Origin of the sequence: Dietzia sp. WMMA184, from assembly GCF_002441635.1 — a bacterium.
Lineage (GTDB): Bacteria > Actinomycetota > Actinomycetes > Mycobacteriales > Mycobacteriaceae > Dietzia > Dietzia kunjamensis.
Genome location: NZ_NXEI01000001.1, coordinates 344,713 through 402,045 on the forward strand (window position 1 = coordinate 344,713; position 57,333 = coordinate 402,045).

Consider the following 57,333-nt stretch of genomic DNA (forward strand, 5'->3'; position numbering starts at 1 on the left):
GCCGTGGCCGCCCTCGTGTTCACCGCGATCATGACCGCGATCGCCTGGGCGATCTGCCGGCCGCTCGGCTGGAGGATCGACAAGGCCGACGAGCAGGCGGGCATCGACGGTGCCCAGCACGCCGAGAGCGCGTACGAGGCCTCCACCAACGCGCTCATCCGCTGAGCCGACCCCTTCGAAAGGAACCCACGACATGAAGCTCGTCACCGCGATCGTCAAACCGTTCACGATCGACGACGTCAAGGCAGCACTGGAGCAGGCCGGTATCCACGGCCTCACCATCAGCGAGGTCCAGGGATACGGACGCCAGAAGGGCCACACCGAGGTCTACCGCGGCGCCGAGTACGCCGTGGACTTCGTCCCCAAGATCAGGGTGGAGGTGGTGGTCGACGACGAGACCGCCGGCACCGCGGTCCAACTGATCGTCGACGCGGCCCGGACCGGAAAGATCGGCGACGGCAAGGTCTGGGTGACCCCCGTCGAGAGCATCGTGCGCGTCCGCACCGGTGAGGAGGGCACGTCCGCGATCTGACCCTCGGGCAGAACCCGGCGCGCGGTCGCCCCGTCACAGGGGCGGCCGCGCGCCGTCGTGTACTGCGGACGCCACCCTCGCCCGGTCCCGCGCAGACCGTGCGCAGCCGTTCACAAAGGTGAAACCTGTACGCCCCGAGGCGGTGACACGGAGGCGACATTCTGGACCCGACGGATGAGGGAAGGGGAGTGCCATGGCGGTCACGGCCGACGGCGAGCGCGCCACGGCGCTGCGGGCGGGACGCGAGCGGATCCTCTCCGCCCCGCGTGAGAGCCTGCCCGCCGCGCCGTTGAGGGACGCCCTGTGCGAGCTCTACGAGATGGAGCTGGGACGGCTCGCCGACGAGGCCGGGATCGGCCCGGGGTCGGGGTTCGCCCTCATCGCGTTCGGCGGGTTGGGACGCCGGGAGGTTCTGCCACACTCGGATCTGGACCTCGTCCTGGTCCACGAGCGGCGGCCGGACCGTGACGTGGGCGAGCTGGCCGACGCACTGTGGTACCCGCTGTGGGATTCCGGCGTCGGACTCGACCACAGTGTCCGCACGGTCGACCAGTGCCTGGCCGTGGCCGCTGCCGACGTCTCCGTCGGGCTGAGTCTGCTGGACGCGCGCGTGATCGCTGGCGACGCGGATCTGGGAGCGCTCGTCGTGGACGGCGCCCGCCGGCAGTGGCGGGACCAGATCGCCTCCCGCTTCGACGACCTCGTCGACGCGGCGGCCGCCCGGCGCCACCGGGCCGGGGTGATCGCGCACCGCAGCGAACCCGACCTGAAGAACGGGGCCGGTGGGCTCCGCGACGCGCAGCTCGTCGCCGCCCTGGGCCTGGCCCACCTCAGCGACGGTCGGCCCGTGGTCCCCGGTGGGATGGCGCGCGCGCACCGGCTGGTGCTGGACGCCCGGACCGAACTACACCGCGTCAGCGGACGCCCCCGCGAGGTGCTGCACGCCGAGTACGGGGACGAGGTCGGCGAGGCGCTGGGTCTGGGGGACCGGTTCGATCTCGCCCGGGCGCTGAGCGACGCCTCCCGGACGATCGCGTTCACCGCGGACCAGGCGATCCGTGGCTCGTGCGCGGCGCTGTCCTCCCGGGGACTGACCGGCCTGCTGCGGAGGTCGCCTGTCCGTCGGCCCCTCGACGACGGGGTGGTGGAACATGCGGGGGAGGTGACGCTCGCCCGCGCGGCCCGCGTGGCCGACGACCCCTGGCTAGCGCTGCGGGTGGCCGCGGCCGCGGCCCGGTTCGGGCTGCCGATCGCGACCTCCACCCTCGGTGTCCTCGCCGAACGCTGCCCCGTCCCGAACGGTCAGTGGCCGGCGGAGGCCCTGTCGGACCTGCTCGTGCTCCTGGGCTCGGGTGAGGCGCAGTTCCCCGTGCACGAGGCGCTCGACCGGTGCGGGTTGTGGGAACGGCTGCTACCGGAATGGGCGGGGGTGCGGGATCTGCCCGCCCGCGACCGGGCGCATATCTACACGGTCGACAGGCACCTGGTGCAGACGGCCGTGGAGGCGTCCCGACTCACCACCTCCGTCGCACGCGCGGACCTCCTGCTGCTCGCGGCGCTCCTGCACGACCTCGGGAAGAGCCGGGACGGCGACCACAGCGAGAACGGGGCGGACATGATCCGCCCGATCTGCGCGCGGATGGGCCTCGGGGGCCGCGACACCGAGACCCTCACGCGCATCGTGAGGCATCATCTGCTGCTCCCCGCGACCGCCGCGAGACGCGACCCCGCCGACCCCGCCACCGCCGAGGCCGTGCTCACCGCGCTGGACCGGGACGCCGTCGCCCTCGACGTGTTGGCCGCGCTCACCGAGGCGGACTCGCTCGCGACCGGGCCGACGGTCTGGACCACAGGCCGTGCCGGGGCCCACGCCGCGCTCGTGGCGGCCTGCGGCAAGGCGCTCGGCCCCCGTCCCGCCGCGGTGCAGGCGCCGACGGTGAACGCCTCTCGGCGGCACGGTCCGCCGGACGTCGTGGTGGACCTCCGGGCGGCGGACACCGGCACCACACACGAGGTCACTCTCGTCGTCCCCGGTGGGGGCCGCTCGCTGGCGGTGACCGCGGAGGTCCTGGCCGCCCACAGGCTGGAGATCGTGGACGCGGAGATCGACCTGCGTCCCCCGGGCGGGATGCGCGCGAGGATGACGGTCTCCACCCGCTTCGGAGACCCGGTGGACGGACGCGTACTCCGGCAGGATCTGCGCCGCTCGATCGACTCCGGGCTCCCCGGGCCGCTTCGCGCCGCGCTGTCCCGGGGGGCGGCGCTGGCGATCGGACCCCCGCAGGCCAGATCCTCCGTCCTGATCTCGCACCGGACCGACGCCGACGGCGTGCTGATGGAGGTGCGGTCGGAGGACCGGCCCGGCCTGTTCGCACGGGTCGTGGCCGCTATCATCGAGGCTGGCGCCCGCATCGACTGGGTGGTGGTGCGCACCAGGGGAGCGGCCGTGGAGGACGTGTTCGCGCTCTCCGGCCCCGGAGCGGTGTTGAGTACGGCCGGTCAGGTGGAGGCGTTGCTGCCACGACGTGATCCCACGACGCCCGCCGCGGCGCATGCCGATACCCTGTGATCAGTCGTCGCCGACGACACCGGGAACCGTGCGCGCTCCCGGGCCGCGAACCAGGGAGCTGTTGCCGTGTTCGAATCCTTGTCCGACCGCCTCACAGGTGCGCTCAAGGACCTGCGCGGAAAAGGGCGGCTCAGCGACGCCGACATCGACGCGACGGCCCGCGAGATCCGCCTGGCACTGCTCGAGGCCGACGTCGCCCTGCCGGTGGTGCGCGAGTTCATCGCGCGGGTCAAGGAGCGTGCCAAGGGCGCGGAGGTCTCCGAGGCGCTCAACCCCGCCCAGCAGGTCGTCAAGATCGTCGACGCCGAACTCACCGCCATCCTCGGCGGGGAGGAGCGGCGGATCGAGTTCGCCAAGCAGCCCCCGACGGTCATCATGCTGGCGGGTCTGCAGGGCGCGGGTAAGACCACCCTGGCGGGCAAACTGGCGCACTGGCTCAAGGGGCAGGGGCACACACCGCTCCTGGTGGCCTGTGACCTGCAGCGGCCGGGAGCGGTCGACCAGCTGCAGATCGTCGGTGAGCGTGCCGGAGTACCCACCTTCGCCCCGCACCCCGGGACCTCCGTCGGGGGCGACGGCGAGGTGATCGGTGTCCGGGAGCCGGTGTCCGTCGCGCAGCGCGGATTGGCTCACGCCCGCGCCAAGATGCACGACGTCGTGATCGTCGACACCGCCGGTCGACTCGGCATCGACGAGGAGATGATGGCCCAGGCCCGGGGGATCCGGGATGCCGTCCAGCCCCACGAGACCTTCTTCGTCCTGGACGCGATGATCGGTCAGGACGCGGTGGTCACGGCCGAGGCCTTCCGTGAGGGCGTCGGCTTCACCGGTGTCGTGCTCACCAAGCTCGATGGTGACGCCCGCGGTGGCGCCGCGCTGAGCGTCCGCGAGCTCACCGGGACGCCGATCATGTTCGCGTCCGACGGCGAGAAGCTCGAGGACTTCGACGTCTTCCACCCCGACCGCATGGCCAGCCGCATCCTCGGGATGGGCGACGTGCTCTCGCTCATCGAGCAGGCGGAGACGGTCTTCGACGCGCAGGAAGCGGAGAAGACCGCCGCGAAGATCGGCTCCGGCGAGCTCACGCTCGAGGACTTCCTCGACCAGATGTTGATGATCCGCAAGATGGGGCCCATCGGGAACCTGCTCGGCATGCTGCCCGGCGGCAAGGAGATGAAGGCCGCCGTCGGCGACATCGACGAGAAGTACCTGGACCGCATCCAGGCGATCATCCGCGGCATGACCCCCGAGGAGCGCGCGGACCCGAAGATCATCAACGGCTCGCGCCGCCAGCGCATCGCGAATGGTTCGGGGGTCACGGTCACCGACGTCAACCAGTTGGTCGACCGGTTCTTCGAGGCCCGCAAGATGATGAGCCGCATGGCGGGCCAGATGGGGATGCCCGGGGCGGGACGCAAGAACCAGCGCAAGGGCAAGAAGGGCAAGGGCAAGGGGAAGGGTCGCGGTCCCACCCCGCCCAAGCAGCGGGGGATGATGCCCGGGGGGATGCCGGGGATGCCGCCCGGGATGCCCGGTATGCCGCCCGGCGGGATGCCCGACCTGTCCCAGTTGCCGCCCGGACTCGACCAGCTCCCGCCGGGGCTGGAGGGGATCGACCTCAACGACCTGAAGTTCCCCAAGCGCTGACCGGTCCGCCCGACGCGTCGATTGGTGCCCACCGTCCCGGCCTGTCTAGACTGGTCCGCTGGACGCCGTCACCGGTGGACCCTCGTGGGTCCGTGCCGAACGGCGGTCACCCGGAAGGCGAAACCGGGCCCCGCCAGCAGGGCGGGCGCCGCTGAATCGCCACGTGACCCGCAACAGAAAGCGAGACGCCTCATGGCCGTCAAGATCAAGCTCACCCGCCTCGGCAAGATCCGTAACCCGCAGTACCGGGTCGTCGTCGCCGACGCCCGCACCCGCCGCGACGGGCGCGCCATCGAGACCATCGGTCTCTACCGCCCCAAGGAGGAGCCGAGCTTCATCCAGATCGACTCCGAGCGCGCGCAGTACTGGCTCGGTGTCGGCGCCCTGCCCACCGAGGCCGTCGAGCAGCTGCTCAAGATCACCGGCGACTGGCAGAAGTTCAAGGGGATCGAGGGCGCCGAGGGCACCCTGAAGACCGCCGAGCCCAAGCCCTCGAAGCTGGACCTGTTCAACAAGGCCCTCGAGGACGCCCAGGGCGAGCCGTCCGCTGAGGCCATCACCGCCAAGCGCAAGGCCGAGAAGGCGAAGAAGGACGAGGCCAAGAAGGCCGAGCAGGAGGCCGCGAAGGCCGCCGAGTCCGGCGAGGGCGAGGCCGCGTCGGCTGACGCCGAGACCGCCGAGGCCTGAGACAGATGAATGACATGGTCGTCGACGCCGTCGACCACCTCGTCCGCGGAATCGTGTCGGACCCCGACGCGGTGTCCGTCCGGTCGAGTGGTGGTCGGCGCGGCACCGTGATCCGTGTGGCCGTCGCGCCCGAGGATCTCGGCCGTGTCATCGGTCGGGGTGGCCGTACCGCCTCCGCGATCCGGACCATCGTCTCCGCCGTCGGCGGGGACGGTGTCCGGGTCGACGTGGTCGACACCGACCGCTGACCCCGCCCGTACACGTCGGCAATCGGAGGACCTGGACCATCATGGAGCTCGTCGTGGGACGCGTCGTCAAATCGCACGGCGTCCGCGGCGAACTGGTGGTGGAGGTTCGCACCGATTCACCCGAGGAGCGATTCGCCGTCGGTACCCGACTCGTCGGGCGGGTCGGTCGGGGTGATCGGGCCACCGACCGCGACGTCACCATCGAAGCCGCCCGGCAGCATTCCGGGCGGCTTCTGGTGCGTCTGGAAGGCGTCGGCGATCGGGACACCGCGGACGCACTCCGCGGCATGCTGCTGCTCGTCGACTCGGATGCGCTGGAGGATCCGGAGGACCCGGACGAATACCACGACCATCAACTGGTGGGACTGCGGGTGCTCGACACCTCGGGTGCCACCCTCGGCGAGGTGACCGAGATCGTGCACACCGCAGCCGGCGAACTCCTGGCCATCCGGCTGGCCGACGGAGGAGACGCCTTGGTCCCGTTCGTCTCCGAGATGGTCCCCGAGGTGGACCTCGTCGCGCGGACGTGCGTCATCGACCCGCCGGAGGGGCTGCTCGACCTGGGGACGTCGTGACCGCTCTCCCCGACGGTGGGGACGGTCCGCTCATGCACCTCGACGTCATCACGGTCTTCCCCGAGTACCTCGCCCCGCTGCAGTTGGCGTTGATCGGTCGGGCCGCCGACCGGGGCATAGTCGACGTCGCCGTTCACGACCTCCGGGGCTGGACCCACGACGTCCACAAGTCGGTCGACGACACCCCGTTCGGCGGTGGGCCGGGCATGGTCATGCGCCCGACGGTGTGGGGCGAAGCGCTGGACGACCTCGTGCCGCCGCAGGGGACGGCGATGAGCGAGCAGGGGGACGGTCAGACCCGCCCACTCCTGATAGTCCCGACGCCCGCCGGACGACCGTTCTCCCAGGCTGACGCGCACCGCTACGCCCGTCGACGCCACCTGCTGTTCGCGTGTGGTCGCTACGAGGGCATAGACCAGCGCGTCGTCGACGAGGCGTCCACGCGGATGGACGTCGAGGAGGTCAGCATCGGCGACTACGTCCTCATCGGGGGCGAGGTGGCGGTGCTCGTCATCGCGGAGGCCGTCATCCGCCTCCTACCCGGGGTGCTGGGTAACCGGCGCAGCCATGAGGAGGACTCCTTCTCCGACGGCCTGCTCGAGGGCCCCAGTTTCACCCGGCCCGAGGTGTGGCGCGACCGGCCGGTGCCCGAAGTCCTCAAGAGTGGCGATCACGCCAGGATCGCGCGGTGGCGCCGCGACGAGTCGCTGAGACGCACAGCCGAGCGGAGGCCCGACCTCCTCGGGTCGGCCGAGCTGGACAAGGCCGACCTGGCGACGCTCTCGGACTTCGGTTGGGTTCCTCCGGCCGGGTGATTTGGGTCCGCCGAGTAGCGGATGGCACACTAGCGAGGTTGACCTTCCGGGCACCACGTGTGTCCGCTGACGGTCGCGCTGATCCGGGGCACGAACCGGTCGTCCCGCCGCGGGCGGGCGCCAGGGTCCTCTGTCCTCATTCCTGACATGCAAGGAACACAATGAACACTCTCGACTTCATCGACAACAAGTCGCTCCGCGACGACATCCCGGACTTCCGCCCCGGCGACACGCTCGACGTGCACGTCAAGGTCATCGAGGGCTCGAAGGAGCGCGTCCAGGTCTTCAAGGGCGTCGTGATCCGTCGCCAGGGCGGTGGCGTCCGCGAGACCTTCACCGTCCGCAAGGTCTCGTTCGGCGTCGGCGTCGAGCGCACGTTCCCCGTGCACTCGCCCACGATCGACCGCATCGACGTCCTGGTCCGCGGCGACGTGCGTCGCGCGAAGCTGTACTACCTGCGTGCACTCCGTGGCAAGGCCGCGAAGATCAAGGAGAAGCGCTGACCGTGTAGAGCCGGTCGGACTCGGCCGCCGTCGGCGGTGCGGGATCGACTACGCTCATCCGGGTGAGCAGCACCGATACGCCTGGACATGACGCCGCCGAGCCGGGGTCCCGTAACGACGGGGCCCCGGCTCGCCGCGTCGAGAAGAAGGGCCAGCCCTGGTACATCGAGATCCCGCTGCTGGTGGTGATCGCACTCGTCCTGGTGTTCGTCTTCCAGACCTTCGTCGGACGCGTCTACCAGATCCCGTCGGAGTCCATGGAACCCACGCTGCACGGCTGCGCGGGCTGCACGGGGGACCGCATCTTCGTCGACAAGATCACCTACCGGTTCGGAGACCCCGAACCCGGGGACGTGGTGGTCTTCGAGGGGCCCGACTCGTGGAACGAGGGGTACCAGTCCATCCGGTCGGACAACGAGGTCATCAGGACCCTGCAGAATATCGGCGGTGTGATCGGCATCGTCCCACCCGACCAGAACGACATGGTCAAGCGCGTCGTCGCGGTGGGGGGCCAGACAGTCGGGGGCTGCTCCCCGGATGGCGCACTGCTCGTCGACGGCCAGCCGCTGGACGAGCCGTACCTCAACGAGACCCCGTCGCCGGCGGGGAACCCGCTCAACTGTGCCTTCGGTCCGGTTACGGTCCCCGAGGGCAACTACTGGGTGATGGGGGACAACCGCGGCAACTCCGCGGACTCCCGCTTCCACATGGGTGACGAGTTCCAGGGAACCGTGCCCGAGGAGAACATTATCGGCAAGGTCCGCGCGATCATCCTCCCGTTCAGCCGGATCGGGACGGTCCCCTCCCCGGACATCAACGCGGGGTGAGCCGGGCACGACCGCAGCGGCCCCGGGATGTCGTCCTTCCCGGCCGGGTCCGGGTGACCCGTCGCGACGGCCGGCTGGCGTTGGAAGCAGCCCTGGCCCGTCGAGGTCTCGGCCCGGTCGCCGGTGTGGACGAGGCCGGTCGCGGTTCCTGTGCAGGCCCGTTGGTGGTGGCGGCCTGCGTGTTGGGGGACCGGCTCCACCCCGACCTGGCGGACCTGGATGACTCGAAGAAGCTCACCGTCACCACTCGTGAGCGCCTGCATGACGTCATCCTGCGCAGGGCGTCGGCGGTGAGTGTGGTGGTGATCGAGCCGGACCGGATCGACATGCGCGGGATCCACCGGTGCAACCTGGAGGGGATGCGCCGGGCGGTCGCCGCCCTCGCCCCGGCACCCGGTTTCGTGCTGACCGACGGCTTCGCGGTCGACGGGCTCGGATGTCAGTCCACGTCCGTGATCGGGGGGGATGCAGTGGTCGCATCCATCGCCGCCGCGAGTGTCCTCGCGAAGGTCACGCGGGATCGGATTATGGTGGACCTCGACTCGCGGTACCCGGGGTACGGTTTCGCCGCCCACAAGGGGTACAGCACCGTGAGTCACGCCAGGGCGATCGAGCAGCTCGGTCCCAGCGGCATCCATCGGATGTCGTACGCCAACGTCCGTCGCGCCGCGCAGGCGCATTCGAGGAGCAGCACGAGATGAGCGCCGAGGATCTGGAGAACTACGAGACCGAGATGGAGCTCTCGCTCTACCGCGAGTACCGCGACATCGTCGGCCAGTTCACCTACGTCGTCGAGACGGAGCGGCGCTTCTACCTCGCCAACGCCGTCGAGCTGATCCCCCGGTCGGCGGACGGCGAGGTCTACTTCGACGTGAGGATGTCCGACGCGTGGGTATGGGACATGTACCGACCTGCACGTTTCGTCAAGTACGTTCGGGTGCTGACCTTCAAGGACGTCAACATCGAGGAACTCGACAAGCCTGAACTGCGGCTCCCGGAGTAGCACCCGGCCCCCGTTCTCCACAGCCCGCGCCGCCTCCACAGGGCGCCCCCGGCCCGATCCGCGACCAGCGGGCCGGGCCGTTTCCGTCCGGCAGGGTGAGCCCCGGCGGGCCCGGACGGACCGGGCGGCCGGGAGGGCTGGCGATGACGGGGGACGAGGCGGTGGGCGGCGAGGCGGCCGGGGACGGTGTGGATCCACGCCGACGGACGGGGCGACTCGGTGAGGAACACGCGGCGGGACTGATGCAGGCCCGGGGCGGGGTGGTCATCAGCCGGAACTGGCGGTGCCGGGCCGGCGAGCTCGACCTGGTGGTGTTGGATGCCGCGGGGCGGCTGCGATTCGTCGAGGTCCGGGCGCGCACGGGGACGGGCTTCGGCACTCCCGCCGAGTCGGTGACCCCGGACAAGCAGCGGCGTCTGCGGCGGTTGGCCGCCCACTGGCTCTCGGAGAACCCGGGCCGGTGGCGCCAGGTCTGCTTCGACGTGGTGGGCGTGGACCTGGCGGACCCGACTCGGCCCCGTCTCGAGCTGTTCGAGGACGTGCTGTAGCCGTGGCGCTCGGTCGGACGTGGGCTGTCACACTGCAGGGAGTCGGTGGACAGCTGGTGGAGGTCGAGGCCGACGTGGGCCGCGGGTTGCCCGGGGTCAGCATCGTGGGGTTGCCGGACTCGGCGGTGTTGCAGGCGCGGGAGCGGATGCGGGCGGCCGTGGTCAACAGTGGTCTGACCTGGCCGTCGGGCAAGGTCGTGCTGTCCCTGTCCCCGGCGGCGTTGCCGAAGCGGGGCTCGGGGTTCGACCTGTCGCTCGCGGTGGGCACGTTGACCGCGTCAGGGGAGCTGCCCGGGGCGGGCTTCGACGGCACCCTGCTGGTGGGTGAGCTGGCGTTGGACGGTCGGGTCCGGTCGGTGCGCGGGGTGCTGCCCGCCGTGCTCGCGGCGCGGGACGCCGGACTGTCCCGGGCGATCGTCCCCGCCGCGAACCTCGCGGAGGCCCGGCTGGTCAGCGGTATCGACACCGCGGGGGTCGACTCACTCGCGATGCTCGCGTCATGGTGCCGGGGCCGGGGAGCCCTGGTCACGGACGCCCCGGAGGTCCGCGCTGTGGGCGCGCGGTCCCACACCGACCTGGCGGAGGTGCACGGTCAGGACGACTGTCGGCGGGCTGTCGAGGTGGCTGCCGCCGGGGGGCACGCCGTGCTCCTGCGCGGGGCTCCCGGGACCGGCAAGACCATGCTGGCCCGGCGACTACCGGGGTTGTTGCCTGATCTGGGGGAGCGGGACGCCCTCGAGGCAACGGCCATCCACTCGGTGATGGGACGGCTCGCGGCGCGGGATCCGCTGCTACGCCGCCCGCCGTTCGTGGCTCCCCACCACTCGGCGTCGGTGGCCGCCCTCGTCGGCGGCGGCAACAACGTCGCACGCCCGGGGGCGGTGACGCTGGCGCATCGCGGGGTGCTGTTCCTCGATGAGTGCGCCGAGTTCCCCGGCCGGGTCCTGGACAGCCTCCGCACTCCGCTCGAGGACGGCGAGGTACGGATCGCCAGGCGCGACGGCATCTCCGTCTTCCCGGCCCGATTCCAGCTGGTGCTGGCGGCGAACGACTGCCCGTGTGGCAGTGCACGGCCCGATGCCTGTACGTGCACCCCCGATGCCCGGCGGCGCTACGGACGGTCGCTGACCGGGCCGTTGCGCGACCGGATCGACATCGCCGCACGGACGCTGCCGCTCGGGTCCGGGCTGTTCGCTGTGGACGAAGGTGAGGACACCGCCGCGGTACGGACGAGGGTGTCGACGGCGAGGGCGGCCGCCGCCGAGAGGTGGGCGGGGTGCCCGGAGGCCGCCGGTGCGCGGGCGAACGCCGAGGTCCCCGGCCGCGTCCTGCGATCCGTATGGGGGCTCGATCGTCGGGCGCTGCACCCCCTGGACCGGGCACTGGCACACGGGGTGTTGTCACCCCGCGGGGTCGACCGGTGTCTGCGCCTCGCGTGGACGGTCGCCGACCTGGACGGGGCCACCGTGCCGGGGGAGCCGCACGTGGCGGAGGCGCTCGTGCTGAGAGGGGAGGAGTGATGCCGGTGGAACGGGAGCAGGGATCGGTGGTGTCGTCGGAGGTGCGCGCGGCCTACGCCTACCTTGGCGCGGTGACCGAGCGCCCGACCGCGCAGCTGTGGGACCTGGTGGACTCGGTGGGGCCGGTGCGGGCACGGGAATTGATCCGCGCCGGTCGGGCCGGCGGCGCGGTGGCGGCCCAGGCCGAGGCACGGCGGGACCTCGTCGACGGGGATCGGCTGCTCGAGGCGGCCCACGAGGTGGACGCCCGGCTCCTCGTGCCCGGTGACCCGGGTTGGCCGGGGTTCGCCCTCGAGCCCCTGGACCGTCCACGCGGACGACGTCGCGCCGGGACGGGCGGGGTGCCCACCGCGTTGCGCCCGCTTGGGCTGTGGTGGCGTGGCCCCGCAGACCCGGTCAGGGTGTTGGGCAGGTCGGTCGCTCTCGTCGGGACCAGGGCGCCCACTCCGTACGGGAGGGCGGTGACCGCCGACCTGGGTGCCGGGGTGTCCGCCGAGGGGTTCACGGTCGTCTCGGGTGGGGCCTTCGGGATCGATGCAGCAGCGCACCGCGCCGTCCTCGGGGTTCGCGGCACCACGATCGCGGTCCTCGCCGGTGGCGTGGATCGGCTCTACCCGCGCGGGAACGACGCGATGCTGCGCGAGATCGCGGAGACCGGCGCGGTGATCTCCGCGCAGCCCCCCGGGACCGGGGTGACGCGGTATCGCTTCCTCGACCGGAACCGGATCATCGCGGCGTTGACCGGCGCCTCCGTGGTGGTGGAGGCGGCTGCCCGGAGCGGTGCGCTGAGCACGGCGGCGTGGGCCACCGCGCTGGACCGCCCTGTCGGCGCGGTACCGGGGCCGGTCACGTCGGTCGCGTCGGTCGGGTGTCACCTGCTGCTCCGGGAGCGGGGTGCGGTGCTGGTCTCTCGGACGTCGGACGTGGTCGAGCTCGCAGGTCGGATGGGGGAGACGGCGCCGCCCCCCAGGGGTGAGCCCGGCGCGTGGGACGGGTTGGACGACGCGACCAGGCGGATCCTCGAGGCGCTGCCCACCTCGGGTGGCGCCGAGCCCGCCGAGATCGCGGCCTCGGCGGGAATCGCACCCGTCACGGCGAGGGCCGTCCTCGGCCGGCTCCTGGCCTCCGGGGCGGCTGTACGGGGCCCGGAGGGGTGGCGCAGGTGCCGGGATGGCGGGGTGCAGATGACTTTCCCCGTGTCGTGACCCCGTCGCGTGGTCCGGCTGGCCCGGCCCGGCTGGCCCGGCCCGGCTGGCACGGCCCGGCGTGCTTGCGCCGGCCCCACGCGAGGGAGACAATTGGTACCCATGGGGCCGGTGAGCACGTCTGAGAGTGATGGGGACGCTCGGTCCGAGCCGTTCGGGGGCGTGGTCGACGACTTCGCGGACTACCTGCGTACCGGTCGCTCCCGGTCCGAGGCGACTGTCCGCTCTTACCGATCCGACGTCCGCGGCCTGCTCGCCCACCTCGTCCGGGACACCGACGGACCCTCCACCGCGGCGGACCTGCGCGGGGCACTCACCCTCCCGGCCCTGCGCGGGTGGCTCGCCGCCCAGGTCGGTGCGGGGGCCGCCAGGTCGACCGTCGCCCGCCGTGTCGCGGCAGCCCGATCCTTCAGCGGGTGGGCCGCACGGACCGGCCTCGTACCGACCGATGTCGCGGCCCGGCTCGAGGCGCCCCGCGCCCGTCGCCATCTGCCCGAGGTGCTCGACCTCGACCAGGCGGCCGAGACGATCCGTACCACCGAGCTCGCCGCGGCCGAGGGGGACCCGATCGCCCTGCGCGACCGGCTGGTCGTGGAACTGCTGTACTCCTGCGGTATCCGGGTCGCCGAACTGTGCGGGCTCGACGTGGACGACGTCGACACCGAGCGTCGCCTGCTGCGGGTGGTGGGCAAGGGCGACCGGGAGCGCGCCGTCCCGTACGGCCCGCCCGCGGACCGGGCACTGCGTTCCTGGCTCGACGGCGGCCGCCCGGCGTTGGCCACCGCCCGGTCCGGCCCGTCCCTGTTGCTCGGGGCGCGCGGGGGGCGACTCGACCCCCGGGCCGCGCGGCGGATCGTCAACGAGGTCACCGCGGCCACGCCGGGCGCCCCCCGGGTCTCGCCCCACGCGCTGAGACACAGTTCGGCGACACATCTGCTGGAGGGCGGCGCGGACCTGCGGCACGTACAGGAGCTCCTCGGGCACTCCACCCCGGCGACCACGCAGATCTACACGCACGTCTCGGCGGACCGCCTCCGGGCCGCCTACCGCGGAGCCCACCCCCGCGCCTGAGCGGGGAGCGCGGCCCGGGCGTCAGCCGGCTCCGTCTCCGGGACGTGTGGGCTTGAGGCGGATCGGCCGTTCGGAGTCCGCGAGCAGTGACAGCGGATCGACGTAGTCGTCGTCGTCACCGGACGGGTCACCCGACGTCACACGCGCGCCCCAGTGCAGGCACGCTTCGACCGGACACCCGGGGTGGCCGGCGAGGAGCCGGCCCACCTCCACACCCTCGACGACGTGATCTCCGGCCCGGACAGTGGCGCGCACCGGTTCGTACGTGGTGCGCACGCCGCCACCGTGGTCGATCGACAGGACCGGTCGCCCTCCCACGGCCCCCGCGAAGAGGACCGTGCCGTCCGCGGGCGCGCGGACCGACGCGAGCACCGTGCCGGCCAGATCCACCCCGCGGTGCCCCGGGAGCCATCGCTGCGCGGGCGGATCGAACGGGGTCGACACGGAGACCGGACCCGGCAGGGGGCTGCTCATGCCCGCCCGTGGCCCGACCGGCGCGGCATCGGCCACGGGGCCGACGGCGAGGACCCCCGCGGCCACGCCGGCACAAGCCAGGTTGCGGAGCCGACGGCGACCGATCCGGAGTGACTGCATACCGCGAGTCCACCGCACGCACCCCGCGTTCGCCACGGGAGATCGGCACCTGTGGACAGGATGGACGACCATCCCCAGACCAGACGCGCACCGGCACTCCCGGGAGCCCCCGCGCACGGGCGGAACCACGACCGCGGTGCGCGATGCCCGGAGCCCGGTCGGGTGGGCCGCCTTGGAGGGGCGCACCCGAGGGGTTATGCTTCCGGTGCGGTCGACTCTGCGTCGATCGACTTCGCGTGTCCTGCGGCAGCCCGGTTCCCGGGAGCCGCATCCGGGCCCCGGGGCTACGAGCCCCGGCCCCCCGGACGCCGGACCAGCAGGTGCCCCCGCCCGACGGGGGTCCGGCCCGGCGCGGACACCAGGGCCCGCGGCCACCCGGCTCGAGGGCGAAACCCGATACATAGAAAGCGAGGACGAGGGCCTCGCGGTCCGGCTGCTTCCAAGCCGGACGAGCCCTCAACCCATCATGGCAGTCATCTCCATGAAGCAGCTGCTCGACGCAGGTGCCCACTTCGGCCACCAGACCCGCCGCTGGAACCCGAAGATGCGTCGGTTCATCTTCACCGACCGCAACGGCATCTACATCATCGACCTGCAGCAGACCCTGACGTACATCGACCAGGCGTACGAGTTCGTCAAGGAGTCCGTCGCCCACGGCGGCACCGTCCTGTTCGTCGGCACCAAGAAGCAGGCCCAGGAGGCCATCGCCGAGGAGGCCGCCAAGGTCGGTATGCCGTACGTCAACCAGCGTTGGCTGGGTGGCATGCTCACCAACTTCCAGACCGTGCACCAGCGGCTCGTCCGCCTCAAGGAGCTCGAGTCCATGGAGCAGTCGGGCGGATTCGAGGGTCGCACCAAGAAGGAAATCCTCATGCTCACGCGTGAGAAGAACAAGCTCGAGCGCACGCTCGGCGGTATGCGTGACATGAGCAAGGTCCCCTCCGTGGTGTGGGTCGTCGACACCAACAAGGAGCACATCGCCGTCGGCGAGGCCCGCAAGCTGAACATCCCCGTCGTCGCGCTGCTCGATACCAACTGTGATCCGGACGTCGTCGACTACCCGATCCCGGCGAACGACGACGCCATCCGCTCGGTCACCGTGTTGACCCGCGTCATCGCCTCCGCCGTCGCCGAGGGCCTCAAGGCCCGCTCGCAGGCCGGCAAGGCCACCGGCGAAGAGGCCGAGCCGCTCGCAGAGTGGGAGACCGAGCAGCTGGACCAGGTCACCGGCGCCGCCACGGCAGAGGGTGCCGAGGCACCCGCCGAGGTCACCGGCACCGAGTCCCCCGTGGCCGAGGCCCCCGAGGCCGACGCCCAGGAGATCGCGGCCGCCACCTCCGAGGCGCCGGCCACCGAGGCCTGATCCTCACCACCAGCTCGAGCACCGTCGGGCCCGGCCGCCCACGATCCCCACGGGGATCATCCGGGGGCCGGGCCCGAGGTGTCGGAGGCGGTGGGCGGACCATCCACCGACGCCCCGGCGTCTAGGGTGGAGGCGATCGCCCGCCGACCGACTCAGAACACTTTTCCGACAGATCACGAACCCCTTTAAGGAGGGTCGCCCCACCATGGCGAACTACACCGCTGCCGACGTCAAACGTCTGCGTGAGCTCACCGGCTCCGGGATGATGGACTGCAAGAAGGCTCTGGAGGAGACCGACGGCGACTTCGACAAGGCCGTCGAGGTGCTGCGCATCAAGGGCGCCAAGGACGTGGGCAAGCGCGCCGAGCGCACCACGGCCGAGGGCCTGGTCGCCATCAAGGACGGCGTCATGATCGAGCTCAACTCCGAGACCGACTTCGTCGCGAAGAGCGCCGAGTTCATCGCACTGGCCGACAAGATCGTCGAGGTCGCCGCGGCCCAGGGGATCTCCGACCTCGACGCGCTGAACGCCGCCGAGCTCGACGGCACCACCGTGGCCGACTCGGTCGTCTCCTTCTCCGCCAAGTCCGGCGAGAAGCTCGTCCTGCGCCGTGTGGGCAAGCTCGACGGTCCCGTGGCCGTCTACCTCCACAAGCGTTCCTCCGACCTGCCGCCCGCCGTCGGCGTCATGGTCGCCTACTCCGGTGAGGGCGAGGCCGCCGAGGCCGCCGCGCGCTCCGCCGCGATGCAGGTCGCCGCTCTGAAGGCCCAGTACGTGTCCCGCGAGGAGGTGCCCGCCGACATCGTCGCCAAGGAACGCGAGATCGCCGAGGCCACCGCCCGCGAGGAGGGCAAGCCCGAGCAGGCGCTGCAGAAGATCGTCGAGGGTCGCCTCAACGGCTTCTACAAGGATGTTTGCCTGCTCGACCAGCCGTCGGTGACCGACAACAAGAAGACCGTCGGTGCCCTGCTGGACGAAGCCGGCGCCTCGGTCTCGGCCTTCCTGCGGTTCGAGGTCGGCCAGGCCTGACCACGGCCCGAACCCGCCGTTGCGGGTTCCCGAACGACGGCGGTACCCGGTACTCCGGGTACCGCCGTCGGCGTTCGTACGGCCGGGTGTGCCCGTACCCGGCGGGCTGGAGTGTGGCGGCCGTGGCGATAGGGCAGAATGAACCCGGTCCCACCACGGACCACACGCCACTCCGGCCAATCGACGTCGGGGGTGTGAACGCGCGCGACACGGGCTGGATCCGCCCGGGACGAGGAGAGGGATGACCGACCCGCGGGACGGCTACAAACGTGTGATGCTCAAGCTCGGCGGCGAGATGTTCGGCGGCGGCGGCGTGGGGATCGACCCGGACGTCGTGCAGTCCGTCGCCCGGCAGATCGCCGATGTGTCCCGGACGGGGGCGCAGATCGCGATCGTGATCGGTGGAGGCAACTTCTTCCGGGGTGCTCAGCTGCAGCAGCGAGGACTCGACCGGGCGCGTAGCGACTACATGGGGATGCTCGGCACCGTCATGAACTGTCTGGCCCTGCAGGACTTCCTCGAGCAGGAGGGGGTGTCGACGCGGGTCCAGACCGCCATCCACATGGGGCAGGTCGCGGAGCCGTACATCCCACTGCGCGCGGAACGACACCTGGAGAAGGGCCGCGTCGTGATCTTCGGGGCCGGGATGGGCATGCCCTACTTCTCGACCGATACCACCGCAGCCCAGCGCGCACTGGAGATCAAGGCCGACGTGCTGCTCATGGCCAAGGCGGTGGACGGCGTCTACACGGACGACCCCCGTACCAATCCCGACGCCGAGCTCTTCAGCCGGATCGAGCACCGCGAATGCCTCGAGCGGGGCCTGAAGGTAGCTGATGCCACGGCGTTCAGCCTCTGCATGGACAACGACATGCCCATCCTCGTGTTCAACCTCCTCACCGAGGGCAACATCGCGCGCGCCGTCGCCGGTGAGCAGATCGGGACGCTGGTGGCCAGCACGGCCTGACACGTCCTCGACCCGACCACCGACACCGACCCCAACGAAAAGGGACAGACATGATCGACGACACTCTGCTCGAGGCCGAGGACAAGATGGAGAAGGCGATCGAGCACGTTCGCGACGAGCTCTCCGCCATCCGCACCGGCCGCGCCAACCCGGGCATGTTCAACCGCGTGTTCTGTGAGTACTACGGGAGCATGACTCCCATCACCCAGATGGCGACCATCTCGGCACCCGAGCCGCGCATGCTCATCATCAAGCCGTACGAGATGTCGCAGATCGGTCCGATCGAGAACGCCATCCGCAACTCGGATCTGGGCGTCAACCCGACCAACGACGGCCAGGTCCTCCGCGTGACCGTGCCGCAGCTCACCGAGGAACGGCGTCGCGATCTGGTCAAGCAGGCCAAGGCCAAGGCCGAGGACGGACGCATCGCGGTCCGTGGCGTCCGGCGCAAGGCGATGGACGAGCTCAAGCGGATCGACAAGGACGGCGAGGCCGGCGAGGACGAGGTCAACGCCGCGGAGAAGGAGCTGGACAAGCTCACCCAGCGATTCGTCGGCGAGGTGGACGAACTCGTCAAGGCCAAGGAAGGCGACCTGATGGAGGTCTGACCTCCGCGACACCCATCACCCGAGAACCGAGGAGTATGCCGTGGACCCCGCACCCCAGGGCCCGCCCGGGCCCACCGCCGCGGCCGCCGCACCTCCGTCGCGCGCCGGCCGTGACCTGACCCGGGCGATCCCGGTCGGGGTCGGCCTGGGCGCGCTCGTGATCGCCAGTATCGCCTTCACCCCCCGCGCGTGGTATCTGGTCGCCGCTGGCGCCGTCGCCGTCGGCACCTGGGAGGTCTTCAAACGCCTACGGCAGGCCCGGTTCGCGCTTCCCCTGTTCCCGCTGCTCGCAGGCGGGCAGGCCATGGTCTGGGCGGGTTACCTCAACGGGGCGGAAGGCGCGTTCGCCGCGTTCGCCGTCACCGGCGTGGTCGTCCTGGTCTGGCGTCTGCTCATGGCCGGTCTGACCACCGCACCGAAGAACTACATGCGCGACGTGTCGGTCGCGGTGTTCGTGTTGGTGTGGATCGCGGTTCCGGGAGCCCTCGGCGCGATGCTGTCGGACGGTGACTACGGCGCGCAACGGGTCGTGGCCCTCATCCTGCTGGTCGTGTGCTCCGACGTCGGGGGGTACGTGGCCGGGGTGCTCTTCGGTAAGCACCCCATGGCCCCGGCGATCAGCCCCAAGAAGTCCTGGGAGGGATTCGCCGGGTCGATCCTGTTCGCCACGGTCGGTGGCGCACTCGTGGTCGCCCTGCTCTTCGACGACAGCATCTGGAAGGGCCTGTTGCTCGGCGTCCTGACGGTCTTCACCGCGACGCTGGGCGACCTGGTGGAATCCCAGGTGAAGCGGGACCTCGGAATCAAGGACATGGGCACGCTCCTGCCGGGGCACGGCGGATTCATGGACCGCCTCGACTCCGTGCTGCCCACCGCGGTGGTCGTCTGGGTCATCTTCACCTACGTCGTGCCGACCTGAGTCGTCGACCACCTCCGTTGGCACGGGTGACGTCGGCACGGGGCGAAGCCGCGAAGTGAGCGGACCCTCCGACCCGCGCCGGGGGTCGCGCGTCAGTGTCGGGCGGTCAGTTTGCGCGCCTTGCGTGCGCGCATCCGCAGCTGGAGGATCCGGAAGCCGGCGAACAGGGCCATGATCAACGCGCCGGCGATCGCGGCGAAGAGGATCAGCACCCCAAGCGGGAGGGTGAACTCCAACCCGAGAAAACGGACGTCGGTCGAGGTCGTGTTCTGCGCGATGAAGATCAACAGCAGGATGGTGACGAGCGCGCCCAGGACCAGACCCACCCACGCGGAGCCCAGAAGTCCCCCCGACGAATCGGGGACAGCATCCTGCACGTGGGTGCGTGTCGCAGGGGTCGACTCGTCGGCGGGAACGAGGGTGGAGTCCGCGTGGGTGTCCTCGAGGGGGATCTCGTCGCGCCCCTCGACGGGGGCGGCGTGACGACGGTCTGTCGGGTCGTGTGATCGCTGTGCCATACCTGGACTGTATGCGCTGGCGGCGTCGGACGGCACCGCTCGCGATGTGTTGCGGTCGCCCGTTTCTGACACAATGGCCGCATCATGGCTGAACCTCTCCCGCTCGTTTTTGACGCCCCCCGCCGAGGGCTGCCCCCTCGTCACTTCGCCGACCTCGACGCCGACGGTCGCGAGGCGGCGATGGGTGAGCTCGGAGTTCCCGCATTCCGCGGCAAGCAGCTGGCCAACCAGTACTTCGGGCGCCTCGAGGCGGACACCCGCGAGATGACCGACCTGCCGGCCGGCCTGCGGGCGAAGGTCGGAGAAGAACTGTTCCCCTCGCTGACCTCGTCGCTACGACACGTCACCACCGACGAGGGCACCACGCGTAAGACCCTGTGGAAACTGCACGACGGTTCGTTGGTCGAGAGCGTTCTCATGCGTTACCCCGACCGGGTGACCGTGTGCATCTCGAGTCAAGCCGGCTGCGGGATGGCGTGCCCGTTCTGCGCGACGGGGCAGGGCGGTCTGCAACGCAACCTCTCGGCAGCCGAGATCCTGGAGCAGGTCAGGGTCGCCGCCCGCGCCATGCGCGACGGTGAGATCCCGGGCGGGCCGGGGCGACTGTCCAACGTCGTGTTCATGGGCATGGGGGAGCCGCTCGCCAACTACAAGCGCGTCATGACCGCCGTGCGAGGCATCATCGCCCCGCCGCCGTCGGGATTCGGTCTGTCGCAACGCGCGGTCACCGTGTCGACGGTGGGCCTGGTCCCCGCCATCCACAAGCTGGCAGAGGAGGGGCTCCAGGTCACCCTGGCGGTGTCCTTGCACACCCCGGACGACGAACTCCGGGACACCCTGGTGCCCGTCAACAACCGGTGGCCGGTCTCCGAGGTCATGGACGCGGCCCGTCACTACGCCGATGCCACGGGGCGGCGGGTGTCCATCGAGTACGCGTTGATCCGTGACGTCAATGATCAGACCTGGCGGGGCGAGATGCTCGGTCGACTGCTCGCCCAGCGTCTCGGGCCCATGGCGCACGTGAACCTCATCCCGCTCAACCCGACGCCGGGCAGCGAGTGGGACGCCAGCCCCCGCCATCAGCAGGACGCCTTCGTCGCCGCCGTGCGCGCGGCCGGGGTCTCGTGCACGGTGCGCGACACCCGCGGCCAGGAGATCGACGCGGCGTGTGGTCAGCTCGCGGCCGAGGGGTGAGCGCGGGGGAGTGAGCGCGGGGGAGTGATCGCTGGGGAGTGACGACTGGCGAGTGACCACTGGGCCACCCACTGAGAGCTACGGACGACGAGAAGGGCCGCCACCACTCCATCGAGTGGTGGCGGCCCTTCTCGGGTCGACCGGGGTCAGTGCCTGGCCGGCGCCCGGCCCTGCGGGTTCCGGGCGGCCTCGGCCCCTACGTGACCCGAGGCGGCGGCGCCGACCACCGCGTAGTGGTCCGAGGAGACCTCGAAGACACGGTTCCGCTTGAGGGTGTCGTCCTTCTTGGGTCGCAGCGACAGGAACATCCAGATCGCGAGGAACACGGCGACCGCCACCAGCCAGATGTCCTCCACCCGTCCGATGTGGTTGCCGAACAGCATGGCCAACAGGAACAGGACGAAGAAGCCGCCCGTGACGAGGCCGACCTTCCTGCTGTGCTGGTGCCAGCCCCACTCGACCGAGGGCTCGTCGAGGGTGCTGATCCCGTCGACGACGATCTCCTTGCTGGTGTGGTGCCCGTCCGCGCTCATGCTCCCCGGTTCTCCTCACGGCTCGCTGGCAGCCCTGCGGGCCGCCGACATCGTGCCCAGTTTGTCACACGCCGTCCGGCGGTCGACGGGTAACCCGCCGGTCCCCGCCACACCTGGGGCCGCTGATGCGGCATCAGGTGGCTCCGGCGTGGACAATGGCGGGGTGACCACGCGCGTTCTCGTCCTCGGCAGTACCGGCTCGATCGGTACCCAGGCCCTCGAGGTGACCTCGGAGGCCGGACCCGGCCGTTTCGAGGTCGTCGGTCTGGCGGCCGGCGGTGGCCGGATCGATCTGCTGGCGGAGCAGATCCGCCGGACCGGCGTCCGGTTCGTCGCGGTGTCCGCCCCGGCCGCGGCCGAGCGGATCCGGTCGGCGTTCCCCGAGGCGACGGTTCTCGACGGTCCCGGGGCCGCCACCGAGCTCGTGGGGGCGGTGGAGGCCGACGTGGTGCTCAACGGAATCGACGGGTCCATCGGCCTAGGGCCCACCCTGGCCGCATTGCGCACGGGTGCGCGGCTGGCGCTGGCGAACAAGGAGTCACTCGTGGCCGGGGGCGCCCTCGTCACCGGCGCCTCGGCCCCGGGCCAGCTCATCCCCGTCGACTCCGAGCACTCAGCGATGGCGCAGTGTCTGCGGGCGGGGACGGCGGACGAGGTGGCGTCACTGGTGTTGACCGCCTCCGGCGGGCCCTTCCGGGGCCGTACCCGCGCCGAACTGGAAGGTGTCACCGCGGAGCAGGCGCTGCAGCACCCCACGTGGGCGATGGGCAGGATGATCACCCTGAACTCCGCGACCCTGGTGAACAAGTCCCTGGAGCTCATCGAGGCACACCTGCTGTTCGGGGTTCCCTACGATCGGATCGATGTGACCGTCCACCCCCAGTCGGTGGTGCACTCGGCGGTGACGTTCGTCGACGGCGCGACCGTGGCCAAGGCCTCGCCGCCGTCGATGAAGCTGCCGATCGCGTTGGCTCTGGGGTGGCCGTCGCGGATCCCCGGGGCGTCGACCCCGTTGGACTTCTCGCAGGCACACACCTGGACGTTCGAGCCGGTGGACTCCGAGACGTTCCCGGCGATCTCGGTGGCGCGGGCGGCGGGCGAGGCGGGGGGCCTGCGGACCGCGGTGTTCAACGCGGCCAACGAGGAGGCCGCCCCGGCGTTCCTGGACGGCCGAATCGGGTTCACCAGCATCGTCGACGTCGTGGCGGAGACCGTGGGGGCAGCCGATCAGTGGTCGTCCGATCCCCGGGATCCGGATGACGTCGCGGCGGCGGAGTCCTGGGCGCGGCGGCACGCCGCAGCCCTCGTCACGAGCCTGGAGGGCTGAGCCGTGTTGGTGTTCGGGATCGTGCTGTTCGCCCTGGGGATCATGGTGTCCATCGTGCTGCACGAGTACGGCCACATGCGGGTCGCGCTGTGGTCGGGGATGCGGGTCCGTCGGTTCTTCGTCGGGTTCGGCCCCACTCTGTGGTCCGTCCGGCGTGGTGGGATCGAGTACGGGCTCAAGGCGATCCCGCTCGGAGGGTTCTGTGACATCGCGGGGATGACCGCGTACGACCAGCTGTCCCCGGAGGACGAGCCGAGGGCGATGTGGCGCCAGGCGTGGTGGAAGCGCGTCGCGGTGTTGTTGGCCGGGCCCTTCATGAACGTCGTCCTGGCGATCGCGTTGTTCTACACGGTCGCCCTCGGCTGGGGCCTGGTGAACCGGGACGTCCAGCCGATCCCCACCGACCGCGTCGCGGCCGTCGTCGGGGACACCTGCGCGGGGGCGGACCGGTGCGGGGTCGGAGTGGGCCCGGCCGGCGAGGCGGGGATCCTGCCGGGCGACCGGATCACATCGGTCGACGGGGTGCCGGTGGTCAGTTGGGACGACCTGTCCACCGTGGTCTCGGCGCGGCCCGGTGAGACCGTGCCGGTGGCGGTGGAACGCGGCGGGGAGACGATCACGACGACGACGACGTTGACGTCAACGGGCGTGGACGGCGAGCAGCGGGGTGCGCTCGGGGTCCGACTCTCGGAGGACGGGATCCCCCGGGAGATCCTCGATGATCCGGCCTATCAGACCGTCAACACCTACGACGCCCTCAGCGCGGTGCCCGCGACCTTCGTCTTCACCGGGGAGATGGTCGAGGCGACCGTCGATGGGCTGATCTCGTTCCCGGCCAAGATCCCGGCGGTGGCCGCGTCGATCTTCGGGGGCGAGCGGGCGGACGACTCCCCGGTGTCCGTGGTGGGGGCCAGCTACATCGGCGGGCAGGCGGTCGAGCAGGGCCTGTGGAGCCTGTTCCTCCTGTTCCTGGCCGGCCTCAACCTGTTCCTGGGGGCGTTCAACCTCGTGCCCCTGACCCCGTTCGACGGCGGCCACATCGCGGTGGTGTTCTACGAGAAGATCCGGGACGCCGTCCGCCGGCTTCGCGGCCTCGCGCCGGGCGGCCCGGCGGACTACGAGAAGCTGGCGCCACTGACGATGGGGGTGTTCGTACTCCTCATCGGCGTCTCCGCGATCGTGATCACCGCCGACTTCGTCAACCCGATCCTGCTGCCCGGCTGAGCCGGGCGCACACCCACCTCGCACCCGCGCCCGGTTACCCGGATAATGGGACGCGGGACCTGCCCGCACCCGGCTGGCAGCCCCTACGGAAGGCCTGAAGTGAACGACTCCTCCTCGATCCCAGTGGGACTGGGCATGCCCGACGGCCCGCCGCCGGTCCTCGCGCCCCGGCGCACGACCCGGCAGCTGTTCGTGGGCCAGGTGGGCGTGGGCAGTGATCATCCGGTCTCGGTCCAGTCCATGACCACCACCAAGACCCACGACGTCAACTCCACCCTCCAGCAGATCGCCGAGCTCACGGCGTCCGGGTGTGACATCGTCCGCGTGGCGTGTCCCCGGCAGGAGGACGCCGACGCGCTGGAGACCATCGCACGCAAGTCCCCGATCCCCGTGATCGCGGACATTCACTTCCAACCCAAGTACATCTTCGCGGCGATCGATGCCGGGTGTGCCGCGGTGCGCGTCAACCCGGGCAACATCAAGGAGTTCGACGGACGCGTCAAGGAGGTCGCCAAGGCCGCCGGTGACGCGGGCATCCCCATCCGCATCGGTGTCAACGCCGGGTCGCTGGACCCGCGCCTGTTGGCCAAGTACGGCAAGGCGACCCCGGAAGCGCTCGTCGAGTCGGCGATGTGGGAGGCCTCGTTGTTCGAGGAACACGGCTTCGGCGACATCAAGATCTCGGTCAAGCACAACGACCCGGTGATCATGGTCGAGGCCTACCGCCGGCTCGCCGCGCAGACCGATTACCCGTTACACCTCGGCGTGACCGAGGCCGGGCCCGCGTTCCAGGGCACGATCAAGTCGGCCGTGGCGTTCGGTGCTCTGCTCTCCGAGGGGATCGGCGACACCATCCGGGTCTCCCTCTCCGCCCCGCCGGTGGAGGAAGTCAAGGTCGGCACGCAGATCCTGCAGTCGCTCAACCTGCGTCCGCGCAAGCTCGAGATCGTCTCGTGCCCGTCGTGTGGGCGCGCCCAGGTGGACGTGTACAAGCTCGCCGACGAGGTCACGGCCGGACTGGAGGGGATGAGCGTCCCCTTGCGGGTGGCCGTCATGGGCTGTGTCGTCAACGGGCCCGGCGAGGCCCGCGAGGCCGATCTGGGTGTCGCGTCCGGAAACGGCAAGGGCCAGATCTTCGTCAAAGGCGAGGTCATCAAGACCGTGCCGGAGGCGATGATCGTGGAGACCCTCATCGAGGAGGCCATGCGGATCGCCGAGGAGATGGGCGAGCCCGTGGGAGACGCCGCCGAGGGCCAGGGGCCCCAGGTCAAGGTCACGCGATAGACCGTGACCGACACGGCTGCCCCGGAGGCCGGGCTCGGCGGGTGCCGGGCGGTCGGTCGGGGAGAGTCGCGGGCGCTTGGCGACGTGCTCGCCGCCGACCCGTTGGTCTCCGCGCCGGCGGCGGAGAAGTTCGCCACGTCGGGTGTCGCCGCCGGCACCGACGGACGGTTCCTCACCTTGGGCGGGCCTGAGCGGTCTCTCGCGTTCGTCGGCAGTTCGGTGTTGCCGCTCCGGGGCGACGCCGCGGATCAGCGCGCTCTCGGTGACGCGGTGGCGCGACTGGGACTCGGGCCTATGTCGGTGCACGGTCGGCGCGACCTGGTCGCCGGCATGTGGCCGGCCCTGCGAGAACGCTGGGGCGAGGCCCGGGAGTACCGGGCTCACCAGTTCCTCATGGCGCTCGAGGGCCCGCTCGATCCGGCGCTCGTCCTGGCCGGCATCCGGCCCGCGACCGTGGAGGAGTTCGAACCGGTGCTCGCCGCCGCCGCGGCGATGTACCGCGAGGAACTGCGCGCCGACCCGTTCGCCGTGGGCTCCGGGATTCCGTTCCGGCGCCGCGTGGCGCGGTCCCTCGCGCGGGGGAGGACCTGGGTGGGGATCGACGACGGCGAGGTGGTCTTCAAGGCCGATGTCGCCGCGATCTCCCCGGAGGTCGCCCAGATCCAGGGCGTATGGGTACACCGAGATCGGCGGGACGCCGGGCTGGGGTCCGGCGGTACCGCCGCGGTGTGCGCCGCCCTTTGCTCACGGGGGCTCCGACCTTCCCTGGTGGTGAACGGGTCGAACGGCGCAGCCCGCGCCGCTTATCGGCGGGTGGGCATGGTCGACTCCGTCGAGTACGCGACGGTCCTGCTGTGAGTCATCTCGTCCGCACCGACCCAGAGCGGGGTACCCCCCGGCCGGCGGCTACGGGATCGGCCACGCCTGTGGGAAAGTGGAGCGTAGTCAGACCACGGACCCCGGAAGGTGTAATCCGATGACAGACAGTGTGGCAGTGCGCGCCGTGGGTGGCGCCCTCCGGGGGAGGGCCGTGTGAGTACCCCGATGACAGCACCGGTCACCCGGGCGCCCGCGGCCGCGACGGGGCCGACGGTGGTGGCGCCGGTGACCACGACGGGCCCGGTACGGGACGCGGCTGTCGACCCGGGCTTCCGTTCGCTGCGGCCGGCCGACCGGGCCATGCGGCGTCTGCTCGGCGTCCGGGCCGTCGACCGCAAGGCCGGCTCCGGCGCCCACCGGGCATTCCGGATCTCGGTGATGGTCTCGGCCGTGCGGTGCCTCATCACCTACCTCGCGATCCCGATTCTCGTGCCGCTGCTCAGCCTGTCCGGCTGGGTCGCGGCGCCCGTCGGTATCGCGTTGTGTGTGGTCGCCGTGGTGAACGGCGTGGTCAGCGTCCGCCGGTTCTGGGCGTCCGACCACGCCAAGCGCTGGATGTACACCGGCTTCATGGCGGTCGTGTTCGCGATCCTCGCCGTGGCGATGGTCTCCGAGTTCCACCGTCTGGGGGTGATCTGATGGATCCGCGCCAGGACTCCGACCCCGGTGTGGACACCGCGGCTGACGAGACGGCCCCGGTGACGCCCGACGATGCCGGCCCGCCCGCGAAGGGAGAACTCGGCGAGTCGTCCGCGGACGTGATCACGATGTGCCTGTTCGGGGCGATGGTGCTCATCGCCTCGGTGTGCTTCGTCATCTGGTGACCGGACCGGGGCGACCGGTCGCGCCGGGCGGGCCTATCCTGGGGGCATGACCACCTCCACCCGTCAGCCTCTCGTCCCAGGCGAACCCACCCCGATCCGGACCGTTCCCGAATCGATCCCGCGGCCGGAGTACGTCTGGCGCGACAGCGTCGACGAGGCCAACGGGGAGGCGTGGGTTCAGCCGGCTGAGGTCATCGACGCGATGCGCGTGGCCTCCAGGCTCGCCGCGGACGCTCTCGTGCTCGCCGGCGAGGCGGTCGCGCCCGGCGTGACGACCGACGAGATCGACCGGGTCGTACACGAGTTCCTGTGCGACAACGGGGCGTACCCGTCGACCCTGGGGTACAAGTCGTTCCCCAAGTCGAGCTGCGTCTCGCTCAACGAGGTGATCTGCCACGGTATCCCCGACACCACGGTGATCCGTGACGGGGACATCGTCAACGTCGACGTCACGGCGTTCATCCACGGCGTCCACGGTGACACCAACGCGACGTTCCTGGCCGGGGACGTCAGCGAGGAGGTCAGGCTCCTGGTCGAGCGCACGGAAGAGGCGATGAACCGGGGGATCAGGGCCATCCGACCCGGGCGCGAGGTCAACGTCATCGGGCGGGTCATCGAATCCTATGCCCGGCGTTTCGACTACACGGTCGTGCGGGAGTTCACCGGCCACGGTGTCGGCCCGACCTTCCACAACGGTCTGGTCGTGCTCCACTACGACGAGCCGTCCCGGACCGAGGTCCTCGAGCCGGGTATGACGTTGACCGTCGAACCGATGATCTCCCTCGGCGGGCCGGGGTTCGACGTCTGGGACGACGACTGGACCGTGACCACGGCCGACAAGGCGTGGACCGCCCAGTTCGAGCACACCGTCGTCGTCACCGAGGACGGGTACGAGATCCTCACCCTGCCGTCCGGCTCCTGAGCGTGTCCGGTGTCCCGCGGGCGCACCCGGCCGGCCGGGAAAAATTTGTGGACGATCGTCCTGATGCGCCCCTCGGTCGTGGACAATCCGGAGCATACTGTCCACCATGATCGATACCCCTCGCGGACCCGTGGAGCAGATCGACCTGGTGGTGGTGGGCGCCGGCTTCGGCGGCATCGCCATGGCCGACCGTCTGTTGGGGGAGGGGCGTGGCCGGGACTTCCTCGTCGTGGAGGCCGCGGACTCGGTGGGGGGCACCTGGCGCGACAACACCTACCCGGGGTGCGCCTGCGACGTCCCCACCGCCCTGTACTCGCTGTCCCGACACGCCCACCCCGGGTGGTCCCACTCGTTCGGGAGGCAACCGGAGATCCGGGCCTATCTCGAGTCCGTGACGGACCGCATCGGTCTCCGTGACCGACTCGTCACCTCCTGCGAGGTGACCGCGGCGGTGTGGGACACCGAGTCGGCGCACTGGGTCGTCGACACGAGCCGCGGGCGGATCCGGGCGCGCGATCTCGTGGTGGCCTCGGGGGCGCTGTCCGCCCCCTCGATCCCCCGGCTACCCGGTCTGGAGTCGTTCGAGGGCCAGGTGTTCCACTCCGCGAGGTGGCGCCACGACATCGCGCTCGAGGCCCGGAGGGTCGCCGTCGTCGGGACGGGGGCCTCCGCGGTCCAGTTCGTCCCCGAGATCGCCGGGCCCGCCGAGCACGTCACGGTCTTCCAGCGGACCCCGGGCTGGATCCTGCCCAGGCTGGACCGATCGATCTCCGGACGCCGTCAGTGGCTCTACCGACGCTTCCCGTTGGTACAGCGGCTGGTCCGGGGGCGGATCTATCTGGGTCGTGAGCTCTACGTCGTGGTGTTCACGCGGGCTCAGTTCCTGCTGCGGTTCTTCGAATGGTTCGCACGGTTCTACCTCTTCCTCAAGGTGCGGGACCGCGGGATGCGCCGCGCGCTCACCCCCCATTTCTCGATCGGGTGCAAACGGGTGTTGCTCACCAGCAACTGGCTCCCCGCCCTCACCCGGTCCGACGTGACCCTGGTGTCCGGCGCGGCGTCGGCTGTCACCCCGCGCGGGCTCGTGGCCGACGACGGCACGGAGCATCCGGCGGACGTCATCATCTTCGGTACGGGCTTCCAGCCGACCGAGCCGCCCATCTCTCGCGTGATCACCGGCGCGGACGGGCGCACCCTCGCCGAGCACTGGGACGGCAGTCCGCGAGCGCACAACGGCATCACCGTGGCGGGGTTCCCCAACCTGTTCCTGCTGTACGGCCCCAACACCAACCTGGGGCACTCGTCGATCGTGTACATGCTCGAGTCCCAGGCGGATCACGTACTGCGGTTGCTCGACCTCGCCGGGCGGGAGGCCCGACGCACCATCGAGGTCCGTCCGGAGGTGGAGGAGTCCTACGCCGCCCGGATGGACCGCGAACTGGCGCACACGGTGTGGAACCAGGGCGGCTGCTCGAGCTGGTACATCGACTCGCGGGGACGCAACTCCCTGCAGTGGCCGACGTTCACCTTCCGGTATCGGGAGCAGGTCCGCACCGTCGATCCGGACGAGTTCGTCCTCGCCTGAGGCCGGCGGGGAGCGGGTGTCACGCGACTCGCGGCCCCGCCCCCGATCGTCGGCCCACCGACGTCGCCCCCGGTCGTCTGCCTTCCGGCATCGTCCGGTAGCTAGAAGCCGCGGTCCGGGAAGTCCAGACCCAGCAATGCGTTCTCGACGACCTCGGCCATCGCCGGGTGGATCCAGTACTGCTTGCGCGCGAGGTCCGGCACCGTGATCTCGAACTCCATGGCCTGGATGAGGATCTGCACGAGAGACGGGGCGTGGGCGCCCATGAGGTGGGCGCCCAGGAGCAACCCGGTGGCGCGGTCGGCGATGAGCTTGCAGCACCCGACCGAGTCCTCCATCGCCCATCCGTACGCCACGTCGCCGTAGTCCTGGGTCTTCACGGTCACGTCGTACCCGGCCGCGCGGGCCTCTGCTTCCGTCAGCCCGACCGACGCGATCTGTGGCCAGCTGAACACCGCGTACGGCACGTGACTGTGGTGGAACGGCTGCAGGTTCTCCGGGTGGTTGAGGTTGTGGCCCAACACCCGCTGCTCGTGGTTGGCCACGTGCTTGAGCTGGAACGGCGAGCTCACGTCGCCCAGCGCCCAGACGCCCTCCGCCGTGGTGCGGCCGAACTCGTCCACGCGGACCCGCTCGCCGTCCATCTCCACCCCGGCCGCGTCCAGACCGAGCAGGTCCCCGTTCGGGGTCCGACCCGTGGCGACCAGCAGCGCGTCGCCTGCACAGGTCGACCCGTCCTCGAACGTGATCTCCACGCCCCGGCGGTCGTCACCGGTCGCGGTCATCGAGGTGACGTGCTGGCCGAGGCGGACGTCCCATCGCCCCCGGGCGGCGTCCGTGAACCGCTCCGCGAGTTCGCGGTCGAGATGCTTGAGCAGTACGTCCGACCGGCCGATGACGGTGACCTCGACGCCCAGCGCGGAGAACACGTGCGCGAACTCGCAGGCGATGAACCCGGAGCCCTGGATGACCATGGACTTCGGCAACTCGGCGATCCGCATGACGTCGTCGCTGGTGTGGTAGGCGACGCCGGCCTCGGTGACGATCTCGGGGATCGACGGCCGTGCCCCCGCGGCGATCACGACGGAGTCCGCGGTGATGATCTCCCCGGTTCCCGTGTCGATGGTGCGCGGGCCGACGAATGTCGCGTGACCGTCGAACACCGTGACGTTGTCGCAACGGTTGCGCCGGTAGTCCTCCCCGCTCGACGCGATCGGGTCGATGCGCCGGTCGAAGACCCGCGAGACGATGTCCGGCCACCGGACCCCGTCCAGAGTCGAATCGACACCGTAGGCGGACGAGTGCCGGATGGAGGTGGCCGTGTCGGCGGCGTAGACGAACATCTTGGTGGGGATGCAGCCGACGTTGAGGCAGGTGCCACCGAACGTCCCCTTCTCGCAGATCGCCACGGACTTGTCGGCGAACGATTCGTCGATCAGCGAGTTGCCGCTGCCCGTGCCGATGACGACCAGGTCGAAGTGGCGGGAGGGGGTCTGGGTCATGGGGTTCAGGACTCCTTGGTGTGTGAGGACAGGGTCTGGTCCAGCCAGCGCCCGAGATGGTCGAAGACCACCTCGAGGACGTCAGCGCGGGAGAGGAAGACGTCGTGCCGGGCACCCGGCACGGGGACGTCGGTGACGTCACCGGAGACACGGTCGGCGAAGCGCTCCATCGACCGGACGTCCAGGATCAGATCGGTGTCCACGTCGAGCACGGCGCCCCGTGGGCGGGCCCCGACCGACGATGCCGTCGACCGGAGCAACAGAACCGGGAGCGGTAGGTCGACCCCGGACTGTAGCCGCTTCTGGGCGCGCCGGACCGCGGCCAGCCACCCCGCCCGGACACCCACCCCGCCGGGGGGCTTGAGCGTGGTGTCGAAGTGGTAGTCACCGTCGTGGTCGACGTGCGTGCTGATCACATACCGGTCCGAGGTGGGTAGCGGCAGTCGGTAGAAGGGCCGGAGGGATCCGAGCGTGCGGATGACGGGGTCCAGCACGGGGCGGGCGCGCTCCGGGACGTCGAGCTGGAACCACGGGGAGTTCAGCACCACCCCCACGACGGGGGCGAGAGCGCCCCTGTCGCGACGTCTGCCCAGCCACAACGGCACCACCAGCCCCCCGGTCGAGTGGGCGGCCACGAGGACCGGCGTTCCCGGGTGCTCGGAGACGATCACGTCGAGAGCCTGATCCAACTCGTCGTCGTACCTCTCCAGGTCGGTGGTGAAGTGCGGTGTCAGACCTTCCCTCCGGGACCGGCCACATTTGCGCAGGTCGATCCCGTAGGTCGCGAACCCGCTCGACGCGAGGAACTCGGCGAGGTGGGTGTGGAAGAAGTAGTCCGACAGGCCGTGGACGACCAGGACGACGCCGGTGGGCTCGGCCGGTGCGTCCTCGTGGCGGACGAGGGTCGCGGAGATCTCACCCTCACCGTCGGGATCGGCACCGAGAGGCAGGGCGCGCCGTGTGTACGACGGCCCCAGCAGATCCGGGGCCCACTGCGGGTCGGATCCGTCGGGGGCGCCGGGATCTGGAGAGGGCGTCGACACGACGACCACCCTAGTCCGGTGTGTCCCACTCCCGGCGCGGTGAGTAGTCTGACAACCCTGTGGGCGCGGGCCTGTCGGGACGACCCGCGTCGACGAGAGATTCGGGTCCACGACCAATGAGCGAGGGTAGCCGGTGACTTCAGACCAGGTGGCAAAGCACGGAACGACGGATGTGGCGCTCATCGGCGCGGGCACCATGAGCGCGACTCTGGGTGCCCTGCTGCGGCGGCTCCAACCGGACTGGGACATCCAGGTGTTCGAACGGCTCGAGGGGCCCGCACTGGAATCCTCCGACGCCTGGAACAACGCCGGCACCGGGCACTCCGCCCTCTGCGAGCTCAACTACTCGCCCAAGACCGCCGACGGCGACGTCGACATCACCAAGGCCGTCAGCGTCAACGAGAAGTTCCAGGTCTCCCGGCAGTTCTGGTCCTATGCGGTCGAGAACACCATCCTCGGCGACCCCACCGAGTGGATCCGCCCCGTCCCGCACATGAGCTTCGTGGCGGGCAAGGACGGTCAGGACTACCTCCGGAAGCGTTACGACAAGCTCGCCGGGCACCCACTCTTCCCGGGAATGGGTCACACCACCGACTTCTCCGAGCTGGAGCGGCTCGTTCCGCTCATGGCCCGCGGTCGCTCGCCCGAGCAGCCCTTCGCCCTGAGCCACTTCTCGAACGGCACCGACGTCAACTTCGGTGCGCTCACCCGGCAGCTCATCAAGTACCTCACCCGCACGGGCACCGAGGTGCACTACCAGAACCAGGTCAAGGACCTCGAGCGCAACAGTGACGGCAGCTGGCGGCTGACCGTGGCCAACCGGCACACCGGTGACGAACGCACCGTCGACGCCAAGTTCGTGTTCGTCGGCGCGGGTGGCGGTGCCCTGCACCTGCTACAGAAGTCCGGCATCCCGGAGATCAAGGGCATCGGCGGTTTCCCCGTGGGCGGCCAGTGGCTGCGCTGCACCAACCCCGAGCTCATCGAGCAGCACCAGGCGAAGGTCTACAGCCAGGCCTCCGTGGGCGCGCCGCCGATGTCGGTGCCGCACCTGGACACCCGCGTCATCGACGGCAAGAAGGGTCTGCTGTTCGGGCCGTTCGCCGGGTGGACCCCCAAGTTCCTCAAGATGGGCAGCTTCCTCGACCTGCCGTCGAGCATCCGGGCCGGGAACCTGCTGCCCATGGCCAACATCGGCCTCACCGAGATGAGCCTGGTCAAGTACCTCATCACCGAACTCGCGAAGAACCACGGCGCCCGGGTCGACGCACTGCGCGACTTCGTGCCCTCGGCGCAGGACGGGGAGTGGGAGAAGGTCATCGCCGGACAGCGTGTCCAGGTGATCAAGCCCAGCGGACGGGGCGGAACGCTCGAGTTCGGCACCGCCGTGGTCAACGCGGCGGACGGGTCCATCGCGGGTCTGCTCGGAGCCTCCCCGGGCGCCTCCACCGCGGTGGACGCCATGGTCGACGTGCTCAAGCGCTGCTTCCCGAGCCGGTTCGCGGACTGGACGCCCGCCCTCGAGGAGATGATCCCCTCGCTCGGCCGGGACCTCTCCGAGGAGCCGACCCTGTTCACCGAGCAGTTCGAGCGCTCGACGCGCACCCTGAAGCTCGACCAGAAGGCCTGACGGATCGGCCCTGATCCGCCACCACGCACCATTCCTCATCCCCCGCTCACCCGACGTGGTGGCCGGGGGATGAGTCGTGTCACGGGCCGCGGGCCGAGGCCGGGGGCGGAGCCGTGGGCGGATAGGATCAGCAACATGATCCGGCCTGTGAACCCGTACCCCGTCGGTCTGGACCTCGAAGGCCGTCGTGTCGTGGTGATCGGCGGAGGGTCCGTGGCGCAACGACGCATCCCCGTCCTGCTCGAGGCGGGTGCGGTGGTGCACCTCGTGAGCCCCGACGTCACGCCCACGCTCCAGGGACTCGTGGACGCCGGGCGCATCTGGTGGGAGCCACGAGAGTACGAATCAGGCGATCTCGAGGGTGCGTGGTACGTGGTCGCCGCGACGAGGAACTCTCTGGTCAACGCCCGGGTCGCGGCCGAGGCCGAGCAGAACCGCACCTTCTGCGTCCGGGCTGACGCCGTGACGTCGGGTTCCGCGGTGACCCCGGCGGTGGTCCGCAGGGGCGAGATGCTCGTCGCAGTTCTCACCGGCGACCGCGCGCGTACCGCCGAGGCCCGGGACGTGGTCGCGCGGGCCCTCAGCGACGCGGGGGCGGAGGCACCCGAGGTCGACGAGGCGCTCCGCGGCACGGTCGCGTTGGTCGGAGGCGGGCCGGGGGCCGACGACCTCATGACGGTGCGTGGACGTCGACTGCTCGCCCGCGCCGATGTGGTCGTGGCCGACCGTCTCGCCCCCCAGCGTCCGCTGGCCGAGCTGCGGGCGGACGTCGAGATCGTCGATGCGGCCAAGATCCCCTACGGGCGGGCCATGGCACAGGACGCGATCAACGAGGTGCTGGTGGACCGGGCCCGCGCCGGCAAGTTCGTGGTCCGCCTCAAGGGCGGGGACCCGTTCCTCTACGGGCGTGGCTACGAGGAGGCGCAGGCGTGCGCGGAGGCGGGAGTGCCGTGCACGGTCGTGCCGGGCGTCTCCAGCGCCCTCGCGGTCCCGGCCCTCGCGGGGATTCCCGTGACCAACCGCGGGATGACACACGAACTGACGGTCGTGTCCGGGCACCTCCCGCCCGGACACCCGGGCTCCCTCATCGACTGGGACGCCCTCGCTCGTATGCGCGGGACGCTGGTGGTGCTGATGGGGGTCAAGAACTCCCCGGCGATCGCCGAGTCGCTCATGGCGGGGGGCCGCTCGTCGGACACCCCGGCCGCGGTGATCGTCGACGGCAGTCTCGACGGTCAGTCGACCCATCGCTGCACCCTCGGCACCCTCACCGACACCCTGGCGACCCACGAGGTCAGGCCCCCGGCCATCGTTGTGGTCGGAGACGTGGCCGGGCTTCCGCAGGCGCTGTCCACGGACCTGCGGCACCGCTGACGCATCCCGACGCCGGGCGTGGTGCGTGCCCGTCAGGAACCGACGCGGCGCCGCTCGGACAGGAAGACGTCCGAGTAGGTGGCCGGATCCTGACCGCGTAGGTGCGAGGTGTGGTCCTGCATGACCAGCCGCGCCGAACAGACGTTGCGGATCGCCACCAACTCGACTTCCACGCCGGGGAGTTCCTCCGCCAGGCGGCGCGCGATCGCCAGTCCCTCGCGGTACCAGTCGACCGGATCGACGCCGTCGGTCCAGACGGGCACGCCGTAGCCGTAGCCGAGAAGGCCGAGGGCGGCGCCGCTGTCGTCGGCGCTGCTGTCGTCGGAGCTGCCCCCGTAGTCCACGAATCCGCGCCGCCAGTCGTCATTCCATCGCAGGATCCGGCTCTCCAGGTCAGGGGTCAGTCCGAGGCTGCGAGGCGTGGCGAAGTCCATGAACCCGTCTCTGAGGCGGGGAGGCTGGTAGTAGGGGAGCCGTCCCGCCCACAGCCCCCACGTGACGCCGTACTCGGGCATGAGTCGGATCGTCGGTGTGCGGTCGGGGTCGGGTCCGTTCCCCGGCGTCCGCCAGCCCTCGGTGCGCACGTAGTCGCCTCGCAGGGGGTGGACGTAGTCCAGTTGCTCGGCGGCCAGCTCACACACGACATACCGCTCCGCGGTGCAGAACACCGCCGTTCCGGGCAGGCTCACCTCGAGCCGGTCGGCGAGCTCGTGGCCGCGGTCGAGCCAGGCCAACTCGTCGAAGCCCTCGCGCCACACTGGTTGGTCGACGGGGCGGTCGCCGAGATGGACGAAGTTCTCTTTCCATTCGTCGATCCACGCCTCGATGTCGTCCCGCAGGTCGCCGGGGAGGTCGAGGTCGGCGGCCACGCCCTGGTCGTGGCGCCGATGTCCGGGCGGGAAAGCGGAGGGCGATCCGAAGAGGTGCGCCTCGTAGTACTGGACCGGCGACAGGCACAGACGGGGCAACGAGGCGAGCCCAGGTTCCTCCTGCAGCCGCCACGCCGCGCGGGAACCGTGCGAGGGAAGGACCCGCGGCGTGCCGGGGACCGAGTCGGCGTCGGGATCGGGACCCGAACTCACGGCTCCGTGACCAAGGTGAGAACCGTATCCGAGGTGCGCTCGAGGGTGTGCCCGGCCCGACGGGCTACCCGGAGGAGCGCGGCGACGTCACCCATCTCGGCCCGGGACGTGGCGAGCGTCCGGGCGAGGAGACCCTTGTGATGCTTGGAGAAGTGCGAGACCACCTTGCGCGTGCCGTCGGGGTAGTCGGTGACGACGTCGACGGTGATCGCCCCCGGGACCGGCCCCAACTGGTGGTAGCCGCCGGAGCGCAGGTCCACCACGAGGTCGTCGCCCCACCCGGTGGTGGCGGCGGTGAGGGCCGGCTTCCAGGTTGAACGCAGGGTGCCCAGTCCGGGCAACTGCGTCCCGGCGGAGAGGCGGTAGTGCGGAATGGGGTCGGTAGCACCGAGCAGGCCGAACAGGGCCGAGCCGATCCACAGCCGCGACTCCGCTCGTGACCGGGTGGCCGCGGTGAACGAGGCGGGGTCGAGGGCATCGAAGAGGACGCCGGTGTAGCGGCTCAGCGCGGACGCGGTGGGGGAGGTCCACAGCTCGGCGTTCAGTGTCACCTCGTCGCCGAGTTTCTCACTCAGCCCGAGCGCGTCGCGAGCCGCCGCCGCCTCGCCCGAGCACAGCGAGACGAGGGAGTCGGCGACGGCGCGGCGGGTTCCTTCGAGCTCGGGGAGCGAGAGCGCGGCCAGGTCGAGCGGCTCCCCGGACCCGCCGACGGATTTGGTCTCGGAAGGGGACAGGAGGATACGCACCCGGCTCAGGGTACCGAGGCCACCGGCAGCCCCGACGGCGGGCGGCGGGTCCGCGAGCAGGGGCGGCTAGGCTGGTGCATCGTGATCACGCGTCTGTCCCACCTTTTCCTGCGCACGCTCCGCGATGACCCGGCCGATGCCGAGGTCCTCAGCCACAAACTGCTGGTCCGCGCCGGGTACGTCCGCCGCGTCGCTCCCGGCGTGTACTCCTGGCTGCCGCTGGGTCTGCGCACCCTCCGCAGGGTCGAGCAGGTGGTGCGCGAGGAGATGAACGCCTTCGGCGCGCAGGAGATCACCCTGCCCGCACTCCTGCCGCGGGAACCGTACGAGACCACCGGACGGTGGACCGAGTACGGCCCGGCGTTGTTCCGGCTGAAGGACCGCAAGGGCAACGACATGATGCTCGGCCCCACCCACGAGGAACTCTTCACGCTCACCGTGCAGGGCGAATACTCCTCGTACAAGGACCTGCCCGTCACGCTGTACCAGATCCAGACCAAGTACCGCGACGAGGAACGACCCCGTGCCGGGATCCTGCGCGGTCGCGAGTTCGTCATGAAGGACTCGTACTCGTTCGACGTCGACGACGCCGGACTCGAACGCTCCTACCAGGCGCACCGAGAGGCGTACCGACGCATCTTCGACCGTCTCGGGATCGAGTACGTCATCTGTGCCGCCACCTCCGGCGCGATGGGTGGTTCCGCCTCCGAGGAGTTCCTCGCCGTCTCCGCCGCCGGCGAGGACACGTTCGTCCGATCCACCGACGGGCAGTACGCGGCCAACGTCGAGGCCGTCGTCACCCCCGCGCCGCCCGCCCTCCCGATCGAGGGTTCGCCGCGGGCGGTCGTGCACGAGACCCCGGACGCGCCGACCATCGACACGCTCGTCGCCTGGGCGAACTCCGCAGACCTGGGCCGGGAGGTGACCGCCGCGGACACTCTCAAGAACGTCATGTTCAAGGTGCGTCGGCCCGGTCAGGACTGGGAACTGTTGGCGGTGGGCCTACCGGGCGACCGCGAGGTCGACATGAAGCGGGTGGAGGCCGCGCTCGAGCCGGCGGAGGTCGAGATCCTCGACGAGGCGGATTTCAAGACCAACCCGTTCCTCGTGAAGGGGTACATCGGCCCGCGCGCGCTGCAGGAGAACGAGGTCCGCTACCTCGTCGACCCGCGGGTCGTCGACGGCACGGCGTGGATCACCGGAGCCGACGAGCCCGGCAAGCACGTGGTGGACCTGGTGTGCGGCCGTGACTTCACCCCGGACGGCACCATCGAGGTCGCCGAGGTGAGGGAGGGCGACCCGGCACCGGACGGGCACGGCACCCTGACCCTGGCGCGCGGGATCGAGATCGGCCACATCTTCCAGCTGGGCCGGAAGTACACCGACGCCTTCGGGTTCGACGTGCTGGGCGAGAACGGCAAGCCCGCGAGGGTGACCATGGGGTCCTACGGCATCGGGGTCTCGCGTCTCGTGGCGGTACTCGCGGAGCAGTTCGCCGACGACAAGGGCCTGGTCTGGCCCGCTGAGGCCGCGCCCGCGGACGTCCACGTGGTGATCGCCAACAAGGACGATGCCGCGATCTCGGGAGCCGCGACGCTGGTGGAGGCGTTCGACCGCGCCCGACTCGAGGTCCTCTTCGACGACCGGAAGGCCTCGCCCGGCGTGAAGTTCAAGGACGCCGAGCTGATCGGTGTGCCGTGGGTGGTCGTGGTGGGTCGCGGCTGGTCCGAGGGCACCGTCGAGCTGCGCGAGCGCGCCACCGGCGAGGTCACCCAGGTCCCGGTGGACGGTGCCGCGGAGGAGATCGTCCGGTTGATCGGCGCCGGACGCCCCTGAGCCTCAGGCCGGCGGCGGGAACCCGGGTAGCGCCTCGAACGGCGCTCCCGGGACCAGGGTTCTCCAGCGTGCGAGTTGCACCGCCGCCGCGGTGAGGGCGTCGACGCAGAAACGGCGGGTCTCCGGCGTCCGGGCGAGGCCGAGTTCGACGCGCCAGGCCTCGCAACAGTCCGATTCGATCCGGATCGCCAGAAGGACGGGAGCGCCGGGGGCGTCCGGATCGGGGACGTATCCGACCGGCGCGGGGGGCGATGCCGGCCACAACACCTCAGCCGCGTCCCGACGGGCTCGATGAGCAGCGAGCTCACGCCTGACCGCGGCTCGGATGGAGCCGTCCGCCCGGGACAGGACGAGACCGTACCCGTAGACCGCCGCGTCCTCGGCGGCCAAACCGACCGGAGCGCTCACGCGAGTTCCACCTCGACCGCCGCCGTGCACGCCGCCGAGACCGCGCCGGCGATCTCCGCGCGGGCCCCCTCGGTCGCCGCGGCCGCACCGGCGGCGTCGGCCGCGTCGGCGCGGAGTCGCGAGCGCACCTCCTCGGCGGGCGGGCAGACCGGCGCCGGTGTCGGCACGGGGGTTGGCTGCTGCTCGTCGTCCTGCGGGCGGTCCACGAGCCCGGCGAGCCGTTCCGCGTGAACTCTCCGGGTGTCGGCGAGCCGACGCAGGGCACCCACCCGATCGCCGTGGGAGGCGTCCGCGGCCGCGAGTTCCCGTGCGTCGCGCTCGGCGGCCTCGAGCAGGCCGAGCAGGGGATCGGGGCGGTCGGTGACCGTGGGCAGGGCACAGCCGCCGGCGACTGCGAGCCCGGCGACTCCGGCGGCCGCGACGGCGAACTGACGGCGCGAGAGGGCGACGGGGGCGGAATGGGGCACTCCGACATCCTGCCAGGGGTCGGAGAAGGGGGCGGCGAGGCGGTACAGTGATGCGGCCCGTCCGCGTCCCGGAACGGAATCCGCCAGCCCGCACTCCAGGAGCACAGTGATCGTCCCCGAGCCCGACCGGGCCCATATACGCAAGGCGGTCTCGGACCGCAGCCTCGACCTCGAGGACCTCCGGGAGGACACCCGTTCGTCCACGTGGCACGTGACGGTCGTCGTGGACGGGGACTCCGGCGTCTCCCTCGACGATCTCGCCGAACTCTCCGTCGATCTCGACCCCCTCGCCGAGCAGTGGGGGGGATCGGGCCAGCCGGTCACGCTGGAGGTCACCAGCAGGGGCGTCGACGCGCCGCTGGAGCACCCCCGTCACTGGGCCCGTGCCCGCGGACGCCAGGTCGACCTGCTCTACGTCGACGGCGCCGACGGGCCGACCCGGGGGCGGGTCGGAGACCTCGACGAGGACTCGGGGACCGTCCGCATCGTGTCCAGGGCGGGCCGGGGGACCAGAGTGGACTCGGTAGCGTTGGATCGGGTGGCCCGCGCCGTGATCCGGGTCGAGTTCCGGCCAGCGCCACAGGAGGAGCTGGACCTGTTGTCCGAGCCGGAGAACCCCGGGCACGGCGTGCGAGAAGGAGAAAACAGTTGAACATCGACATGGCAGCGCTGAACATGCTGTCCCGAGAGCGCGAGATCCCGCTGGACGACCTCGTGCACACTCTCGAAAACGCGCTGCTCACCGCCTACAAGCGGACCGAGGGCTCGCATAGGGTGGCCCGGATCGCGCTGGACCGCAAGGCCGGCACGGTCGCCGTCATGGCCGCCGAGGTGGACGAGGACGGCAACCGCATCGGGGAGTTCGACGCCACCCCCTCCGACTTCGGGCGGGTGGCCGCGGCCACGGCACGGCAGATCATCCTGCAGCGTCTGCGCGAAGCCGAGACCGACCGCATCTACGGTGATCTCGTCGCGCGCGAGGGCGAGGTGGTCAGTGGGGTCATCCAGTCCGACTCCCGCGCCAACGCCCGTGGGATCGTGGTCGTCCACATCGGACCCGAGAACGGGGGCACCGAGGGGACCATCGCCCCGGCCGAGCAGGTACCGGGTGAGACCTACACGCACGGGGAGCGCATCAAGTGCCACGTCGTCGGGGTGCACAAGGGGCCCCACGGCGCCTCCGTCTCGCTCTCCCGCACCCACCCGGACCTGGTCCGGGGACTGTTCGCGCTCGAGGTCCCGGAGATCGACGACGGCTCGGTGCGGATCGCGGCGATCGCGCGTGAGGCGGGCCACCGGACGAAGATCGCGGTGGAATCCACCATCTCGGGACTCAACGCGAAGGGCGCCTGCATCGGACCGAACGGGGCCCGTGTGCGCGCGGTCATGGCGGAGCTCAACGACGAGAAGATCGACATCGTCGACTACGACGACGACCCGACGGTGTTCGTCGGCAACGCCCTGTCCCCGGCGAAGGTGATCTCCGTCACCGTCGCCGATGCCACCACCAGGGCGGCCCGCGTCGTCGTCCCCGACTACCAGCTGTCCCTGGCGATCGGCAAGGAAGGCCAGAACGCACGTCTGGCACACCGCCTGACCCAGTGGCGGATCGACATCCACAGCGACGCGGAGTGACGCGCTGCGCCGCCCGGCGCCACGCGGTCGGGCGCGCCGTTAGTGTCGACACGGCATTGTCTGTAGACTGATCAGTTGTCACAGTGACTTCACGTCCACCCGTCCACTCGGGCCGGGCGGCGAGAGACCGAGGTGGCCGGATGCAGGGACGCAAGGACCAGCGGTTCGGTACCGCCGAGGCCGCGGGTCCGGTCAGGACCTGCGTCGGTTGCCGGGGTCGGGACACCGATTCCCGACTCCTCCGGATCGTCCACGATCCGGAGACGGCCGCTCTCTCGCCCGATCCGCGCCGACGGGCGGTCGGACGAGGAGCCTGGGTGCATCGCGAACCGCAGTGCATCACGACAGCGCTCGACCGCAAGGCCTTCACCAGGGCCCTGCGGATCGCCGGGAACGTGTCCCAGGACGCGCTCACGGAGGTACTCGAGGCACTACGCCTCGGGCACGACATCACCCTCCGACCGCTCGGTTCGGCAGGGGGAGCACAAGAGAAGGAACGGACCAGACACGATGAGCACACCGTGAAGCTCCAGCGATGAACGTCCATCGAATGTAGACCGAGGTCGCGCGGCCAGCCCTGCCGTGGAGACCTCGCAGTGAGGAGAGCAGTGGCAGGCAAGCCCCGGGTACACGAGCTGGCAAAAGAGTTCGGTATCACCAGTAAAGAACTTCTGACGAAACTCCGCGATCAGGGAGAGTTCGTCAAGTCCGCGTCCTCGACGTTGGAGGCCCCGGTCGTCCGGCGCCTGCGTGAGGCACATGCACCGGCAGGCGGCGACTCCGCCCCCGCCCCGTCTAAATCCGCAGGAGGCGCTGCGCCCAAGCCGGGTGCACCCTCGAAGCCGGCACCGGGCCCCCGTCCGGGCGCGGATCCGCGCTCGGCGGCTCCCAAGCCCGCGGCCGGCCCCACCCCGGGCGCCAAGCCCGCGGCCCCCGCGCCGGCTCCCAAGCCGGAAGCCGGTCCGACTCCGGGCGCCAAGCCCGCGGCCCCCACGCCGGCTCCCAAGCCGGAAGCCGGTCCGACTCCGGGCGCCAAGCCCGGTTCCCAGCGTCCGACCCCGGGGGCGACCCCCGGCGCGGCCGCCGCAGCCTCCCGTCCGGCTCCCGGGCCGCGCGCGGCGGGGCCGAAGCCCGGTCCCAAGGCGCCTCGCGTCGGGAACAACCCGTACTCCAGCGGCACCACGCCCGCGCCGCGTCCGCAGGGCGGTCCCCGCCCGGCACCCGGCCAGGGTGGTCCCCGTCCCGGAGGCGCCCGTCCGGGCGCACCCGGTCAGGGTGGGCCCCGTCCCCCGCAGCGGTCGGGCGCACCGGGCCAGGGCGGTCCCCGTCCCAACCCCGGCAACATGCCGGCGCGTCCCAGCCCCGGTCAGATGCCGGGACAGGTCGCACGTCCCGCCGCGGGTCGCGGCCGTCCGGGTGGTCCCGGTGGCCGTCCGGGTGGCGGCGGTTTCCGTCCCGGTGGCGGCGGCGGTGCCCCCGCAGCCGGTGGCGGCGGGTTCCGGGGTCGTCCCGGGGGCGGCAACCGTGGCCGCGGTGGTGCCGCGGGTGCGTTCGGTCGTCCCGGTGGCGCCCCGCGTCGTGGTCGCAAGTCGAAGCGGCAGAAGCGTCAGGAATACGACTCGATGCGGGCCCCGGAGGTCGGCGGCGTCCGGCTTCCCGACGGGCGCGGGCAGGTCCTGCGACTGGCACAGGGTGCTTCGCTGAGCGATTTCGCGGACAAGATCGACGTCAACCCCGCGCAGCTGGTCCAGGCCCTGTTCAACCTGGGTGAGATGGTCACGGCCACGCAGTCGGTCACCCCGGAGACGCTGCAGCTGCTCGGTGAGGAGATGGGCTTCAAGGTCCAGATCGTCAGCCCCGAGGACGAGGATCGCGAGCTGCTCGATTCGTTCGACCTCTCCTTCGGTGAGGACGAGGGTGACGAGAGCGATCTCGAGATCCGTCCCGCGGTCGTCACGGTCATGGGTCACGTCGACCACGGCAAGACCCGCCTGCTCGACAGCATCCGGTCGGCGAAGGTGGGCGAGGGTGAGGCCGGTGGCATCACCCAGCACATCGGCGCCTACCAGGTGACGGTGCCGGTCGACGACGTGGATCGTACGATCACCTTCATCGATACGCCGGGTCACGAGGCGTTCACCGCCATGCGTGCCCGCGGCGCGAAGTCGACGGACATCGCGATCATCGTGGTCGCGGCGGACGACGGCGTGATGCCGCAGACGGTCGAGGCGATCAACCACGCGCAGGCGGCAGAGGTGCCGGTCGTGGTCGCGGTCAACAAGATCGACAAGGAGGGCGCTCAGCCCGACAAGATCCGCGGCCAGATGACCGAGTACGGCCTGGTGCCGGAGGAGTACGGCGGCGACACGATGTTCGTCGACATCTCCGCCAAGCAGGGTCTCAACATCGAGTCGCTGCTCGAGGCGGTCGTCCTGACCGCCGACGCGTCTCTCGACCTGCGGGCGAACCCGGACATGGACGCGCAGGGTGTCGCCATCGAGGCGCACCTGGACCGCGGTCGCGGTCCCGTCGCCACGGTGCTCATCCAGCGCGGCACGCTGCGGGTCGGCGACTCGATCGTCGCCGGCGACGCCTACGGCCGCGTCCGACGCATGGTCGACGAGCACGGCGAGGACGTCACCGAGGCGACCCCGTCGCGTCCGGTCCAGGTCATCGGCCTGACCAGCGTGTGTGGCGCCGGTGACACCCTGATGGTGGTCGAGGAGGATCGGACCGCACGGCAGATCGCCGACCGTCGTAACGCGCGCAAGCGCAACGCGATGGCCGCCCGTAGCCGTCGTCGGATCAGCCTCGAGGACCTGGATTCGCATCTCAAGGAGACGAGCCAGCTCAACCTCATCATCAAGGGCGACAACTCCGGTACGGTCGAAGCCCTCGAGGAGGCCCTCCTGGGGATCGAGATCGACGACGAGGTGCAGCTGCGCGTCATCGACCGCGGTGTCGGTGCCGTCACCGAGACCAACGTCAACCTGGCGGCCGCCTCCGACGCGGTGATCATCGGGTTCAACGTCCGGGCGGAGGGCAAGGCCACCGAGCTGGCCAACCGCGAGGGCGTGGACATCCGGTACTACTCGATCATCTACCAGGCGATCGACGAGATCGAGAGCGCGCTCAAGGGCATGCTCAAGCCGATCTACGAGGAGAAGAAGCTCGGCCAGGCGGAGATCCGCAATATGTTCCGCTCCTCCAAGGTGGGCAACATCGCGGGTTGCATGGTGCTCGACGGCATCATGCGGCGCAACGCCAAGGCCCGGCTCATCCGGGACGGCAAGGTCGTGGCGGAGGAGATGACCATCTCCTCGCTGCGTCGCGAGAAGGACGACGCGACCGAGGTCCGCGAGGGCTTCGAGTGTGGTCTGACGGTGACGTACTCCGACATCAAGATCGGTGACATCATCGAGACCTACGAGCTCGTCGAGAAGCCGCGCGACTGACGTCGCAGGGCACTGTCGTGGGGGCGGGATCCGTTGGAGACGGACCTGCCCCCGCGGCATGCTCGTCAACCCGTGGTCGCCGTGCGACCGCATCACGCCAAGGAGGATCCCCATGACCGGTAAGGGACGCGCGGGACGGCTCGGAAAGCGGATCGGCGAGATCGTCGCGACGGCCATCGAGCACGAGATCAAGGACCCGCGGCTGGAGTTCATCACGATCACCGATTCGCGGATCACCGCGGATCTGCGGGTGGCGACGCTGTACTACACGGTTCGTGGCGTGACCCTCGACGAGGAGCCGGACCACGAGGCCGCGGAGGCTGCGTTGACCGCCGCGCGGGGCCGCCTGCGCACGATGGTCGGCAAACAGACCGGGGTGAAGTTCACCCCGGAGTTGACCTTCGTGCCGGACTCCGTGCCGGACGCGGCGCGCCAGATGGAAGAACTACTCGCCAAGGCCCGGGCGCAGGACGAACAGGTCCGGCGCGTGGCCGAGGGGGCCCGTCCGGCGGGCGACGAGGACCCGTACCGCAAGCCGGAGGAGGCGGACCGGCCGGAGGACGACGATCGGTGACCGAACCGGTGGACGCCGCCGGCGCGGCGGACGTGTTGGCCCGTCACCACGAGGTGACCGTGCTGTGCCACGTCCGCCCGGACGCGGATGCGCTCGGTAGCTCCTCCGGTCTCGCGCGGGCGTTGCGTGCGCGGGGCGTGACCGTCCACCACTCGTTCGATCCCGGCGTCGTCCCGGGGGCGATGGGGGCCATCCCGGGCACCGACCGGGTGGTCCCCCTCGCGCAGGTCCCCGCCCATCGGGGTCTCGTCGTGACGTTGGACTGCGCGAGCCCGGACCGGGTGGGCCGGTGGGGCAGGCTCGCCGACGCGGCATCGGAGGTCCTCGTCGTCGACCATCACCGGTCCAATCCCGGATTCGGTTCCCACATGCTGCTCGACCCGGACGCCGCGTCGACGGCGTCGCTCGTCCTGGACGTCCTCGACGCGGGCGGGTTCCCCGTGGACGCCGTGACGGCCACGAGCCTCTACGCAGGGCTCGTCACCGACACCGGATCCTTCCGTTGGGGCGGCGCGGACTCGCACGAGACCGCCCGACGACTGCTGGCCGCGGGCGCGGAGACCACCGAACTCACCCACGCCCTGCTCGACGCGCACTCGTTCGCCTGGCTTCGGGTGCTGGGCGGGCTGTTGAGGACGGTGCGTCTGGAAGCCGACGCGGTGGGCGGGCGCGGATCGGTGTGGCTGGCCGTCCCGCACGAGGTGATCTCGGTAGCGGACGAGGACGACGTGGAATCCCTCGTCTCGCACCTCCGCGGCGTCCGGGAGGCCCGCGTGGCGGTTCTCCTCAAGGAGTACCTGCCCGGCGAGTGGGCCGTCTCCCTCCGCTCGCGACCCGGTGGCCCGGGTGCAGGCGTCGTGGACGCCGCGGACGTCGTGGACGTCTCGGCCATCGCGGCCGCGCTCGGGGGCGGCGGTCATCCGTCGGCCGCCGGCTGCACGATGCGCGGTGATGTGGAGACCATCAGCACGAGGCTCCGTGAACTCCTCGGCTGACGTGACGCACACCGGGCCCGATCCGGCCGTCGGGCTGGGAGCGATCGGACGCCGACTCTGGTCTATCGCCCTGCCGGTCCTGCCGGTGCTGTCCGCCGAGCCCGTCTATCTCCTGGTCGACGGGATCATCGTCGGTCGCCAGGGACCGGAGGACCTGGCCGCGCTCGGCGTGGGAGCCCTCGTCCTCCTGGTGCTGGGTACCCAGATGAACTTCCTGTCCTACGGGACCACCGCCCGATCGGCGCGGTTGCACGGGGCGGGCCGCCGCGGCGACGCCGTGGCCGAAGGGGTGCAGGCGACGTGGATCGCCGTCGCCGTCGGCGCGCTGGTGGTGGCCGTCGTACTGGCGTTGCGGGGGCCGATCACCCGGGTACTCGCCGCGGACGCGGACGTGGCCGCCGGCGCGGCCGAATGGCTCGGGGTGGCCGTGTGGGGCATCCCGTGCATCCTCGTGGCGTCAGCCGGCCACGGGTGGATGAGGGGCGTCCAGCGCCTGCGCACCCCGCTCGTGCTCGTCGGCGTGGGCATCGGCGTGTCGACCGCCGGGTGCGTGGTGCTTGTCCCCGGTCTGGGGCCGGCCCCGGCGCTGGGGTTGGTCGGGAGTGCCTGGGCGAACCTCGCGGGCCAACTGCTCATGGCCGCCGGTTTCCTCGTCGCGCTCGTCCTCGAGCGTCCGGGGTCGCTGCGGCCACGCCGCGCCGTGATCGTCAGCCAGCTCCGCATGGGCGTGGACCTGATCATCCGTACCGCGTCGTTCCAGATCACCTTCGCCGTCGCCACCACCGCGGCAGCCGCCGCCGGGGTCGACTCGCTCGCGGCGCACCACCTCGCACAGCAATTGTGGGCGCTGTACTCGCTCGTGTTGGACTCGGTCGCGATCGCGGCCCAGTCGCTGGTCGGCGCCGCGCTCGGCGCGGGACTCGCCGCCCACGGCCGGGCGCTGGCACGTGCCGTGGTCGTGTGGTCACTGGGTCTGGGTGCTGCCCTCGCCCTGCTGACGGTCGTGTTCAGAGCTCCCCTGGCATCGCTGCTGTCCGGGGATCCCGGGGTGGCCGACCGACTGGTCGTCGCCCTGATCGGGATGGCGGTGGTGGTGATCCCGGCAGCGGTGGTGTTCGGACTCGACGGCGTGCTGCTGGGCGCCGGTGACGCGGCGTACCTGCGCACCAGCACCGTGGTCGCGGCGCTGCTGGGCTTCCTGCCCGTGCTGCTCGTCACCCGGTACCTCGGGTGGGGGCTGCCGGGAATCTGGGTCGGGATGGGCGTGTTCGTCGGTCTCCGACTGATCGCCGTCGTGGCCCGGGTGCGCGGCGACCGGTGGATGGTGCTGGGAGCGCAGACGCCGGGCGCACGGGCCCTGCAGGAGGTGGACGGATGACCGCCGGGGCGACGAGCGTGCAACCGACCCTGCGCGCGGTGTCCGACCTGCACGTGGGACACCGGGGCAACGCGGACGTCGTGGACGAGATCCACCCCGCGCACCCGGGGGACTGGCTCATCGTGGCCGGTGACGTGGCCGAGAAGGTCGACCACGTCGTGGACGCGCTCGAGCGACTGGCGGCGCGTTTCGAACGGGTGATCTGGGCGCCCGGCAACCACGAGTTGTGGATCGGCCGCGACGACGAGGGGATCACGTCCACCACCAAGTACGACCGGCTGGTGGAGGCGTGCCGGGCCATCGGGGTCGACACCCCGGAGGACCAGTACCCCCTGTGGACCGGACCGGGCGGACCCGCGTGGGTGGTACCGATGTTCCTGTTCTACGACTACAGCTGGACGCTGGTCGTGGGGCAGTCGCGGGCGGACGCCCTGGCCGGTGCACGGGAGCGTCGCGTCGTGGCCTCGGACGAGTTCCTCATCGACCCCGCCCCCTACGGTGACGCGGTCGCCTGGTGTCGGGACCGTCTCGTGGGCACGACGACGCGGCTGGCCCGCCTCGATCCCGCGCACCCGACGGTGCTCGTCAACCACTGGCCGCTGCTGCGGGACCCCACCCGGGTCCTGCGGCACCCGGACTTCGCGCTGTGGTGCGGGACCGATCAGACCGCCGACTGGCACCGCCGGTACCGCGCCATCGCGTGCGTCTACGGTCACCTGCACATCCCGCGGACCACGGTCCACGACGGCGTGCGCTTCGAGGAGGTCTCCCTGGGATACCCGAGGGAGTGGAACGGGCGTGGGCGGCCCGACCCGCTCACCCGTCAGATCCTCCCGGCGCCGGACGGTCCGCAGGTGCGGTGGGTCCGCGGCGACGGTGGGATGCCGAGGATCGCCCGGCCCGCCGACACCGGTCCCTACCTGGAGGACGAACGGTGATCGACGACCTGTTCCCGCCCGACGTGGTGGGGGTGACCGACGCCGAGCTGGGCCTGGACGACGCGGCGATGTTGGCCTCGCTGTACCCGGTGGAGGTCGAGCAGATCGGGGCCGCCGTCGAGCGGCGCCGGATCGACTTCGCGGGCGCGCGTGCGTGTGCCCGGGAGGCCATGTCGAGGCTCGGCGTCCCCGCCGGCCCCGTCCTGCGCGGGGGTCGGGGCATGCCGGTGTGGCCGCCGGGCCTGGTGGGCACGCTCACGCACACCGAGGGGCTGCGGGCCGCCGCGCTGGCGCCGACCGCCCGCGTCCGGTCGCTCGGGCTGGACGTGGAACGCCACGCACCGCTGGCCGCGGGCGTCCTCGAGGCGGTCTCCCTGCCAGAGGAGGCGGCGTGGGTGCGTGCGGCACGCGCCGAGGTCGCGGACGTCGCCTGGGATGCGCTGCTGTTCACGGCGAAGGAGGCGACGTACAAGGCGTGGTTCCCGCTCACCCACCGGTGGTTGGGGTTCGGTGACGCACACATCACCCTGGTCCCGGACGGCGACGACGACGAGGTGGTCACCGGCACGCTGCGATCGCGGATCCTCATCGACGGCCATGCCGTGGACGGGGGGCCCGATCTGGTCGAGTTCCGGGGCCGCTGGGCCGTCCGGGACGGGTACGTGGCCTCGGCGATCGTGCTGCGACCCGCCGGGGTCGCTAGCGTGGGCCCGTGACGCCGCGCAGACCCGACCCCCGCCCCGCTCCCGACCCCGGCCTGGTGGTCGTCGACAAGCCGGGGGGCATGAGTAGCCACGACGTCGTCGGACGGCTCCGGCGCTACTTCGGTACCCGCAAGGTCGGGCACGCCGGAACGCTCGACCCGATGGCCACCGGGGTGCTCGTCGTGGGCATCGAACGCGCCACCAAGATGCTCGGACTGCTGGCACTGGAGACCAAGTCCTACGAGGCCACCATCCGTCTCGGCCAGACCACGACCACCGACGACGCCGAGGGGGAGACCACCTCGACCACCGACGCCTCCGCCGTGACCGACGAGGCGATCGACGCGGCCGTCGCGGCGCTGACCGGGGAGATCGACCAGGTCCCGTCCGCGGTGAGCGCGATCAAGGTGGACGGGAGGCGGGCCTACGACCGCGTGCGGGCGGGGGAGGAGGTCGAGCTCCGGTCACGGCGGGTCACCGTCTCCCGGTTCGACGTGCTCGAGCGGACCCGCTCCGGCGCGGTGGTCGACCTCGTCGTCGTCGTCGACTGCTCCACCGGAACCTACATCCGCGCGCTCGCCCGGGACCTCGGCTCCGCCCTCGGGGTCGGCGGTCACCTCACGGCGCTGCGCCGCACCCACGTCGGGCCGTTCGGTCTCGACGTGGCACGGACCCTCGACCAGCTGGAGACCGATCCGACACTGTCACTGGACCTCGACTCCGCCGCGCTGACCGCGTTCCCCCGACGCGACATCGACGCCGACGAGGCGGAGGGACTGCGCCACGGCCGATGGCTCGAGGCCCGCGGTGACGCCGGGGTCGTCGCCGCCGTCGGCCCGGACGGCCGGGTCGCGGCGCTGGTCTCGGAATCGGGGCGGCGTGCCGCTCCGGTCGTGGTCATGCGCCCGGCGGGCCTGTGAACGCCGCGCGTAAGGTGGTCGCCGTGCAATTGTGGCGGACGTTCGACGAGATCGTGATCCCCGACGGCGGGACCTCCGTCGCCCTCGGCGTGTTCGACGGGCTCCACCGGGGTCATCGGAGCCTGGTTGACCGCGCCGTCGGCCACGGCCGGGACCTGGGCGCGAGTCCCGTCCTCGTGACGTTCGACCCCCACCCCGTCGAGGTCGTCAGGCCGGGGACCCACCCGTCGGTCCTCACCCCCCTCGAGCGGCGTGCCGAGCTCGCGGGCGGGTTCGGGATCGACGCCGTGTTCGCGTTGCCGTTCGACCGCGAGATGGCGTCGTGGGAGCCCGACGAGTTCGTGGACCGTGTCCTCGTCCGCGGCCTGCGGGCCCGCGCGGTCACCGTGGGGCGGAACTTCACGTTCGGTCGACGCGCGGCAGGTACCCCGGAGACCCTGCGCGAGCTGTGCGCCGAACGCGGCATCGTCTGCGAGATCGTCGACCTGCTCGAGGCCGGGGGAGAGACCGTCTCCTCCAGCCGTATCCGCCGGTTGCTGTCCGAGGCCGACGTGGCCGGCGCCGCCCAGGTCCTCGGCAGACCGCACCGCGTCTCGGGCGTCGTGGTCCACGGTGCCGGCCGCGGGGGGCGGGACCTGGGTTACCCCACCGCCAACCTCGACCTTCCCGAGTACACCGCCGTGCCCGTCGACGGCGTGTACGCCGGGTGGTTCACCGTGCTCGACGACGGCCCCGTCGACGGCACGATCGTCCCGGGACGGCGCTACCCGTCCGCGATCTCCGTCGGCACCAACCCGACGTTCGGGGACTCCGCCCGCAGCGTCGAGGCGTTCGTCCTGGACGAGTCGGCCGACCTGTACGGACGACTGGCGGCGGTCGACTTCGTCGACCACGTCCGCGACATGGTCAAGTTCGCCTCCGTCGACGAGCTGCTCGTGGCCATGGACCGCGACGTCACCACGACCCGGACCGTGCTCGGGGCGGACGCCGACCGGCCGTGACCTCGGATTGGGCCGACACGTCCGCGGACTGGTAACGTCTCCCGTCGGCCCTCCTGTGGTCCGCGGCGGCGGGGCCCAACATTCACGCGGACTGGAACAACCAGGAGTCACCATGGCGCTGAGCACCGAAGACAAGAAGGCCGTCCTGGCCGAGTACGGCCTCCACGAGACCGACACCGGCTCGCCCGAGGCCCAGATCGCCATGCTCACCAAGCGGATCTCCCAGCTCACCGAGCACCTCAAGACCCACCAGCACGACCACCACTCGCGGCGCGGCCTGCTCCTCATGGTCGGCCGTCGGCGTCGTCTGCTCAAGTACATCGCCAAGACCGACATCGCGCGCTACCGCTCGCTGATCGAGCGTCTCGGCCTGCGTCGCTGACGCACGACGACCACCGCGTCACCGACCCCGCCCGGTCCATCCGGGCGGGGTCGGCGCATTTCCGCGAGCCGGGCCGCCGGGGTGTCGGGGTGTCGGGGGCGTCACCCGTGCGCGTCCGGTGACCCGGACGGTTTTCCCTGATAGCCTCGATGGAGCCGGTGCACACGTGCCGGGGTGGTCGACAGGTCCGATTGACGGTCCTCGGTAGTGGCCGCCGGAACCCGACGCCCGGGAGCATCAGCATCCGTGGCACGCGTTCCGGCCGCTTCGATCGAAGACCGAGGTCGAACCGGGACCCCCTGACGTGACGCCCGGTGGCCCCGGCGGGACGATTCCGCCGTGCGGCCCATGCACCCGACACGACAGGAAACACATGCCACAGATCACGGCCGTCGAGGTCGAAGACGGGGTCTTCGAGACCGTCGCGACCATCGACAACGGCGACTTCGGTCGCCGCGAGCTCCGCTTCGAGACCGGCCGGCTGGCCAAGCAGGCCGCCGGCTCTGTCGTCGCCTACCTCGACGACGACACGATGCTGCTGTCCGCCACCACGGCGGGCAAGCACCCCAAGGAGCACTTCGACTTCTTCCCCCTGACGGTGGACGTCGAGGAGCGGATGTACGCCGCGGGACGGATCCCCGGTTCGTTCTTCCGCCGCGAGGGGCGTCCCAGCACGGACGCCATCCTCACCTGCCGGCTCATCGACCGGCCGCTCCGCCCCACCTTCGCGGACGGGGTCCGCAACGAGGTCCAGGTCGTCGTGACCGTCATGAGCCTCGACCCCAAGGACCTGTACGACGTGGTGGCCATCAACGCCGCCTCCGCCTCCACCCAGCTGTCCGGCCTGCCCTTCTCGGGCCCGGTCGGCGGCGTGCGCGTCGCGCTCATCCCGACGTCCGCCGACCCGGCCGGCCAGTGGGTCGCCTTCCCGACCGTCGAGCAACTCGACGACGCCGTGTTCGACATGGTCGTCGCCGGCCGCGTCGTCGGCTCCGGTGACACCGCCGATGTCGCGATCATGATGGTCGAGGCCGAGGCCACCGACGACGTGATCGAGAAGGTCGCCGGCGGCGCGCAGGCCCCCACCGAGGACGTCGTGGCCCGGGGCCTCGAGGCCGCCAAGCCGTTCATCGCCGAGCTGTGCGCCGCGCAGCAGGCGCTGGCCGACGCCGCGCCCGGCACGCCGCGGGAGTTCCCGCTGTTCCCGCCGTACGCCGATGACGTCTACGCCGCCGTCGCCGAGATCGCCGAGACCAAGCTCGCCGAGATCATGCAGATCGCCGACAAGCAGGATCGCGACGTCGCGACCGACGAGCTCAAGGCGACCGTCCTCGAGCAGCTCACCGAGCGGTTCTCCGACCGGCTCGGCCAGGTGGGGGCCGCGTTCAAGTCGCTGACCAAGAAGGTCGTGCGCCAGCGAATCCTCACCGACCACTTCCGGATCGACGGCCGCGGCACGCGGGACATCCGCGCGCTGTCCGCCGAGGTCGAGGTCATCCCGCGCGCCCACGGCTCGGCGCTGTTCGAGCGCGGTGAGACCCAGATCCTCGGCGTGACCACGCTCGACATGGTCAAGATGGCCCAGCAGATCGACTCGCTCGGGCCCGAGACCAGCAAGCGCTACATGCACCACTACAACTTCCCGCCGTACTCCACCGGTGAGACCGGTCGCGTGGGGTCGCCCAAGCGTCGCGAGATCGGCCACGGCGCGCTCGCCGAGCGCGCGCTCATGCCGGTCCTGCCGAGCGTCGAGGAGTTCCCCTACGCGATCCGCCAGGTCTCCGAGGCGCTCAGCTCCAACGGCTCCACCTCCATGGGCTCCGTCTGCGCCTCGACGCTGTCGCTGCTCAACGCGGGTGTGCCGCTCAAGGCCCCCGTCGCGGGTATCGCGATGGGCCTGGTCTCCGACGAGATCACGAACGAGGCCGGTGAGTCGGAACGACGTTTTGTCGCGCTGACGGACATCCTCGGGGCCGAGGACGCCTTCGGCGACATGGACTTCAAGGTCGCCGGCACGGGCATGTTCGTCACCGCGCTCCAGCTCGACACCAAGCTCGACGGCATCCCGTCCGAGGTGCTGGCCGGCGCGCTGACCCAGGCCCGCGAGGCCCGGCTCACCATCCTCGACGTGATGGCCGAGGCGATCGACGAGCCCGACGAGCTCAGCCCGTTCGCGCCCCGCATCATCGCGATCAAGGTCCCGGTCGACAAGATCGGCGAGGTCATCGGGCCCAAGGGCAAGATGATCAACTCGATCACCGAGGAGACCGGCGCGTCCGTCTCGATCGAGGACGACGGCACCGTGTACATCGGGGCCACGGACGGCGAGTCGGCCCAGGCCGCGATCGACAAGATCAACGCCATCGCCAACCCGCAGCTGCCCAAGGTCGGGGAGCGCTTCCTCGGTACGGTCGTGAAGACCGCCCCGTTCGGCGCCTTCCTCTCGCTGCTGCCGGGCCGCGACGGTCTGGTCCACATCTCCAAGCTGGGCCAGGGCAAGCGCGTCGGCAAGGTCGAGGACGTGGTCAACGTCGGCGACAAGATGCAGGTCGAGATCGCCGACATCGACAACCGCGGCAAGATCAGTCTCGTCCCGGTCGGTGACGACTCGGACGGCGGAGCCGACGCGGACTCCGGCACCGACGACTGAGACCCCGCCGGTCCGCCCCCCCCACGGCGCCCGGCACCCCACGAGGCACGCACCCCGCGCGCGGGGTGCGTGCCTCGTTCGTCGACAGAAGGGAAGGACCGTGAACCCGACGATCCGCGTGGACCGGTCGATCCCGGGCGTGCGTGTGGTGACCGAGGACCTACCGTGGTGCCACACCGCGGCGGTCGGTGTCTGGATAGGGTCCGGATCCGCGGACGAGGGCCCCGGGGAACACGGCGCCGCGCACTTCCTGGAGCACGTCCTGTTCAAGCGGACCAGCTCGGCGTCCGGTCTGGAGTTGTCCCAGCGTATCGACCTGCTGGGTGGTGACCTCAACGCCTTCACGGGACGCGAGCACACCTGCTATCACGTCCACGTCCCCGCCGAGGGGCTGGACACCGCGGTGGACGTCCTGGTGGACGTCGTCGCCAACGGGTCCTGTGACCCCGCCGACGTCGAGATCGAGCGTGACGTCGTGCTCGACGAGCTCGCCGGCCGTGCGGACGACCCGGAGGACCTCGCCTGCGAACTGGTCGCCACCGCGGCCCTCGGTAGCGACCCGCTCGCCCGCCCGATCATCGGGACCGAGGAGTCGGTGGAAGCACTGGACGCCGAGACCCTACGGGCATTCCACCGACGCATGCTCGGTGCCGGCGACGTCGTTGTCGCGGCGGCCGGGCGTCTCGACCACGACGCCCTCGTGCGCCGGATCGCCGCCGGGCCACTGGCGGCGGCGGTGTCCCGCCACGGAACGTCGCGGGACGGCGCCGATCTCGGGACCGCGACCGGCGGTGGCGACACCGGACCGGGCGCGGGGGTCCCCGGGTGGGCGGCGACGTCCGTGCTCACCGGTGAGGACGACGACTCCGAACAGGCGTTGATCGCCCTCGCCCGCAGAACCCCGGCCCGTGATCACCGGGACCGGGCCGCGGCGCAGGTCGGCACCGCGGTTCTCGGCGGGGGACTGAGCTCCCGGTTGTTCCAACGCATCCGCGAGGAGCTCGGTCTGGCGTACACGGTCTACGCGGGGATGGACCAGTTCCGGCCGACCGGTCTGCTCACGGTGGTGGCCGGCGCCCCGGTCGACCGGGTGGACGCACTGTGCGACGAGGTGGGCGAGGTCGTGTCCGGGATGCTGGCCGCGCCGCCCGCCGCCGACGAGGTGGGTCGGGCGATCGGCCACCTCACGGGGTCGATCAGGCTCGGGTTGGACGATCCACTCTCCCGCATGACGCGGATCGGTCGACACCTCCTGGACCGCGACACGGTGGTCCCCGTCGAGGAATCGGTGGCCAGGCTCCGTCGGGTCACCCGCGACGAGGTCGCCGCCTACTGGACCGACGAGTCCGCCCCGTGGTGTCTGGCGGCGGTCGGCCCCGGGATGCCCGGCGACGGCGCGGCTGGACTGCTCGGGCGCGTCGGCGGATAGGCTGGACGGGCTCGACGAGGACCACGTGAGGAGACGATGACGGTGACGAAGGTCGGAGTGCTCGGCGCACGCGGCAAGGTGGGGACGGCGATCTGTGAGGCCGTCCGTGACGCGGAGGACCTCGAACTCGTCGCGGAGGTCGACCAGGGCGATCCGCTGGACGCGCTCGTCGACTCCGGTGCCGAGGTCGTGGTGGACTTCACCCACCCGGACGTGGTGATGGACAACCTTGAGTACTGCGTGGCCAACGGCATCCACGCGGTGGTCGGCACCACCGGGTTCACCGAGGACCGTCTCACCACCCTCAGGGGGTGGCTGGAGGACAGTCCCGGGACCGGTGTACTGGTCGCGCCGAACTTCGCCATCGGCGCCATTCTGATGATGCGGTTCGCGGTCCAGGCCGCGAAGTACTTCCCGTCCGCCGAGATCGTCGAGCTGCATCATCCCAACAAGGCCGACGCGCCGTCGGGGACGGCCCACCGCACCGCCGCCATGATGGCGGCGGCTCGCCGGGAGGCGGGGCTCGGGCCATCGCCCGATGCCACGTCCACGGAACTCGACGGGGCCCGCGGTGCCGACGTGGACGGGATCCGCGTGCACTCGGTGCGACTGTCGGGCCTCGTCGCCCACCAAGAGGTGCTGCTCGGGACGCAGGGGGAGACCCTCACCCTCCGGCACGACTCGCTGGACCGCACCTCGTTCGCGCCCGGGGTGCTTCTGGGGGTCCGCTCGATCGCCGGGGCCCCGGGCCTGACCGTCGGGCTCGACTCCTTCATGGACCTCTAGGACCACCGCCGTGGAGCGCATCGTCAAGCCCCTGGTCATGGCCCTCACGGCGCTGGGCCTGGTCGTGGCCTTCGGGTACCTGCTGTACCTCGGCTGGTCGATGGTCAGCGCCTCCGACTATCTGGCCGTGCGCGGGCTCGGGGCGGGGATCATCCTGCTCACCGGCGTCGGCGCCTGGGCAACCTGGGCCATCGTCCGCAACGGTCTCGAACTCCAGAGGATCTCGGCCGCCGCCGCGGCGGAAGGGATCGAGCTCGATGTCGCGGACATGGAGCGACGCCCCTCCGGTCGGCTCCAGCATGACGCGGCGGACGCGCTGTTCGACCGGGTCAGCGCCGAGTACCAGGCCGCCCCCGATGACTGGCGGACGACCTACCGGCTGGCGCGGGCCTACGACCACGCCGGCGACCGTGTCCGCGCCCGGGAGGTCATGAAGGCCGCCATCGGGCTGCGCGAGACGGAACTCACCTCGGGGAAGGGGCTGGGATGAGCACGGTACTGGTCGTGCACCACGCCCCGTCACCACGCCTGCGACGCATTCTCGAAGCACTCGTCACCGGTCTCGACCATCCCGAACTCGAAGGGATCGCGGTCGAGTCCGTCCCCGCGTTGGCCACCACCGACGACCACGTCCTGCGTGCCGACGGCTATGTCCTGCTCACCCCGGCCAATTTCGGGTACATGTCCGGCGCGCTCAAGCATTTCTTCGACCGCACCTACTACACCTGCGAAGGAGCGGTGGCAGGGCGGCCGTACGCCCTGTGCGTGCACGGGGACAACGACACCGCGGGAGCGGTCACCTCGGTCGAACGGATCGCCACCGGCTGGGGACTGCAGGCCGTCGCCCCCGCAGTCCAGTTGACCGGCGAACCCGGAC

The 57,333-nt window shown here is 71.1% G+C and carries 59 protein-coding genes (2 of these 59 cut by a window edge); 50 read left to right on the forward strand and 9 right to left on the reverse strand.

Annotated elements, in window-relative coordinates; all coding sequences use genetic code 11:
- From CK206_RS01570 to CK206_RS01645, 16 genes are all read left to right on the forward strand, one after another.
- Positions 1-165, forward strand: partial view of an ammonium transporter gene (locus CK206_RS01570; RefSeq protein ID WP_067717988.1) — the 3' portion only. It extends 1,131 nt beyond the left edge of the window; the window shows 165 of its 1,296 coding nt (coding positions 1,132-1,296); the start codon falls outside the window, past its left edge; it ends in the stop codon at positions 163-165.
- A gap of 28 nt (positions 166-193) precedes the next feature.
- Entirely contained in the window at positions 194-532 is a 339-nt protein-coding gene (locus tag CK206_RS01575; RefSeq protein ID WP_067717588.1) for a P-II family nitrogen regulator, read from the forward strand.
- A 193-nt stretch (positions 533-725) separates the two neighbouring features.
- Positions 726-3,101 (forward strand): [protein-PII] uridylyltransferase, encoded by a 2,376-nt coding sequence (locus CK206_RS01580; protein WP_096905316.1) that lies wholly within the window; start codon positions 726-728, stop codon positions 3,099-3,101.
- 66 nt (positions 3,102-3,167) lie between these two features.
- Entirely contained in the window at positions 3,168-4,748 is a 1,581-nt protein-coding gene (ffh, locus tag CK206_RS01585) for a signal recognition particle protein (RefSeq protein WP_096905317.1), read from the forward strand.
- Positions 4,749-4,940: 192 nt separating this feature from the next.
- Entirely contained in the window at positions 4,941-5,435 is a 495-nt protein-coding gene (gene rpsP / locus CK206_RS01590; protein ID WP_067717594.1) for a 30S ribosomal protein S16, read from the forward strand.
- A 5-nt stretch (positions 5,436-5,440) separates the two neighbouring features.
- Entirely contained in the window at positions 5,441-5,683 is a 243-nt protein-coding gene (locus CK206_RS01595) for an RNA-binding protein (protein ID WP_067717596.1), read from the forward strand.
- Positions 5,684-5,724: 41 nt separating this feature from the next.
- On the forward strand, positions 5,725-6,258 hold the full coding sequence (rimM, locus tag CK206_RS01600; protein ID WP_096905318.1) for a ribosome maturation factor RimM: 534 nt from the start codon (positions 5,725-5,727) through the stop codon (positions 6,256-6,258).
- Positions 6,259-6,290: 32 nt separating this feature from the next.
- The gene (trmD, locus tag CK206_RS01605; protein ID WP_096907221.1) at positions 6,291-7,073 is read left to right on the forward strand and encodes a tRNA (guanosine(37)-N1)-methyltransferase TrmD; all 783 of its coding nucleotides are present in this window, start codon (positions 6,291-6,293) and stop codon (positions 7,071-7,073) included.
- Between the two features lie 161 nt (positions 7,074-7,234).
- The gene (rplS, locus tag CK206_RS01610) at positions 7,235-7,576 is read left to right on the forward strand and encodes a 50S ribosomal protein L19 (RefSeq protein ID WP_067717600.1); all 342 of its coding nucleotides are present in this window, start codon (positions 7,235-7,237) and stop codon (positions 7,574-7,576) included.
- A 62-nt stretch (positions 7,577-7,638) separates the two neighbouring features.
- On the forward strand, positions 7,639-8,403 hold the full coding sequence (lepB, locus tag CK206_RS01615) for a signal peptidase I (protein ID WP_096905319.1): 765 nt from the start codon (positions 7,639-7,641) through the stop codon (positions 8,401-8,403).
- Positions 8,400-9,104, forward strand: a complete 705-nt coding sequence (locus CK206_RS01620) for a ribonuclease HII (RefSeq protein ID WP_096905320.1) — start codon at positions 8,400-8,402, stop codon at positions 9,102-9,104. The genes lepB and CK206_RS01620 overlap by 4 nt, the downstream gene beginning before the upstream one ends.
- Entirely contained in the window at positions 9,101-9,406 is a 306-nt protein-coding gene (locus CK206_RS01625; RefSeq protein ID WP_007632861.1) for a DUF2469 domain-containing protein, read from the forward strand. Before CK206_RS01620 ends, CK206_RS01625 begins: the two co-directional genes overlap by 4 nt.
- 143 nt (positions 9,407-9,549) lie before the next feature.
- On the forward strand, positions 9,550-9,954 hold the full coding sequence (locus CK206_RS01630; protein WP_096905321.1) for a YraN family protein: 405 nt from the start codon (positions 9,550-9,552) through the stop codon (positions 9,952-9,954).
- Between the two features lie 2 nt (positions 9,955-9,956).
- A complete protein-coding gene (locus tag CK206_RS01635) occupies positions 9,957-11,474 on the forward strand; it encodes a YifB family Mg chelatase-like AAA ATPase (RefSeq protein ID WP_096905322.1) in 1,518 nt (505 codons plus the stop codon).
- 5 nt (positions 11,475-11,479) lie between these two features.
- Positions 11,480-12,679 carry a DNA-processing protein DprA gene (gene dprA / locus CK206_RS01640; RefSeq protein ID WP_254050445.1) on the forward strand — a complete coding sequence of 400 codons (1,200 nt, stop codon included), beginning with the start codon at positions 11,480-11,482 and terminating at the stop codon, positions 12,677-12,679.
- Positions 12,680-12,781: 102 nt separating this feature from the next.
- Complete coding sequence (locus tag CK206_RS01645) at positions 12,782-13,750, forward strand: tyrosine recombinase XerC (RefSeq protein WP_096905324.1); 969 nt, start codon at positions 12,782-12,784, stop codon at positions 13,748-13,750.
- 21 nt (positions 13,751-13,771) lie between these two features.
- On the opposite strand, the gene CK206_RS01650 is transcribed toward CK206_RS01645, so the two are convergent.
- Entirely contained in the window at positions 13,772-14,224 is a 453-nt protein-coding gene (locus CK206_RS01650) for a M23 family metallopeptidase (RefSeq protein ID WP_096907222.1), read from the reverse strand.
- 586 nt (positions 14,225-14,810) lie between these two features.
- Here CK206_RS01650 and rpsB point away from each other — a divergent pair.
- From rpsB to CK206_RS01675, 5 genes are all read left to right on the forward strand, one after another.
- Positions 14,811-15,707 (forward strand): 30S ribosomal protein S2, encoded by an 897-nt coding sequence (gene rpsB / locus CK206_RS01655; protein ID WP_067717612.1) that lies wholly within the window; start codon positions 14,811-14,813, stop codon positions 15,705-15,707.
- A 205-nt stretch (positions 15,708-15,912) separates the two neighbouring features.
- Complete coding sequence (gene tsf / locus CK206_RS01660; protein ID WP_069389369.1) at positions 15,913-16,737, forward strand: translation elongation factor Ts; 825 nt, start codon at positions 15,913-15,915, stop codon at positions 16,735-16,737.
- Between the two features lie 241 nt (positions 16,738-16,978).
- Positions 16,979-17,704 carry a UMP kinase gene (pyrH, locus tag CK206_RS01665; RefSeq protein ID WP_067717617.1) on the forward strand — a complete coding sequence of 242 codons (726 nt, stop codon included), beginning with the start codon at positions 16,979-16,981 and terminating at the stop codon, positions 17,702-17,704.
- Between the two features lie 50 nt (positions 17,705-17,754).
- Positions 17,755-18,312, forward strand: coding sequence for a ribosome recycling factor (frr, locus tag CK206_RS01670; RefSeq protein ID WP_067717618.1), 558 nt, complete (start codon positions 17,755-17,757; stop codon positions 18,310-18,312).
- A gap of 40 nt (positions 18,313-18,352) precedes the next feature.
- Positions 18,353-19,231 carry a phosphatidate cytidylyltransferase gene (locus CK206_RS01675; protein ID WP_067717620.1) on the forward strand — a complete coding sequence of 293 codons (879 nt, stop codon included), beginning with the start codon at positions 18,353-18,355 and terminating at the stop codon, positions 19,229-19,231.
- Positions 19,232-19,323: 92 nt separating this feature from the next.
- Here the strand turns inward: CK206_RS01675 and CK206_RS01680 are convergent, their stop codons facing one another.
- The gene (locus CK206_RS01680) at positions 19,324-19,749 is read right to left on the reverse strand and encodes a lipopolysaccharide assembly LapA domain-containing protein (RefSeq protein ID WP_096905325.1); all 426 of its coding nucleotides are present in this window, start codon (positions 19,747-19,749) and stop codon (positions 19,324-19,326) included.
- 84 nt (positions 19,750-19,833) lie between these two features.
- On the opposite strand from CK206_RS01680, the gene rlmN reads away from it, so the two are divergent.
- A complete protein-coding gene (gene rlmN, locus CK206_RS01685; protein WP_096905326.1) occupies positions 19,834-20,943 on the forward strand; it encodes a 23S rRNA (adenine(2503)-C(2))-methyltransferase RlmN in 1,110 nt (369 codons plus the stop codon).
- 146 nt (positions 20,944-21,089) lie between these two features.
- On the opposite strand, the gene CK206_RS01690 is transcribed toward rlmN, so the two are convergent.
- On the reverse strand, positions 21,090-21,476 hold the full coding sequence (locus CK206_RS01690) for a DUF2631 domain-containing protein (protein WP_096905327.1): 387 nt from the start codon (positions 21,474-21,476) through the stop codon (positions 21,090-21,092).
- Between the two features lie 163 nt (positions 21,477-21,639).
- On the opposite strand from CK206_RS01690, the gene dxr reads away from it, so the two are divergent.
- The 8 genes from dxr (at position 21,640) to CK206_RS01730 (ending at position 29,521) form a co-directional block, all read left to right on the forward strand.
- Complete coding sequence (dxr, locus tag CK206_RS01695; protein ID WP_254050446.1) at positions 21,640-22,803, forward strand: 1-deoxy-D-xylulose-5-phosphate reductoisomerase; 1,164 nt, start codon at positions 21,640-21,642, stop codon at positions 22,801-22,803.
- Between the two features lie 3 nt (positions 22,804-22,806).
- Positions 22,807-24,027, forward strand: coding sequence for an RIP metalloprotease (locus tag CK206_RS01700; protein WP_256385622.1), 1,221 nt, complete (start codon positions 22,807-22,809; stop codon positions 24,025-24,027).
- 135 nt (positions 24,028-24,162) lie between these two features.
- Positions 24,163-25,311: a flavodoxin-dependent (E)-4-hydroxy-3-methylbut-2-enyl-diphosphate synthase gene (ispG, locus tag CK206_RS01705; RefSeq protein WP_096907224.1), complete on the forward strand. Its 1,149-nt coding sequence runs from the start codon at positions 24,163-24,165 to the stop codon at positions 25,309-25,311.
- A 3-nt stretch (positions 25,312-25,314) separates the two neighbouring features.
- The gene (locus CK206_RS01710) at positions 25,315-26,169 is read left to right on the forward strand and encodes a GNAT family N-acetyltransferase (protein ID WP_096905329.1); all 855 of its coding nucleotides are present in this window, start codon (positions 25,315-25,317) and stop codon (positions 26,167-26,169) included.
- Between the two features lie 186 nt (positions 26,170-26,355).
- Positions 26,356-26,829 (forward strand): hypothetical protein, encoded by a 474-nt coding sequence (locus CK206_RS01715; protein ID WP_254050447.1) that lies wholly within the window; start codon positions 26,356-26,358, stop codon positions 26,827-26,829.
- Positions 26,829-27,014 carry a hypothetical protein gene (locus CK206_RS01720; RefSeq protein WP_096905330.1) on the forward strand — a complete coding sequence of 62 codons (186 nt, stop codon included), beginning with the start codon at positions 26,829-26,831 and terminating at the stop codon, positions 27,012-27,014. Before CK206_RS01715 ends, CK206_RS01720 begins: the two co-directional genes overlap by 1 nt.
- A gap of 46 nt (positions 27,015-27,060) precedes the next feature.
- On the forward strand, positions 27,061-27,936 hold the full coding sequence (map, locus tag CK206_RS01725) for a type I methionyl aminopeptidase (RefSeq protein WP_067717647.1): 876 nt from the start codon (positions 27,061-27,063) through the stop codon (positions 27,934-27,936).
- Between the two features lie 106 nt (positions 27,937-28,042).
- A complete protein-coding gene (locus tag CK206_RS01730; protein WP_096905331.1) occupies positions 28,043-29,521 on the forward strand; it encodes an NAD(P)/FAD-dependent oxidoreductase in 1,479 nt (492 codons plus the stop codon).
- A 101-nt stretch (positions 29,522-29,622) separates the two neighbouring features.
- Here CK206_RS01730 and mtr read toward each other — a convergent pair whose 3' ends face one another.
- Together mtr and CK206_RS01740 are read right to left on the reverse strand one after the other, a co-directional pair.
- Positions 29,623-31,023 carry a mycothione reductase gene (gene mtr, locus CK206_RS01735; protein WP_096905332.1) on the reverse strand — a complete coding sequence of 467 codons (1,401 nt, stop codon included), beginning with the start codon at positions 31,021-31,023 and terminating at the stop codon, positions 29,623-29,625.
- 5 nt (positions 31,024-31,028) lie between these two features.
- Positions 31,029-32,066, reverse strand: coding sequence for an alpha/beta hydrolase (locus CK206_RS01740; protein ID WP_254050448.1), 1,038 nt, complete (start codon positions 32,064-32,066; stop codon positions 31,029-31,031).
- Positions 32,067-32,199: 133 nt separating this feature from the next.
- Here CK206_RS01740 and mqo point away from each other — a divergent pair, with 133 nt between their 5' ends.
- Positions 32,200-33,696, forward strand: coding sequence for a malate dehydrogenase (quinone) (gene mqo, locus CK206_RS01745; RefSeq protein WP_096905334.1), 1,497 nt, complete (start codon positions 32,200-32,202; stop codon positions 33,694-33,696).
- Between the two features lie 135 nt (positions 33,697-33,831).
- Complete coding sequence (cobA, locus tag CK206_RS01750; protein ID WP_067717661.1) at positions 33,832-35,070, forward strand: uroporphyrinogen-III C-methyltransferase; 1,239 nt, start codon at positions 33,832-33,834, stop codon at positions 35,068-35,070.
- A gap of 32 nt (positions 35,071-35,102) precedes the next feature.
- Here cobA and CK206_RS01755 read toward each other — a convergent pair whose 3' ends face one another.
- Both CK206_RS01755 and CK206_RS01760 read right to left on the reverse strand, forming a co-directional pair.
- Positions 35,103-36,152: a hypothetical protein gene (locus CK206_RS01755; RefSeq protein ID WP_096905336.1), complete on the reverse strand. Its 1,050-nt coding sequence runs from the start codon at positions 36,150-36,152 to the stop codon at positions 35,103-35,105.
- Complete coding sequence (locus CK206_RS01760) at positions 36,149-36,898, reverse strand: YaaA family protein (protein WP_096905337.1); 750 nt, start codon at positions 36,896-36,898, stop codon at positions 36,149-36,151. Before CK206_RS01760 ends, CK206_RS01755 begins: the two co-directional genes overlap by 4 nt.
- Positions 36,899-36,979: 81 nt before the next feature.
- On the opposite strand from CK206_RS01760, the gene CK206_RS01765 reads away from it, so the two are divergent.
- On the forward strand, positions 36,980-38,734 hold the full coding sequence (locus CK206_RS01765; RefSeq protein ID WP_096905338.1) for a proline--tRNA ligase: 1,755 nt from the start codon (positions 36,980-36,982) through the stop codon (positions 38,732-38,734).
- Positions 38,735-38,737: 3 nt separating this feature from the next.
- Here the strand turns inward: CK206_RS01765 and CK206_RS01770 are convergent, their stop codons facing one another.
- Positions 38,738-39,142 (reverse strand): DUF4439 domain-containing protein, encoded by a 405-nt coding sequence (locus tag CK206_RS01770; protein ID WP_082923979.1) that lies wholly within the window; start codon positions 39,140-39,142, stop codon positions 38,738-38,740.
- On the reverse strand, positions 39,139-39,609 hold the full coding sequence (locus CK206_RS01775) for a hypothetical protein (RefSeq protein WP_143337679.1): 471 nt from the start codon (positions 39,607-39,609) through the stop codon (positions 39,139-39,141). The genes CK206_RS01770 and CK206_RS01775 overlap by 4 nt, the downstream gene beginning before the upstream one ends.
- A 106-nt stretch (positions 39,610-39,715) precedes the next feature.
- On the opposite strand from CK206_RS01775, the gene rimP reads away from it, so the two are divergent.
- From rimP to CK206_RS01860, 17 genes are all read left to right on the forward strand, one after another.
- Positions 39,716-40,261, forward strand: coding sequence for a ribosome maturation factor RimP (rimP, locus tag CK206_RS01780; protein ID WP_067717678.1), 546 nt, complete (start codon positions 39,716-39,718; stop codon positions 40,259-40,261).
- Positions 40,258-41,244, forward strand: a complete 987-nt coding sequence (gene nusA, locus CK206_RS01785; protein WP_069389518.1) for a transcription termination factor NusA — start codon at positions 40,258-40,260, stop codon at positions 41,242-41,244. Before rimP ends, nusA begins: the two co-directional genes overlap by 4 nt.
- Before the next feature lie 140 nt (positions 41,245-41,384).
- Positions 41,385-41,783 carry a YlxR family protein gene (locus CK206_RS01790; protein WP_096905339.1) on the forward strand — a complete coding sequence of 133 codons (399 nt, stop codon included), beginning with the start codon at positions 41,385-41,387 and terminating at the stop codon, positions 41,781-41,783.
- A 69-nt stretch (positions 41,784-41,852) separates the two neighbouring features.
- Positions 41,853-44,699: a translation initiation factor IF-2 gene (gene infB, locus CK206_RS01795; protein WP_096905340.1), complete on the forward strand. Its 2,847-nt coding sequence runs from the start codon at positions 41,853-41,855 to the stop codon at positions 44,697-44,699.
- A gap of 112 nt (positions 44,700-44,811) precedes the next feature.
- Positions 44,812-45,273, forward strand: coding sequence for a 30S ribosome-binding factor RbfA (rbfA, locus tag CK206_RS01800; protein ID WP_096905341.1), 462 nt, complete (start codon positions 44,812-44,814; stop codon positions 45,271-45,273).
- Positions 45,270-46,268 carry a bifunctional oligoribonuclease/PAP phosphatase NrnA gene (locus CK206_RS01805; RefSeq protein WP_096905342.1) on the forward strand — a complete coding sequence of 333 codons (999 nt, stop codon included), beginning with the start codon at positions 45,270-45,272 and terminating at the stop codon, positions 46,266-46,268. The genes rbfA and CK206_RS01805 overlap by 4 nt, the downstream gene beginning before the upstream one ends.
- A complete protein-coding gene (locus CK206_RS01810; protein ID WP_096905343.1) occupies positions 46,225-47,646 on the forward strand; it encodes an MATE family efflux transporter in 1,422 nt (473 codons plus the stop codon). The genes CK206_RS01805 and CK206_RS01810 overlap by 44 nt, the downstream gene beginning before the upstream one ends.
- Positions 47,643-48,584: a metallophosphoesterase gene (locus CK206_RS01815; protein ID WP_096905344.1), complete on the forward strand. Its 942-nt coding sequence runs from the start codon at positions 47,643-47,645 to the stop codon at positions 48,582-48,584. Before CK206_RS01810 ends, CK206_RS01815 begins: the two co-directional genes overlap by 4 nt.
- On the forward strand, positions 48,581-49,300 hold the full coding sequence (locus CK206_RS01820; RefSeq protein ID WP_096905345.1) for a 4'-phosphopantetheinyl transferase: 720 nt from the start codon (positions 48,581-48,583) through the stop codon (positions 49,298-49,300). Before CK206_RS01815 ends, CK206_RS01820 begins: the two co-directional genes overlap by 4 nt.
- Complete coding sequence (gene truB, locus CK206_RS01825; protein ID WP_096905346.1) at positions 49,297-50,208, forward strand: tRNA pseudouridine(55) synthase TruB; 912 nt, start codon at positions 49,297-49,299, stop codon at positions 50,206-50,208. The genes CK206_RS01820 and truB overlap by 4 nt, the downstream gene beginning before the upstream one ends.
- Positions 50,209-50,231: 23 nt before the next feature.
- Positions 50,232-51,209 (forward strand): bifunctional riboflavin kinase/FAD synthetase, encoded by a 978-nt coding sequence (locus CK206_RS01830; RefSeq protein WP_173674750.1) that lies wholly within the window; start codon positions 50,232-50,234, stop codon positions 51,207-51,209.
- A 112-nt stretch (positions 51,210-51,321) separates the two neighbouring features.
- Positions 51,322-51,591 carry a 30S ribosomal protein S15 gene (rpsO, locus tag CK206_RS01835; protein WP_067717704.1) on the forward strand — a complete coding sequence of 90 codons (270 nt, stop codon included), beginning with the start codon at positions 51,322-51,324 and terminating at the stop codon, positions 51,589-51,591.
- A 373-nt stretch (positions 51,592-51,964) separates the two neighbouring features.
- Positions 51,965-54,241 carry a polyribonucleotide nucleotidyltransferase gene (locus CK206_RS01840; protein WP_096905348.1) on the forward strand — a complete coding sequence of 759 codons (2,277 nt, stop codon included), beginning with the start codon at positions 51,965-51,967 and terminating at the stop codon, positions 54,239-54,241.
- A gap of 100 nt (positions 54,242-54,341) precedes the next feature.
- The gene (locus CK206_RS01845) at positions 54,342-55,670 is read left to right on the forward strand and encodes a pitrilysin family protein (protein ID WP_096905349.1); all 1,329 of its coding nucleotides are present in this window, start codon (positions 54,342-54,344) and stop codon (positions 55,668-55,670) included.
- A gap of 36 nt (positions 55,671-55,706) precedes the next feature.
- Positions 55,707-56,456, forward strand: coding sequence for a 4-hydroxy-tetrahydrodipicolinate reductase (dapB, locus tag CK206_RS01850; RefSeq protein ID WP_067717713.1), 750 nt, complete (start codon positions 55,707-55,709; stop codon positions 56,454-56,456).
- A gap of 10 nt (positions 56,457-56,466) precedes the next feature.
- On the forward strand, positions 56,467-56,946 hold the full coding sequence (locus tag CK206_RS01855; RefSeq protein ID WP_096905350.1) for a hypothetical protein: 480 nt from the start codon (positions 56,467-56,469) through the stop codon (positions 56,944-56,946).
- On the forward strand, positions 56,943-57,333 hold the 5' portion of the coding sequence (locus CK206_RS01860) for a flavodoxin family protein (RefSeq protein ID WP_067717716.1). Its footprint extends 62 nt past the window's final position; the window shows 391 of its 453 coding nt (coding positions 1-391); it begins with the start codon at positions 56,943-56,945; the stop codon falls past the right edge of the window. Before CK206_RS01855 ends, CK206_RS01860 begins: the two co-directional genes overlap by 4 nt.

Bases quoted from the DNA above. Each gene is read 5' to 3' on its own strand.
- ispG (WP_096907224.1), top strand. From the start codon at position 24,163: ATGCCCGACGGCCCGCCGCCGGTCCTCGCGCCCCGGCGCACGACCCGG.
- CK206_RS01595 (WP_067717596.1), top strand. From the start codon at position 5,441: ATGAATGACATGGTCGTCGACGCCGTCGACCACCTCGTCCGCGGAATC.
- tsf (WP_069389369.1), top strand. From the start codon at position 15,913: ATGGCGAACTACACCGCTGCCGACGTCAAACGTCTGCGTGAGCTCACC.
- CK206_RS01840 (WP_096905348.1), top strand. From the start codon at position 51,965: ATGCCACAGATCACGGCCGTCGAGGTCGAAGACGGGGTCTTCGAGACC.
- rimM (WP_096905318.1), top strand. From the start codon at position 5,725: ATGGAGCTCGTCGTGGGACGCGTCGTCAAATCGCACGGCGTCCGCGGC.
- mtr (WP_096905332.1), bottom strand. From the start codon at position 31,023: ATGACCCAGACCCCCTCCCGCCACTTCGACCTGGTCGTCATCGGCACG.
- frr (WP_067717618.1), top strand. From the start codon at position 17,755: ATGATCGACGACACTCTGCTCGAGGCCGAGGACAAGATGGAGAAGGCG.
- CK206_RS01715 (WP_254050447.1), top strand. From the start codon at position 26,356: ATGACAGCACCGGTCACCCGGGCGCCCGCGGCCGCGACGGGGCCGACG.
- CK206_RS01625 (WP_007632861.1), top strand. From the start codon at position 9,101: ATGAGCGCCGAGGATCTGGAGAACTACGAGACCGAGATGGAGCTCTCG.
- pyrH (WP_067717617.1), top strand. From the start codon at position 16,979: ATGACCGACCCGCGGGACGGCTACAAACGTGTGATGCTCAAGCTCGGC.
- rplS (WP_067717600.1), top strand. From the start codon at position 7,235: ATGAACACTCTCGACTTCATCGACAACAAGTCGCTCCGCGACGACATC.
- CK206_RS01730 (WP_096905331.1), top strand. From the start codon at position 28,043: ATGATCGATACCCCTCGCGGACCCGTGGAGCAGATCGACCTGGTGGTG.
- CK206_RS01645 (WP_096905324.1), top strand. From the start codon at position 12,782: ATGGGGCCGGTGAGCACGTCTGAGAGTGATGGGGACGCTCGGTCCGAG.
- rpsO (WP_067717704.1), top strand. From the start codon at position 51,322: ATGGCGCTGAGCACCGAAGACAAGAAGGCCGTCCTGGCCGAGTACGGC.
- CK206_RS01690 (WP_096905327.1), bottom strand. From the start codon at position 21,476: ATGAGCGCGGACGGGCACCACACCAGCAAGGAGATCGTCGTCGACGGG.
- CK206_RS01580 (WP_096905316.1), top strand. From the start codon at position 726: ATGGCGGTCACGGCCGACGGCGAGCGCGCCACGGCGCTGCGGGCGGGA.
- CK206_RS01650 (WP_096907222.1), bottom strand. From the start codon at position 14,224: ATGAGCAGCCCCCTGCCGGGTCCGGTCTCCGTGTCGACCCCGTTCGAT.
- CK206_RS01575 (WP_067717588.1), top strand. From the start codon at position 194: ATGAAGCTCGTCACCGCGATCGTCAAACCGTTCACGATCGACGACGTC.
- CK206_RS01720 (WP_096905330.1), top strand. From the start codon at position 26,829: ATGGATCCGCGCCAGGACTCCGACCCCGGTGTGGACACCGCGGCTGAC.
- rlmN (WP_096905326.1), top strand. From the start codon at position 19,834: ATGGCTGAACCTCTCCCGCTCGTTTTTGACGCCCCCCGCCGAGGGCTG.
- CK206_RS01810 (WP_096905343.1), top strand. From the start codon at position 46,225: ATGTGGAGACCATCAGCACGAGGCTCCGTGAACTCCTCGGCTGACGTG.
- rbfA (WP_096905341.1), top strand. From the start codon at position 44,812: ATGACCGGTAAGGGACGCGCGGGACGGCTCGGAAAGCGGATCGGCGAG.
- CK206_RS01680 (WP_096905325.1), bottom strand. From the start codon at position 19,749: ATGGCACAGCGATCACACGACCCGACAGACCGTCGTCACGCCGCCCCC.
- dapB (WP_067717713.1), top strand. From the start codon at position 55,707: ATGACGGTGACGAAGGTCGGAGTGCTCGGCGCACGCGGCAAGGTGGGG.
- CK206_RS01790 (WP_096905339.1), top strand. From the start codon at position 41,385: ATGCAGGGACGCAAGGACCAGCGGTTCGGTACCGCCGAGGCCGCGGGT.
- cobA (WP_067717661.1), top strand. From the start codon at position 33,832: ATGATCCGGCCTGTGAACCCGTACCCCGTCGGTCTGGACCTCGAAGGC.
- map (WP_067717647.1), top strand. From the start codon at position 27,061: ATGACCACCTCCACCCGTCAGCCTCTCGTCCCAGGCGAACCCACCCCG.
- CK206_RS01630 (WP_096905321.1), top strand. From the start codon at position 9,550: ATGACGGGGGACGAGGCGGTGGGCGGCGAGGCGGCCGGGGACGGTGTG.
- CK206_RS01815 (WP_096905344.1), top strand. From the start codon at position 47,643: ATGACCGCCGGGGCGACGAGCGTGCAACCGACCCTGCGCGCGGTGTCC.
- trmD (WP_096907221.1), top strand. From the start codon at position 6,291: ATGCACCTCGACGTCATCACGGTCTTCCCCGAGTACCTCGCCCCGCTG.
- rpsB (WP_067717612.1), top strand. From the start codon at position 14,811: ATGGCAGTCATCTCCATGAAGCAGCTGCTCGACGCAGGTGCCCACTTC.
- rpsP (WP_067717594.1), top strand. From the start codon at position 4,941: ATGGCCGTCAAGATCAAGCTCACCCGCCTCGGCAAGATCCGTAACCCG.